Below are 56,625 nucleotides of genomic sequence, written 5' to 3' on the forward strand. Positions count from 1 at the left end.
AAACGAGCTCAAAAACGTGAAGAATATCTTCTCGGTGGAGCGGCTTGACTACTCGAAAGGGTTGCCGGAGCGGTTCCTCGCCTATGAGACGCTGCTCGAAAAGTATCCTCAGCATCACGGCAAGATCCGTTATACCCAGATCGCACCGACCTCCCGCGGCGATGTGCAGGCCTATCAGGACATCCGCCACCAGCTGGAAACCGCATCCGGGCGCATCAATGGCCAGTTTGGCCAGCTTGGCTGGACCCCGCTCTACTACCTGAACCAGCATTTTGACCGTAAGCTGCTGATGAAGGTCTTCCGCTACTCTGACGTCGGCCTGGTGACGCCCCTGCGCGATGGTATGAACCTGGTGGCGAAGGAATACGTGGCGGCGCAGGATCCGGATAACCCTGGCGTACTGGTCCTGTCACAGTTTGCCGGCGCGGCGCAGGAGCTGACCAGCGCCCTGATCGTCAACCCCTACGATCGCGACGAGGTTGCCGCCGCGCTGGATCGCGCCCTTAGCATGCCGCTGGCGGAACGTATTGCCCGTCATTCTGCGATGCTGGACGTGATCAGAGAAAATGATATTCATAACTGGCAGGCGCGCTTTGTCGACGATCTGCAGCATATTTCACCGCGCAGTGAGGAGAGCCGCCTGCGGGGGAAGATAGCCACGTTCCCTAAACTGGCCTAGTTCAGGAAAAGGGCTAACCGGCGTTAGCCCTTTTCAAGGGAAACCAACAGGACATCGACGCCGCAGCTGCCGACGATATTTTTCGCCGAGCAGGTGGCGCGCGAAAAAAGGGAATGGTTATGATTGCCGCAGATCACCAGATCGACCTGGTGCGACCGGCAGAAGTCCTTAATATGATGGCCCAGTTCGCCGCAGGCGATGGTCATTTTCTCTATCGGGTAGTCCGCGTGACGCGCCAGCTCGTTGAGAAAATCACGCGTCTCTTCCTGCATCACCTCGCGCAGATTTTCCATCATCGGCGCAGCGAACTGGTTATACAGCTCCGGATCCGTGGCGAGGGTGATAAAGCTCACTTTCGCGTTCACGGGCCGGGCAATCGACACCGCTTTTTTAATTAATACCTGACTCTCCGGCGTTGGCGCGACGGCAACCAGCAGATGTGAATAAGGCATCTGGCCTCCTTGAGATACGCGGAATAACCCTTTCTTTCCTTCTTTCTTTACTCCTGTTTACCCGGCTGCGCAAGGGCCGATCCCGGGATTTGCGAGCCTCTTCGCCAGTCGGTGTTTTTCCGGCCAGATCACAATGGTGAACCTGTCTTTTGATTTAAAAGAAATGCTGTTTTATAAATGAGTGAAGTGAAGACGTCATCTCTTTGTCATTTTGCCATCGGCGGCGGTTGCGTGGCAAAAGCACAAAGGTAACGTCGTTTCGCTGCTTTTAGTGTAGCCAGGTACCCACTCCCTTCCGGTGGCAAATCCGGAAAGATTGTCGGCGTTCTCTTAAAAAAAGACACAGGATCACGGCGATGAAAACACGAAAGATTGGACTGGCTAACTACCTGGCCTACGGCGCGGGCGATTTTCTCGGCGCCGGCACCACGGCGCTAACCGCCGCATGGCTGCTCTACTTTTACACCACCTTCTGCGGACTCTCTCCGATAGAAGCCACGCTGATATTCGCTTCCGCCCGCGTACTGGATGCGGTGGTGAGCCCGCTGATGGGCTTTCTCACCGATAACTTCGGCACCACCTGGCTCGGCAAGCGCTTCGGCCGCAGAAAATTCTTTATTCTGCTCGGCATCCCGTGCGTATTCAGCTACTCGGCGATGTGGGTTGGCGAGATGGGCTTCTGGTACTACCTGCTCACCTATCTGCTGTTTGATATGGTCTACACCATGATTCTGGTGCCCTACGAGACGCTGGTGCCGGAGATGACCGATGACTTTAAACAGAAAACCAAATTCTCCGGCGCGCGCATCTCAATGGCGCAAATGTCGGCGATTTTAGCCTCCTTTCTGCCGGGGATCCTCCTTACCTGGCTCGGCAAAGACAATGCCAGCTCGTTCTTTTATGCTAGTCTGGTGTTCTCGGTCCTGTGCGCGGTGATGCTGACCTTCGTCTGGTGTTTCACCTGGGAGCGGCCGCGTGAGGCCTGGTCAGAGGCGGCGCTGCGGGCGGAAGCGGAAAAACAGAACTTAACCCTCGCCCAGAGCCTTAATCGCCTGGTGATTGAGCTGAGCTCCACGCTGCGGATAAAAATTTTCCGCCAGCACCTCGGCATGTATCTGGGGGGCTATATCGCCCAGGACGTCTTCAATGCCGTATTCACCTATTACGTGGTCTTTGTTCTGATGCAGGAGGCCTCTGTCGCCTCGAATCTGCTGGGGACGATGGCGATTTTCCAGTTTATCGCCGTGATCGCCATGATCCCGCTGTGCATTCGCTTTGGCCCCGCGCCGTCGTACCGCATGGTGGTGGTCCTCTTTGGCCTGAGCTCGCTCTCCTATGCGCTGCTCTATTACGCCGGACTGAGCGACGTCTATTCGTTATTGCTGCTCATCTCTGCTGTCGCCGGACTGGGACGCGGCGGGATTAACTACGTACCGTGGAATACCTACACCTATATTGCCGACGTCGACGAAGCGATCACCGGCCAGCGCCGGGAGGGGATTTTTGCCGGCATCATGACGCTGACCCGCAAAGCCTCGCAGGCGGGGGCGGTGATGCTGGTGGGCATCATCATGCAGCTGTCGGGGTTTGTCTCCGGGCAAAAAATACAGCCTGAAGGGGTCAGCCATACCATTTTGCTGATCCTCAGCGTCGGCACGCTGGTGGTCTTAGCCTGCGGCTTCCTCGTTTCGCTGCGCTTCAAACTCAATCTGCATACCCACAGCGTCCTGCGCAGCGAAACCCTAAGAATGCGCGAAAGCGGTCACGCCCAGCCGGAACTGACCAGTGCGGAACACCGCGCGGTCGTCGAGATGCTGGCGGGGATGCCCTACGACTGCCTGTGGGGAAATAACAATATTGGCTACCTGAATCGTCATAAACCTGCTGCCCCGGCGCTCACCCAGGGCGGCGCTTTGAATTCGACATATACCCGAGGTTAACAACATGAAAGTTTGGCCGGTCAAACATAGCCCATTACTCTGTCAGCCTGAGCGTTTTATCGCCCGTAGCGAACTGCAGGCGCTCATCCGCAACGTGACGCAAAACCTGGTGAATATTAAGGATGAGAGCGGGCAATTTTTACTGCGCCTGGATGACGGGCGCGTTATTGATACCAAAGGCTGGGCCGGCTGGGAGTGGACCCACGGCGTCGGGCTGTATGGCATCTATCAGTATTATCAGCAAACCGGCGATCTCGAGATGCGCGATATTATTGACCGCTGGTTTGCCGACCGCATCGCCGAGGGGGCAACGACCAAAAACGTCAACACCATGGCGCCGTTCCTGACCCTGGCCTATCGCTTTGAAGAGACCGGATGTAAGGCATATCTGCCGTGGCTGGAGAGCTGGGCGGAGTGGGCAATGTATGAGATGCCTCGTACCGAGCAGGGCGGCATGCAGCACATCACCCTGGCGGAAGAAAACCACCAGCAAATGTGGGATGACACCCTGATGATGACCGTGTTGCCGTTAGCCAAAATTGGCAAGCTGCTTCACCGTCCGCAGTATGTGGAGGAGGCGACCTATCAGTTCCTGCTCCACGTGCAGAACCTGATGGACCGGGAAACCGGGCTGTGGTTTCACGGCTGGAGCTATGACGGTCGGCATAATTTTGCCCGGGCGCGCTGGGCGCGGGGCAACAGCTGGCTCACTATGGTGATCCCGGATTTTCTTGAGTTAGTGGATCTCCCGGAGGGGAATGCGGTACGGCGCTATCTGACCGAGGTGCTGAACGCGCAAATTGCCGCCTTAGCGAAATGTCAGGACGACAGCGGCCTGTGGCATACCCTGCTGGACGACCCGCACTCTTATCCAGAGGCCTCGGCGACCGCCGGCTTTGCCTACGGCATACTCAAAGCGGTGCGCAAGCGATATGTCGGGCAGCACTACGCCGGGGTGGCTGAAAAAGCGATTCGCGGAATTGTGCAGAATATTTCGCCGCAGGGGGAGCTGCTGCAGACTTCCTTTGGCACCGGAATGGGGTCAGACCTTGATTTCTATCGCCAGATCCCGCTCACCTCGATGCCCTACGGCCAGGCGATGGCGATCCTCTGTCTGACCGAGTATCTGCGCAAGTATTTCTGAGCAGGAGACCCCGCAGGCGCGGCGCCTGAAAAAACTAACCCGGCTTTCGCCGGGTTGGTTTTACATACGCTCGACGGTTTCGATACCGAGGGTATCGAGGCCCAGCTTGAGGGTTTTCGCCGTCAGCAGCGCCAGCTTCAGGCGGCTGTTGCGGGTCGCTTCGCTTTCCGCGCTGAGGATCGGGCAGTGCTCGTAGAAACCGGAGAACAGGCCCGCCAGATCGTAGAGGTAGGCGCACATCACGTGCGGCGTCCCTTCGCGAGCGACCACGGAGAGGGTCTCTTCAAACTGCAGCAGGCGCGCGGCCAGCTGGGCTTCGCGATCTTCCGCAATCACCACCGGCGCGTCGGTGAGGGCGTTTTCGTCAATGCCGGCTTTGCGGAACACGGAGAGCACGCGGGTATAGGCATACTGCATATACGGCGCGGTGTTGCCTTCGAACGCCAGCATATTATCCCAGTCGAAAACGTAGTCGGTGGTGCGGTTTTTCGACAGGTCGGCGTATTTCACCGCGCCGATACCCACCACTTTCGCCAGATTTTCCAGCTCATCAGCGGACATCTCCGGGTTCTTCTCGGCCACCAGGCGACGCGCGCGCTCCAGCGCTTCGTCCAGCAGATCCGCCAGCTTCACGGTGCCGCCGGCGCGGGTTTTAAACGGCTTGCCGTCTTTACCCAGCATCATGCCGAACATATGGTGTTCCAGCGGCACGGAGTCCGGCACATAGCCTGCTTTACGCACGATGGTCCACGCCTGCATCAGGTGCTGGTGCTGACGGGAGTCGATGTAGTAGAGCACGCGGTCGGCGTGCAGTGTTTCATAGCGATACTTCGCACAGGCGATATCGGTGGTGGTATAGAGGTAGCCGCCATCCTTTTTCTGGATGATGACGCCCATCGGTTCGCCTTCCTTGTTTTTATACTCATCAAGGAACACCACGGTGGCGCCTTCGCTCTCCACGGCCAGCCCTTTGGCTTTCAGATCGGCGACGATCCCCGGCAGCATCGGGTTGTACAGGCTTTCGCCCATCACGTCATCGCGGGTCAGCGTCACATTCAGGCGATCGTAGGTGATCTGGTTCTGCGACATGGTGATGTCCACCAGCTTACGCCACATCTGCAGGAAGTACTCATCGCCGCCCTGCAGCTTAACCACGTAGCTGCGCGCGCGCTCGGCGAAGGCTTCGTCTTCGTCGTAGTGTTTTTTCGCTTCGCGATAAAAACCTTCGAGGTCGGCCAGGGCCATCTCGCCGGCGTTTTCCTGCTGCTGTTTTTCCAGATACGCGATCAGCATGCCGAACTGGGTGCCCCAGTCGCCGACGTGGTTGGCGCGGATCACCTTATGGCCCAGGAACTCCAGGGTACGGACCGAGGCATCGCCAATGATGGTCGAACGCAGATGGCCGACGTGCATCTCTTTCGCCACGTTTGGCGCCGAGTAGTCGACGACGATGGTCTGTACCTGCGGCGTGGCGACGCCCAGGCGTTCTGACTGCAGCGCGCGGTTGACGTTGTCCGCCAGGAACGCGGGGTCGAGGAAAATATTGATAAAGCCCGGCCCGGCGATTTCAACCTTGCTGGCAATGCCGTTGAGGTCAAGATGAGACAGTACCTGCTCTGCAAGTTGTCGCGGCGCCATGCCCAGTTTTTTGGCGACAGCCATCACGCCGTTGGCCTGATAGTCACCGAACTGAACTTTTGCTGACTGGCGGACCTGAGGTTCGCAATCGGCAGGCGCGCCTGCCGCGATCAGGGCCTGGCTGACTTTTTCTGAGAGAAGAGCCTGAATATTCACCGGAATACCTTACGTGTAATGCGCCAGCCCCCGAGGGAGGCGGCGCCGGAATGTGGACAAATTAGGGCGGGAGTATACTGCATTTGTCCCCGTCCGTCAGCATCGCGCGCGGCGCGGCGGCATGGGCAATCCATCGTCGGTCGGTCACGCAGCGGCAGGGTGGCGGTTGGTCCGCGGCCTAAAACACGGTAGATTAGCCTTTTTATTATTGATGAACATAAGTGACGAGCAAACCCATGGCGAACTGGCAGCAGATTGAACAACTGGCCGATATTACGGCGGATCTCCCGCGATTTTCCGATGCGCTACAGCGCTTCGCTGCGCGACTGGGACTGGAGATCGGCGGACTCGACGCCGACCATATCTCCCTGCGCTGTCATCAGAACGCCACCGCGGAGCGCTGGCGCAGTGGGTTGGCGCAGTGCGGAACCCTGCTGTCGGAGAATATGATCAACGGTCGGCCTATCTGCTTGTTTAAACTGGCGGAGCCGGTCTGCGTGGCGCACTGGCGCTTTCATATCGTTGAGCTGCCGTGGCCGGGTGAAAAGCGTTATCCCCATGAAGGCTGGGAGCATATCGAAATTGTCCTGCCCGGCGATCCGGCTACCTTAAATGCCCGCGCTCTGGCGCTGCTGGCCGATGACGGACTCAGCCAGCCGGGGATCGTCGTCAAAACCAGCTCGCCGAAAGGGGAACATGAGCGTCTGCCGAATCCCACCCTGGCGGTCACCGACGGCAGCGTGACGGTCAAATTTCACCCATGGTCTATTGAACAAATCGTCGCCAGCGAGCAAGCCGATACATAACAGTGTGAAGCCGCGCGGCGTCTGCCGCGTGAAATCATGACATGCTGAGAAGGTTGTCTGGATCAGGGAGTGAGCAATGGCGGTACTGGAAGTTTGTTGTTACAGCATGGCGTGCGCCCGGGAGGCAGAGCGCTGCGGCGCCGATCGTATTGAACTTTGCGCCGCGCCGCAGGAAGGGGGACTAACACCCTCTTACGGGGTGCTGGTCTCGGTCCGCGAGGCGATTACCCTCCCGGTGCATCCGATTATCCGCCCGCGCGGCGGCGATTTCTGCTACACCGAAGAGGAGTTCGCCGCGATGCTTGGCGATATCCGCATGGTGCGGGAGCTCGGCTTTCCCGGGCTGGTGACCGGCGTGCTGAATGCCGATGGTCAAGTCGATATCCCGCGTATGAAAAAAATAATGGCCGCGGCCGGGCCGCTGGCGGTGACCTTTCATCGCGCGTTCGATCTGTGCGCCGACCCGCGTCAGGCCTGGGAGACGCTGGGTGAGCTGGGGGTTAAACGTATCCTGACTTCCGGTCAGCAATCCTCGGCGGAGAAAGGTATTTCATTAATTACGGAACTTATTGCCGCAGGGGATACTCCAATCATTATGGCCGGTGCGGGAGTGCGCGCCGCGAACCTGCCGCTGTTTCTGCAGGCGGGGGTGAAAGAGGTTCATAGCTCTGCAGGCCAGTGGTTGCCATCGGAAATGCGCTTTCGTCATCCAGGCGTTTCGATGTCAGCCGATCCCGATGCGGACGAATACAGGCGCTACGCCGTCAATGGCGCAGCGGTGGCGGAGATGAAAAAGATAATTTCCGCTGACAGAAGTTAAACGGTTTTTGCTGCACATCATGTCGCCCAATATGATGATTGCCCGTACCAGGCCCCTGCCCATTAAACAGGGGCCTTTTTTTATCTCGCTTTCTTCGCCAGCGACTGCTGCGTTTCCGGTTTGGTGGCGATAATCACCGCGCGCAGCGGCGCCGGATAGCCTTCCACGGTTTTGCGCTGATCCTGTGGGTCGAGGAAATCGGCCAGCGATTCGCTGGTCATCCATTCGGTGCGCCGCTGCTCTTCCGTCGAGGTGACGCAGGCGTCGACGATGCGCACATCGATAAACCCGCACTTCTCCAGCCACATTTTCAGGGCCGCCGCGGAGGGAATAAAATAGACGTTGCGCATCTGCGCATAGCGATCGCCCGGAACCAGCACCGTATTTTCATCGCCTTCGACCACCAGCGTCTCCAGTACCAGCTCGCCACCCGGCGCCAGCTGATCTTTCAGCTGCCACAGGTGGTCCAGCGGCGAGCGGCGATGGTAGAGCACGCCCATCGAGAACACGGTGTCAAAGGCCTCCAGCGCCGGGAGCTGCTCGATGCCCAGCGGCAGGAGATGCGCCCGCTGGTCGTTGCCAAGCAGCTTACGCACCGCTTCAAACTGGCACAGGAACAGCTGGGTGGGATCGATGCCGACCGCCAGATGCGCGCCCGCGCCGATCATCCGCCACATGTGATAGCCGCTGCCGCAGCCCACGTCGAGGATGGTCCGTCCGCTAAGATCGGACAGATGCGGCAGGACGCGCTCCCATTTCCAGTCGGAGCGCCATTCGGTATCGATGTTGATGCCGTACAGCGAATAAGGGCCTTTGCGCCATGGCATCAGGTTTTTAAGCAGGTTTTCTACCCGCAGCCGATGGCCTTCGCTGAGCGGCGTTTCGCTTTCGGCGGTGACGCTGTGCAGGAGGTCCAGACGCCAGGGCGTTAATTCCGGAAGAAACTCAACGGCGCGCTCCCATTCGCGAAACTTGCCGTGCAGGGCCTCGCGCTGCCAGGCGGCTACCTGGGCAGGCAGCGTCTCCAGCCAGTGAGACAGCGGGCTTTTGGCGATCAGCTGATAAAAGTTACTGAAGTCGATCATGCCTGCTCCCCGGATTTTACTGCCACCAGCGAGCCAAAGTTAAAGCACTGGAACCACAGTTCAGCATGTTCGAACCCCGCCTGACGCAGGCGTTTTTTATGGGTTTCCACAGAGTCGGTCAGCATCACGTTTTCCAGCATGCTGCGTTTCTGGCTAATCTCCAGCTCGCTGTAGCCGTTCGCGCGCTTAAAGTCATGATGCATATTGAACAGCAGCTCACCGACGTGGGCGTCTTCGAAGCTGAATTTCTCCGAAAGCACCAGCGCGCCGCCGGGATTCAGCCCCTGATAGACTTTATTCAGGATCGCCTGACGATCGCCCGGCTCAAGGAACTGAATGGTAAAGTTCAGGATCACCAGCGAGGCGTTTTCAATGGCCACATCGCGGATATCCCCTTCAATCACCTCGACCGGCGTCGGCGCTTTATAGGCGTCAATATGGCGACGGCAGCGCTCCACCATCGCCGGGGAGTTGTCGATGGCGATAATGCGACATCCCGGATGGCTAATATTGCGGCGCACGGAGAGGGTGGCGGCGCCCAGCGAACAGCCAAGATCGTAAACCTGGGTGTGGGGCTGAACGAAGCGCTCGGCCAGCATGCCGATCATCGAGATGATATTGGAGTAGCCAGGCACAGAACGCTGGATCATATCGGGGAAGACTTCAGCAACCCGTTCATCAAAGGTCCAGTCGCCGAGGCTGGCAATCGGCGCGGAAAAAAGCGTATCGCGGTGAGACATAACGTTAAACCCGAAAAAACGAAAACGGCGTATTGTGCGCTAACGGAGGGAGAAAACCAACTCCCAGGGCATATACCAGAGATTGGCCAGCACCATCAGCAACAACGCGCACCAGGTGGCGCTCATGCCGGAACGGCGCCAGTGGTAGACGCGGTGATGAAAACCCCAGGAGTGCATCAGTCGTCCGACGATCAATAAAATGCCGCAAACGTGCACCATCCAGGTCTGGGCGCCGTTCATCTCCATAAATAACAGTAAAATGAGGCCAATCGGCACATATTCGACGGCATTGCCGTGAACGCGGATGGCGACCTGCAGCTCGCTGAAGCCGCCGTCGCCGTAGCCTACATGGTATTGGGTGCGCAAACGCACCACGTCAAATGAGAACTTCACTAACAATAACGCACCTAAAACGGCATACAGCGCGCTGACCATACGAAAACTCCCTTTAACTCTGGCAGATGGCTCCGGATATGATAGCAGGATATCAGAAAAGAGAAGATTGCTGCGGAATCGACGGCGCATTTCCTGCCGCCGGCAGGGCGGCGCGCAGATCGCCCCACAGGGTATCGACCAGCGTCGGCGCGTAGGCAATATCGGGGGTATGCAGGAACAGCCACGGCGTCCCTGACTGATGCCATTTCGGCAGCGTCTGCAGCCAGACGCGAAACAGTTCCCGGTTATGGACCATATCGTCGCCGCCGATAAAGCGCACCATTGGCTGCCGGGCGGTCATCACCGCATGCACCGGCACCTTCGGTTTCTTTTGTTGCGCGTCGATCATCGCCGGACTGGTGGCCGCGGCGCTATGGACCGGGCGGCTGTCGAGGATCACGCGGTTGACGTTGCGCTGGTGCAGCCCGCGGTTGAGCTGCTGTTCCGCTTCCCCTTTGGCGAAGAACTCGGGGTGACGAACTTCGACGCCGTAGGTGAAATCCTTCGGCAGTGCGTCGAGAAAATGCCATAGCGCCGGGAGATCGCGAGGGCCGAAGGTCGCCGGCAGCTGCAGCCAGTACTGGCCGATGCGCGAGGCCAGCGGCGCCAGGCGGGTGAAGAATTCACGGCTTAAATCGTCGCAGTGGCGCAGGGCGGCCTGGTGCGAGATAGTCGCCGGGAATTTAAAGCAGAAGCGGAAGTCATCGTGGGTCTGCTCGTACCAGCGGGCGACAATCTCCGGCTTCGGTAGCGCATACAGGGTGGTGTTGCCCTCGACGCAATTGAAGTGGCGGGCATACTCTTCAAGGCTGGTGATGCCAAGGCGCACCCATTTCGGGTGCGACCACTGGGGAAGCCCAATATAAATCATAACGCGGCGAGGATCTCCTCGGTGCTGCGCACGCGGCCGATGCGCGGGAAAATATGCGTCATGCTGCCCTGATGCTGCTCGGCGGAGCCGGCGCTGCAGGCATCTTCGGCAATGACCAGGTTAAAACCCAGCTCCCAGGCGTTGCGGGCGGTGGATTCGACGCCGATGTTGGTGGCGATGCCGCAGAGAATAATGGTGTCGATACCGCGGCGACGCAGCTGAAGCTCAAGGTCGGTGCCATAGAACGCGCCCCACTGGCGTTTGGTCACTTCGATATCGCTCTCCTGCTTACCCAGCGTGGCCGGATAGGTCCACCAGTTCTCAGGCAGCGTATGCGCCCCGGCCTGCGCGTCGACAGGCTGTTTCAGCGCTTCGGCGAAATCGGCCGACCAGCCGACGCGGACCATGATGACCGGCGAACCCTGTTGTCGGCACTTGTCTGCCAGGCGCGCGGCGCGCGCCACCACCTCGTCAGCCCGATGTGGGCCGCCGGCAAAAGGCAAAATGCCTTCCTGCAGATCGATCACCACCAGCGCCGTGTTTTTCGCATTGAGTTCTAACATGGTATCCCCGTATCTTCATCTGTTGTCAGGCGGCTACAATACCTTTGCGGCTTCAGCAAAAGGGTAACAAATTTTGTTAATTTATGTGAGTGTGGACGTTAAGCGCGCAGCAAAGCAGCGTACATCGTGCGTCGGACTTATCGAACGACAGAATTTCCAGTATAATAGCCGCCTTTTTTCATTCAGTTGTGACATCAGCTAAAGCTGCGACCTCGTCGCCTGCAGGGCAGACGACAATCCGCCGACGGCTAAGTTAAGGGATATCTCATGCGTACAGAATATTGCGGACAGCTTCGACAGTCCCACGTTGGGCAGCAGGTGACTCTGTGTGGTTGGGTCAACCGCCGTCGCGATCTCGGTAGCCTCATTTTTATCGATATGCGCGACCGCGAAGGCATCGTTCAGGTGTTTTTCGATCCGGATCGTGCGGATGCGTTGAAGTTAGCCTCTGAACTGCGTAATGAGTTCTGCATTCAGGTCACTGGCACCGTTCGCGCGCGTGAAGAGAAAAACATCAACGCGGACATGGCCACCGGCGCTATCGAAGTGCTGGCTTCCGATCTGACGATCATTAACCGCTCAGAATCGCTGCCGCTGGACTCCAATCACGTCAACACCGAAGAAGCGCGTCTGAAATACCGCTACCTCGACCTGCGTCGTCCGGAAATGGCGCAGCGTCTGAAAACCCGCGCGAAAATCACCAGCTTTGTGCGCCGCTTTATGGATGACCATGGCTTCCTCGACATCGAAACCCCGATGCTGACCAAAGCCACCCCGGAAGGCGCCCGCGATTACCTCGTGCCTTCCCGCGTGCATAAAGGCAAATTCTACGCGCTGCCGCAGTCGCCGCAGCTGTTCAAACAGCTGCTGATGATGTCCGGCTTCGACCGCTACTATCAGATCGTCAAATGCTTCCGCGATGAAGACCTGCGTGCCGACCGTCAGCCTGAATTTACCCAGATCGACGTGGAAACCTCCTTTATGACCGCGCCGCAGGTGCGTGAGATCATGGAAGCGATGGTGCGTCAGCTGTGGCTGGAGATTAAAGGCGTCGATCTGGGCGACTTCCCGATCATGACCTTCGCCGAAGCCGAACGTCGCTACGGCTCCGATAAACCGGACCTGCGTAACCCGATGGAGCTGGTGGACGTCGCCGACCTGCTGAAATCAGTGGAGTTCGCGGTCTTTGCCGGCCCGGCCAATGATCCGAAAGGGCGCGTGGCGGCGCTGCGCGTGCCGGGCGGGGCTTCTCTGACCCGCAAGCTGATCGACGAATACGGCAACTTTGTCAAGATCTACGGCGCGAAAGGGCTGGCCTATATTAAAGTGACCGAACGTGCCAAAGGCATGGACGGGATCAACAGCCCGGTGGCCAAATTCCTGACCGCTGAAATCGTGGAAGCGATCCTCGACCGCACCGGCGCGCAGGACGGAGACATGATCTTCTTCGGCGCCGACAACAAGAAAGTGGTGGCCGACGCGCTGGGCGCGCTGCGTCTGAAGCTGGGCAAAGATCTGAGCCTGACTGACGAGAGCAAATGGGCGCCGCTGTGGGTGATCGACTTCCCGATGTTCGAAGACGACGGCGAAGGCGGCCTGACGGCGATGCACCATCCGTTCACCTCGCCGAAGGATATGACGGCGGACGAGCTGAAAGCTGCGCCGGAAGAGGCCGTGGCCAACGCCTACGATATGGTCATTAACGGTTATGAAGTCGGCGGCGGTTCGGTGCGTATCCACCGCGGCGACATGCAGCAGACGGTATTTGGTATTCTGGGCATTAACGAACAGGAACAGCGTGAGAAATTCGGCTTCCTGCTCGATGCGCTGAAATACGGTACCCCGCCGCATGCGGGCCTGGCGTTCGGTCTTGACCGTCTGACCATGCTGCTGACCGGCACCGATAACATCCGCGACGTTATCGCTTTCCCGAAAACCACCGCGGCCGCCTGCCTGATGACCGAAGCGCCAAGCTTCGCCAATCCGGCGGCGCTCAGTGAACTGGGTATTCAGGTTGTGGAGAAAGAGGCAAAAGCGTCTCTGGAGAACAAGTAATATGTCATTTAAGCTGCCCGTTTCGGTGCTGGTGGTGATTTACGCCGAAGATACCAAACGGGTGCTGATGTTGCAGCGGCGCGACGATCCCGCGTTCTGGCAGTCGGTCACCGGCAGCCTGGAAGCAGGAGAGACCGCGCTGCAGGCCGCCGCGCGTGAAGTAAAGGAAGAGGTCGCCATTGATGTTGCCTGCGAGCAACTGACCTTAATCGACTGTCAGCGCACGGTGGAGTTCGAGATATTTTCTCATTTGCGTCATCGCTATGCGCCGGGAGTGGAGCGTAATACGGAATTTTGGTTCTGTCTTGCGCTGCCTCATGAGCGGGAAATTACCTTTACCGAACATCTGGCCTACCGCTGGGTCAGCGCGACGGAAGCCGCTGCGCTAACCAAGTCGTGGAGCAACCGGCAGGCGATTGAAGAATTTGTAATTAACGCCGCCTGAAAGGGCGCGCTTTTTGGAGAGTTTTTTATGGCAGGTCATAGTAAATGGGCCAACACCAAACACCGCAAAGCGGCACAGGATGCCAAGCGCGGTAAAATCTTTACGAAAATCATTCGCGAACTGGTTACCGCAGCGCGTCTGGGCGGCGGCGATCCGGCGTCCAACCCGCGTCTGCGTGCGGCGGTGGATAAAGCGCTGTCTAACAACATGACCCGCGACACCCTGAACCGCGCCATCGCGCGCGGCGTCGGCGGCGATGAAGACGCGAACATGGAAACCATCATTTATGAAGGCTATGGCCCTGGCGGCACCGCGGTGATGGTAGAATGTCTGTCCGACAACCGTAACCGTACCGTTGCGGAAGTGCGTCACGCCTTCACTAAAACCGGTGGTAACCTCGGCACCGACGGTTCCGTCTCCTACCTGTTCAGCAAAAAAGGCGTCATCTCCTTCGAGAAAGGCGATGAAGACACCATCATGGAAGCGGCGCTGGAAGCTGGCGCTGAAGACGTGGTGACCTATGACGACGGCGCGATCGACGTCTACACCGCCTGGGAAGAGATGGGCGCCGTGCGCGACGCGCTGGAAGCCGCTGGCCTGAAAGCCGACGCTGCCGAAGTCTCGATGATCCCGTCCACCAAAGCGGATATGGATGCCGAGACGGCGCCGAAGCTGCTGCGTCTGATCGATATGCTCGAAGACTGCGACGACGTGCAGGAAGTGTACCATAACGGCGAGATCTCCGACGAGGTCGCAGCCACCCTGTGATGCAGTCGCATCCACGGTTAACCGGAGGCGCGTGATGGCTATTATTCTCGGCATTGACCCGGGGTCGCGCGTTACCGGTTATGGCGTGATTCGTCAGGTTGGCCGGCAGCTGAGCTACCTTGGCAGCGGCTGTATCCGCACCAAAGTGGACGATTTGCCGTCGCGGCTGAAGCTGATCTACGCCGGAGTGACGGAGATCATCACCCAGTTCCAGCCTGACTTTTTCGCCATTGAGCAGGTCTTTATGGCCAAGAATGCCGACTCGGCGTTAAAGCTCGGGCAGGCGCGCGGGGTGGCGATCGTGGCGGCGACCAATCAGTCGTTACCGGTGTTTGAATATGCCGCCCGCCAGGTTAAGCAGACGGTTGTCGGCATCGGCAGCGCTGAAAAGAGTCAGGTCCAGCACATGGTGCGCACCCTGCTCAAGCTGCCTGCCAATCCGCAAGCGGATGCGGCGGATGCGCTGGCGATCGCCATCACCCATTGCCATGTCAGCCAGAATGCCGCGCAGATCAGCGAGACCCGGCTCAATCTGGCGCGAGGGCGCTTACGATAATCGCAAATCAGGCTGGATATCTATCCAGCCTTTTTTTATGATACCGCCAGATACTTAGACCATAACGCAGGAGCCCCACGTGATAGGCAGACTCAGAGGCATCATTCTCGAAAAACAACCCCCGCTGGTGTTGCTGGAAACGGCGGGCGTCGGCTATGAAGTGCACATGCCAATGACCTGCTTCTATGAGCTGCCGGAGGCCGGGCAGGAGGCGATTGTCTTCACCCACTTTGTGGTGCGTGAAGATGCCCAGCTGCTGTATGGGTTTAACAACAAACAGGAGCGTACCCTGTTTAAAGAACTGATCAAAACCAACGGCGTAGGGCCAAAGCTGGCGCTGGCGATCCTCTCCGGCATGTCGGCGCAGCAGTTCGTCAACGCCGTTGAGCGGGAAGAGGTCGCCTCGCTGGTGAAGCTGCCGGGGATTGGCAAAAAAACCGCTGAACGCCTGATCGTTGAGATGAAAGACCGCTTCAAAGGGCTGCACGGCGATCTGTTCACCCCGGCCGCCGATCTGGTACTGACCTCACCGGCAGGCCCGACGGCGGACGATGCCGAGCAGGAAGCGGTTGCCGCGCTGGTCGCGCTGGGCTATAAACCGCAGGAGGCCAGCCGGATGGTCAGCAAGATCGCGCGTCCGGACGCCAACAGTGAAACGCTAATCCGCGAAGCGCTGCGCGCCGCGTTGTGAGGTAAGGGATGATTGAAGCAGACCGGCTGGTATCGGCAGACAGCAGCGGCTTCGAAGAGGCCGCTGACCGCGCCATCCGCCCAAAATTGCTGGCAGAGTATGTCGGCCAGCCGCAGGTGCGTTCGCAGATGGAGATCTTTATCCAGGCGGCGAAGCTGCGCGGCGACGCCCTCGATCACCTGCTGATTTTTGGCCCGCCAGGGTTGGGGAAAACCACCCTGGCCAATATCGTCGCCAATGAAATGGGGGTGAATCTGCGTACCACCTCCGGCCCGGTGCTGGAGAAAGCGGGCGATCTCGCCGCGATGCTCACCAACCTTGAACCGCACGATGTGCTGTTTATCGATGAGATCCATCGCCTCTCGCCGGTGGTGGAAGAGGTGCTCTATCCGGCAATGGAAGATTACCAGCTGGATATCATGATTGGCGAAGGTCCGGCGGCGCGCTCGATTAAAATCGACCTGCCGCCGTTTACCCTGATCGGCGCCACCACCCGGGCCGGTTCATTGACTTCGCCGCTGCGCGACCGCTTTGGCATCGTGCAGCGTCTGGAGTTCTATCAGATCTCCGATCTGCAGCATATTGTCAGCCGCAGCGCCCGCCATATGGGGCTGGAGATGAGCGACGAGGGCGCGCTGGAAGTGGCCCGCCGTTCACGCGGCACGCCGCGTATTGCCAACCGTCTGCTGCGTAGGGTGCGTGACTTCGCGGAAGTGCGCCACGACGGCACCATCTCCGCCGACATTGCCGCCCAGGCGCTGGATATGCTCAACGTCGATGCGGAAGGGTTCGACTATATGGACCGCAAGCTGCTGCTGGCGGTGATAGATAAGTTCTTCGGCGGACCGGTGGGGCTGGATAACCTCGCCGCCGCGATTGGCGAAGAGCGGGAAACCATTGAAGATGTGCTGGAGCCCTACTTAATTCAGCAGGGTTTTCTGCAGCGTACGCCGCGGGGAAGAATGGCGACGGTGCGCGCCTGGAATCATTTCGGGATTACGCCGCCGGAGATGCCGTAGTTCGCTACGGATGTGTCGTTCATCGGGAGACCCGGTCAGCAGCGCGACCGGGTTTTTCATTTTTAGCTGGCGGCTTTTTTCGTCATGCTGAGAATAAACAGCGCCGCGGCGCTCAGCACCACCGATGGACCGGCCGGCGTGTCGTAGAAAGCCGAGAAGGTTAACCCGCCGGTGACGGCCAGCATGCCCACGCCCACCGCCACGGCGGCCATTTGCTCCGGCGTGCGGGCAAAACGGCGGGCGGTGGCGGCCGGGATAATCAGCAGTGAAGTGATGATCAGCGCCCCGACGAACTTCATCGCCACGCCGATAGTCAGGGCGGTGACCAGCATCAACAGCAGCTTGACCCGCTGCAGCTTCACGCCATCGACAAACGCCAGGTCCGGACTGATGGTCATCGCCAGCAGATTCCGCCACTGCCAGAGCAGAATGCCAATCACAATCACCACGCCAATGGCAATGGCGATCAGGTCCTGCGGGGTAACCGCCAGCAGATCGCCGAACAGGTACGCCATCAGATCGACGCGGACGTTAGACATCAGACTAACCACCACCAGCCCCAGGGAGAGCGCGCTGTGCGCCATGATGCCCAGCAGGGTATCGATCGCCAGATGCGGCCGTTTTTCCAGCCATACCAGCCCGCCGGCCAGCAGCAGGGTGACGGCGATCACCGCATAAAACGGATTGACGTTCAGCAGTAAACCGAAAGCGACGCCGAGCAGCGAGGCATGCGCCAGCGTGTCGCCGAAATAGGACATACGGCGCCAGACCACAAAGGAGCCCAGCGGGCCAGCGGCGCAGGCCAGCATCATCCCGGCCAGCCAGCCAGGTAACAAAAGTTCAATCATTAGCGGCTGTTTCCCCGACGCAGTACAATTCGCCCCTGAAGATCGTGGCGGTGATTATGGTGATGGCGGTAGATCCCCAGCTGTTCCGCGCCGCGCGGGCCGAACATGGAGATAAACTCCGGATGCATTGAGACGACCTCTGGTGCGCCGGAGCAGCAGATATGCTGGTTCAGGCACAATACCTCGTCGGTTTTGGCCATGACCAGATGCAGGTCGTGGGAGACCATCAGCACCGCGCAGTCCAGCTCATGGCGCAGCTGGTCGATAAGATCGTAGAGCGCAACCTGACCATTGACGTCGACGCCCTGGGTCGGTTCATCCAGCACCAGCAGCTGCGGGCGATTGAGCAGGGCGCGGGCCAGCAGCACGCGCTGGGTTTCTCCGCCGGAAAGTTTTTGCATCGGGGCGTCGATCAGATGCCCGGCCTGCACGCGCTTCAGCGCCGGCAGGATGTCGTCTTTGCGGGTGCCCGGACGCAAACGCAGGAAGCGGCTGACGGTCAGCGGCAGCGTGGCGTCGAGATGCAGTTTCTGCGGCACATAGCCGATCCGCAGGCGTTCTTCGCGCTTGATAACACCCTCTGTCGGTGCTACCAGCCCCAGAACCACCCGCACAAGCGTCGATTTGCCGGCGCCGTTGGGGCCCAGCAGGGTCAATATTTTGCCTGGCGTGAGAGCCAGCGAGATGTCAGACAGCACGCGGCGTTGGCCAAAGGCCACCGAGACATTTTCCAGCGTTACAAGGTTTGTCATAATCATTTAGGGGTTGCACAAGCTAGTGAATGTTATAATATCACATCACACTCACTCGTTTCGATGACTAGACGCATTATGTTACATAAAAATACGCTTCTTTGCGCTGGACTTGGCGCTGTTTTTTTGTTCGCACAGGTACCGCAGGCCAGTGCCGCCGTGGTGACTTCCATGAAACCGCTGGGCTTTATCGCGGCGGCTATCGCCGATGGGGTTACCGACACCCAGGTGCTGCTGCCCGATGGCGCCTCCGAGCATGATTATTCTCTCCGTCCTTCCGATGTAAAACGCTTACAGAACGCAGACTTAGTGGTGTGGATCGGTCCGGAAATGGAAGCCTTTATGGATAAGTCGACGCAAAGCATTGCGGCGAATAAAAAGGTGACTATCGCAGAGCTGGATGGGGTCAAACCGCTGCTGATGACCGGCGCTGACGACGATGACGATCATCATGGTCATGACCATGGCGCAGCGGAAAAAAGTGACGGCGATCACCATCACGGTATCTACAATATGCATCTGTGGTTATCCCCAGAGATAGCGCGGCTTTCGGCGGTTGCAATCCACGATAAATTATTGGAACTTATGCCGCAGAGTCGAGCCAAACTCGACAGCAACCTGCAGCAGTTCGAGGCCGCGCTGGCGGCGACCGACAAGCAGGTTAGCAATGAGCTGGCACCGCTGAAAGGAAAGGGCTATTTCGTTTTTCATGACGCCTACGGTTACTTTGAAAAACACTACGGTTTGACCTCGCTGGGGCATTTTACCGTCAACCCTGAAATACAGCCCGGTGCGCAGCGTTTACACGAAATCAGAACACAACTGGTTGAGCAGAAAGCCACTTGCGTTTTTGCTGAGCCACAGTTCAGGCCAGCGGTTATCGAAGCTGTTGCCCGGGGCACGTCTGTGCGCATGGGGACCCTGGATCCACTGGGTAGCGGAATTAAGCTGGGTAAAGCGAGTTACCCGCAATTCCTCACCCAGCTGGCGAATCAGTATTCGAGCTGCCTGAAAGGAGATTAACGAGGAAGTGAATACGTGCAACAGATAGCCCGCGCTGTCACTCAGGCATTTAACAATCTGCCACGACCTCATCGCGTCATGCTGGGGTCGCTTAGCGTTCTTACCTTAGCGGTCGCCGTCTGGCGACCCTACATTTACCACCCGGAATCCGCCCCCATCGTCAGAACCATTGAACTGGAAAAAAGCGAGATCCGCTCCCTGCTGCCGGAAGCCTCCGAGCCGATCGACCAGGCCCCGCAGGAAGAAGAAGCCATTCCTCAGGATGAACTCGACGAAAAAGCCGATAGCGATGCCGGCGGGCACGAATACGTGGTGTCGACCGGCGATACCCTCAGCAGCATCCTGAACCAGTACGGTATCGATATGGGTGATATCGCCCAGCTCTCCTCCGCCGATAAAGAGTTGCGTAATCTGAAGATTGGCCAGCAGCTCTCCTGGACCCTGACCGCCGACGGCGATCTGCAGAGTCTGACCTGGGAGATGTCCCGCCGCGAAACCCGCACCTACACCCGCGTGGCTAACGGCTTTAAAATGAGCAGCGAGCTGCAGAAAGGCGACTGGGTCAACAGCGTGCTGAAAGGCACCGTCGGTGCCAGCTTTGTCTCCAGCGCGCGCGATGCCGGGCTGACCAGCACGGAAATCAGCGCGGTGATCAAGGCCATGCAGTGGCAGATGGATTTCCGTAAGCTGAAGAAAGGCGATGAGTTCTCGGTATTGATGTCGCGCGAAATGCTTGACGGCAAACGCGAGCAAAGCCAGCTGCTTGGCGTGCGTCTGCGTTCTGACGGGAAGGACTACTTTGCCATCCGTGCCGAAGACGGAAAATTCTACGACCGCAACGGGACGGGGCTGGCGAAAGGCTTTATGCGCTTCCCGACGGCGCGTCAGTTCCGCGTCTCCTCTAACTTTAACCCGCGTCGTCTGAACCCGGTCACCGGGCGCGTCGCGCCGCACCGTGGCGTCGATTTCGCGATGCCGCAGGGAACGCCGGTGCTGGCGGTGGGTGATGGCGAAGTGGTGGTGGCCAAGCGTAGCGGCGCCGCCGGGTATTACGTGGCCATCCGCCACGGCCGTACCTATACCACTCGCTACATGCACCTGCGTAAGCTGCTGGTGAAGCCGGGGCAGAAAGTGAAGCGCGGGGATCGTATTGCGCTGTCGGGGAATACCGGACGCTCAACCGGTCCGCACCTGCACTACGAAGTGTGGATCAACCAGCAGGCGGTCAACCCGCTGACGGCGAAACTGCCGCGTACCGAAGGGCTGAGCGGCTCCGACCGTACCGATTATCTGGCGCAGGTCAAAGAGGTCGTTCCGCAGCTGCGGTTTGACTAACCACCGGTCAGTGGAAAGCCGGTGCCCCAGGGCGCCGGCTTTTTATTTTGTAGGATACCCAACGTCTCGCTACACTATCCCATTATCTTGATTAAGCAGTCGATCTGCGGATTGGGCATGGAAACGAAAAAAAATAATATTGAGTTTATCCCTAAGTTTGAAAAATCTTTTTTACTGCCGCGCTACTGGGGCGCCTGGCTGGGGGTCTTTGCCTTCGCCGGTATTGCGCTGACGCCGCCTTCCTTTCGCGATCCGCTTCTCGGCAAACTCGGTCGTCTGGTCGGGCGTCTGGCGAAAAGCTCGCGCCGCCGGGCGCAGATTAATTTGCTGTATTGCTTCCCGGAAAAAAGCGAGCATGAGCGGGAAGCGATCATCGACGCCATGTACGCCTCGGCGCCGCAGGCGATGGTGATGATGGCCGAGCTGGGCCTGCGCGATCCGCAGAAAATTCTCGCCCGCGTCGACTGGCAGGGTAAAGCGATCATCGACGAGTTGCAGCGCAATAATGAAAAGGTGATTTTCCTCGTCCCGCACGCATGGGGCGTGGATATCCCGGCGATGCTGATGGCCTCCGGCGGGCAGAAGATGGCGGCGATGTTCCACAACCAGGGTAACCCGGTCTTCGATTACGTGTGGAATACCGTACGTCGTCGTTTTGGCGGAAGGATGCACGCGCGCAACGACGGAATCAAACCGTTTATTCAGTCGGTGCGCCAGGGTTACTGGGGCTACTATCTCCCCGATCAGGATCACGGCGCCGAGCACAGCGAGTTTGTGGATTTCTTCGCGACCTATAAGGCCACGCTGCCGGCGATTGGCCGTTTAATGAAGGTATGCCGCGCCCGCGTCGTTCCGCTGTTCCCGGTCTACGATGGCAAAACGCATCGCCTGACGGTGCTGGTGCGCCCGCCGATGGACGATCTGCTGGACGCTGACGATACAACGATCGCCCGGCGGATGAACGAAGAGGTGGAGGTGTTTGTTACGCCGCACACCGAGCAGTACACCTGGATCCTGAAGTTGCTGAAGACGCGCAAGCCGGGTGAAATCGAGCCCTACAAACGCAAAGAGCTGTACCCTAAGAAGTAGTCTGCAGGCGCGCCAGTGGGCATTCCCGGCTCACTGGCTATATTGCGTCAGCAACATCATGTTCTCAGCCGCAAGCCGGTAACGATACTCCGGTCGGCCGGTGATACCGTAGTGATTGCTGGTGAAGAGCACGTTGATCTGCTCCAGCCAAATCAGGTATTTGCGGCATGAAACTCTGGAGATCTGCAGTGCCGCCGCCAGCTCATTGGTTGAAAAATCTCGCGCCTGATGAGCGATTATCCACCGGCACACCAGGCGAAGCGTTTGTGGCGTCAGCCCTTTCGGCAAGCGGCGGGGGCCGTCCTGTTGTTGAACCCCGCGGCGTAGCAGGGTGTCGATATCCGCCTGGGCGTAGCAGGATTTCGCTTGCTTCGCATCGCGTTTATTGCGCCAGGTTCGCAGGGCTTCCTCAAAGCGCGGAAACTGAAACGGTTTAATCAGGTAATCAACCACGCCATAGCGCAGCGCCGTCTGCACGGTGAGCGCATCGGCGGCGGACGTCATCATGATGACATCAATATTCCGCCCATCAGCGCGAAGCGCCGGCAGCAGGTCCAGGCCGCTCTCCTGTTGCATATAGACATCCAGCAGCAGCAGATCGATCGGCGCCAGATGGCTCAGCATCGCGTTGGCATCGGCGATCGTCGCCGCGACTCCGCAGCAGTGAAAATCAGCTACCTGGCTGATAAACAACCGGTTCAGTTCGGCCACCATAGGATCATCATCGACAATCAGCACATTGAACATGGGGGGTTCCCCAGAGTGGCGGGAAGCCAGCCGGCTTCCCGCGAGATGAGCGATCACAATGACGAACGTTTATACGCGGTGTAGCGCGCTCGCCAAAAGGTTTTATCGATATTCGCCGCCAGCTGCGCCTCGTCAATCTGCGGCGCTACGCCGTCGAGTTGAGCCGCGCGGGCGACCTCTGCGGCAATAGCCCGTGAGATCATCTCGATCTCTTCCACCGGCGGCAGTAAACCGCCGGTTTCGCGGGTCGCCAGAGGCGAGTGGGCGGCCAGCGTTTTACTGCAGGTGATAAGCATTGCTTCGGTGACGCGCTCGGCTTTACTGGCAAGGATCCCCAGCCCCAGACCGGGGAAAATATAGGCGTTGTTGCACTGGGCAATGTCGTAGGTTTTGCCGTCATAGAAGACAGGGTCGAACGGGCTGCCGGTGGCGATGAGCGCGCTACCCCGGGTCCACTCCAGCAGATCCTTCGGCTGGGCCTCGGCTCGGGAGGTGGGGTTAGAGAGCGGCATAATAATCGGACGCGGGCAGTGCCGATGCATCTCTTTCACTATCTCTTCGCTAAACAGCCCCGGCTGGCCTGACACGCCGATCAGCACGGTAGGGTGGACGTTGCGTACGACATCCATCAGCGACAGCTGGGCCGCCTCGGTATCCCAGTGGGCAATACTGGCTCGGGGGGTGACCAGCTCGCGCTGAAAATTGAGCAGATTAGGCATCTCATCAGTCAGCAGACCAAAGCGGTCAACCATAAAGATGCGGCGACGTGCTTCCGTTTCTGAGAGCCCATCATCCACCATCAGCGCAATGATTTTTTCCGCAATGCCGCATCCGGCCGAACCGCCGCCAAGGAAAACCACCCGCTGGTCGCGGAGCGACGTCCCGGCGGCGGCAGCGGCGGCGATCAGGGTTCCCGAGGTCACGGCGGCGGTTCCCTGAATATCATCGTTAAAACAGCACAGCTGGTGTCGATAGCGGTTGAGCAGTCGCGTGGCATTCTTTTGGGCAAAATCTTCAAACTGGAGCAAGACAGTCGGCCAGCGCTGCTGAATGGCATGGACAAACATGTCCATAAACTCCAGGTACTGCTCATCGCTGATGCGCGGATGTCGCCAGCCCATATACAGCGGATCCTCCAGATGCTGCGGATTGTTGGTCCCGACATCTAACATAATGGGCAGCGTTGATGCCGGGTGAATGCCCCCGCAGGCGGTATATAACGAGAGTTTTCCAATGGGGATCCCCATACCGCCTATCCCCTGGTCGCCCAGCCCCAGAATACGCTCGCCATCGGTTACCACGATGACTTTGATATCGTTGCGGGAAAACCCCTGCAGCATCTCGTCAATATGGTGACGGTTGGGCCAGGAGATGAACAGGCCGCGTCCCCGGCGATATATTTCTGAAAAGTGTTCGCACGCTTCACCCACCGTCGGGGTATAAATAATGGGCAGCGTCTCTTTCATATGGCTGCGCAGCAGGTTATAGAATAACGTCTCGTTTGTGTCCTGAATATTTCTGAGATAAATATGGCGCGAAATGCTTTTTTTGAACTGACAAAACTGGCCCCATGCGCGCTCGGTTTGTTCCTCAATGGTTTCCACATTGTGCGGTAACAGTCCCTGAAGATTAAACGCTGTGCGTTCGCTTTCCGTAAACGCGAGGCCTTTATTTAATAACGGGTTTTCCAGCAGGACAGCACCGTTATAGGGGGTGTATAAGGTTTCTGTGGCTAACATTACGTGACTCCTGAATATCAAATTAAAACATTGCCTGATGTCTTGGTGTTTTATTTCTGTGATTACGAAATGAGATAAATCATGACGCCTTCGGTGACCACGCCGATGGCGGTGCCCAGCAAAATAGAAGATGAGGCGGGTTCAATATAGGTATCGCTGCGCAGGGCAAACATCCCCGCCGCGATAGCGGAAGGCGTGGCGCCAATGATAATAACCTGTTGCATCAGGGTATGACTGAGCCCAAAGGCCAGCCCGGCCAGCGCCATCATGGCCGGCTGGATCAGGTTTTTAATACTAATGTTGGTGCAGGTTTGAATATTGACCGTCGGACGTTCACCGTAAAACAGCAGCCCAAGGGCGAACAGTGACAGACCGCCGGCGATTTTACCCACCATTTCGACGGGGACGCTGAGCAGAGGCGGCAGCTGGATCCCGGCCAGGCTGAGCAGCACCCCGGAAATGGGGATCCAGACAATGGGATTTCGCACGGCGTTAAGCAGGTTTTGCAGGATCAACTGCCCGGCGTGGAGCTGGGGAGCCTCAGCGTCTCCGGGCTGGTCTCCCATGCGGATCAGGATGATGGTCAGAGGGATCATCAACACGCTGGTCACCAGGTTTCCGATAAGCACCCCGAGAAAGCCCTCCGGACCTATCAGCACCGCCAGCACGGGGGCGCCAAAGTAGGCCATATCGGGGAAGGCGCAAACCAGCGACTGAATCGCGCTGGTTTTAATATCATGACGAAAAACGTAGCGCGAGATCAGTAGCGTAAGAAAATACGACCCCATCAGACCAATAACCAGCACCGCCATAAAGGTGAAGTTTTTTATTTTATCCGGGCTGGTATGTAATGCGCCGATAAAAAGATGAAAAGGAAGGGCAAAGCGGATAACCACCGTGGCAAGAACGGAGGCGTCCTCACGGCGGGTATAGCCGAGTTTACCGCTAAGCCATCCGAGCAGCATGATAAATACCAACGGGAAAAGAGATTGCAAGAGCAGTGAAGGCATAAAATGTCCTGACATATATAATCGGATTGTTGTGCTGCCAATCTAACGATCCCCTAATATTTAAAAGGTGATAGCCATCACAGTCATCTGGCTTTAAATAATTTCGCCTTGGCTACTTTACTTACAAATAGAGAAAAGATTATTAAATCATAGCGTTGTATTAACAGAGTTCATTATTTTAGCTGGCGATAACTTTAGCTTCGCGATAATAAATTAAATTACTTAAAATAAACTTTATGGCTCAGTCACAAAGCCGGCAGCGTTAATACGGTTGTCGTTTTTAGTTTTAAAGTCCTGTGCTACCGTTTCAGTGTATTTAGTTGATACGGCGTTTAGTGCTTTTTAGTTCATAGTGCTGCGCGATTTTAATATTGCATCCTGACCCTACGTGACCTCCTTATTATTCAGGTAAAAATATGAAAAATAATTCACTCAACCACCCGATAGATAAAACGTTGCCGAACGGGCAAGCGACTCGACTTTTCGCCAATATCGAAGTCGGCGCCGTGCCGTTAACGCTGTTTATAGGTATCGCCGCGATAGTGGCGCTCTCCGCTGGCGCGGGGTTGTTGCCAAAAAACATGATTGGCGGACTGGCGGTCATCATGACCCTGGGGTTCGCACTGGCGAAAATTGGCCGCATGGTGCCGGTGTTAAAAGATATTGGCGGTCCGGCGATTTTGTGTCTGATGACGCCCTCAGTGCTGGTCTACTTTGGCGTATTTGAAGCGCATACGCTCGATACCGTGCATTTACTGATGAAGGAGGCCAATCTCCTCTATTTCGTCATCGCCTGCCTGGTGGTCGGCAGTATCCTTGGCATGAACCGCACGATTCTGATCCAGGGGATGGTGCGCATGTTTGTCCCGTTGGTGGTCGGAACCGGCGCGGCAATCGTAACCGGCCTGCTGGTGGGCAGCTTATTCGGCTACAGTATGTATCACACCTTCTTCTTTATCATTGTGCCGATTATCGGTGGCGGCATCGGCGAAGGGATCCTGCCGTTGTCGCTGGCTTATTCGGCGATCCTCGGACAGGCGCCAGATGTCTACGTGGCTCAACTGGCGCCGGCGGCGGTGGTGGGTAACATCTTCGCCATTATCTGCGCCGGCTTTCTGGCCCGCATGGGCGCTCGTCGCCCGGCGCTGTCCGGCAACGGGATGCTGATCCGCAGCCATGAAGATAATAGCGTCTTTGCGCAGAATCAGAGTACGCAGCCCACCGATTTTCAGCTCATGGGCGCCGGGTTGCTGATGATTTGCGCCTTTTTCATCATCGGCGGTCTGCTGGAGAAGGTGGTGCATATTCCGGGGCCGGTTCTGATGATTCTGGCGGCGGTATTCTGCAAATATACAAAAGTTATCCCGGCGGCGATGGAGCTGGGAGCGCACAGTTGCTACAAGTTCGTCTCCGCCGCGCTGGTGTGGCCGCTGATGATCGGCCTGGGCATGCTGTATGTACCGCTGGAGAGCGTGGTCTCGGTCTTCTCCGTTGGCTACGTCGTGGTGTGCGGCTCCATTGTCATTGCTATGGCGCTGAGCGGGTTCTTTATCGCTTCACGTCTTAATATGTATCCTGTGGAAGCCGCCATCGTTACCAGCTGCCACAGCGGGCTGGGCGGAACGGGGGATGTCGCCATTCTCTCGGCCTCAAACCGCATGGGATTGATGCCGTTTGCACAGATTGCGACGCGTATCGGTGGGGCGTCGACGGTGATCGCTGCGACGCTATTGCTGAGCTGGATGGTGTAGCCTGCCGGGCGTTGGGCAAAAAAATACCTGCCAGCCGTAGCGCTGGCAGGTAGAGACCGAGGCTTACTCGACGGTGAGGATACGCGTGGTGTTGGTGCTGCCGATGGTGCTCATCACGTCACCCTGGGTAACGACCACCAGATCGCCGGAGACCAGGTAGCCTTTGTCCCGCAGCAGATTGACGGCATCGTGCGCAGCGGCCACGCCGTCATTCTGGCTGTCGAAGAACACCGGCGTCACCCCGCGGTAGAGGGCGGTCAGGTTTAGGGTGCGCTCGTGGCGGGACAGGGCGAAAATCGGCAGACCGGAGCTGATGCGCGAGGTCATCAGCGCGGTACGGCCCGATTCGGTCATGGTGATGATGGCCGTGATGCCTTTCAGGTGGTTGGCGGCATACATCGCCGACATGGCAATCGCTTCTTCCACGTTGTCGAACTGGACGTCCAGACGGTGTTTGGAGACGTTGAGGCTCGGGATTTTTTCGGCGCCCAGACAGACGCGCGCCATCGCGGCCACGGTTTCCGACGGGTACTGACCGGCAGCGGTTTCCGCGGAGAGCATCACCGCATCGGTACCATCCAGCACGGCGTTGGCCACGTCCATGACTTCCGCACGGGTCGGCATCGGGTTGGTGATCATCGACTCCATCATCTGGGTGGCGGTGATGACGGAACGGTTCAGCTGACGCGCACGACGAATCAGCGCTTTCTGGATGCCCACCAGCTCCGGATCGCCGATTTCGACCCCGAGGTCACCGCGGGCAACCATCACCACATCGGAGGCGAGGATCACGTCGTCCATGGCGTCCTGGTCGCAGACGGCTTCCGCACGCTCGACTTTGGCGACGATTTTCGCATCGCAACCGGCATCGCGCGCCAGGCGACGGGCGTAGTTCAGGTCTTCGCCGCAGCGCGGGAAGGAGACGGCGAGATAATCGACGCCAATTTTAGCGGCGGTGACGATATCGGCCTTGTCTTTGTCAGTCAGCGCTTCGGCAGACAGGCCGCCGCCCAGCTTGTTAATCCCTTTGTTGTTGGACAACGGGCCGCCGACGGTCACTTCGGTGAACACTTTCATCCCCTGAACTTCGAGGACTTTCAGCTGCACGCGACCATCGTCGAGCAGCAGGATATCGCCAGGCACGACGTCCGCCGGCAGGCCTTTATAGTCGATTCCGACTTTCTCTTTGTCGCCTTCGCCCTTGCCGAGGTTGGCGTCGAGCAGGAATTTGTCGCCGACGTTGAGGAAAATTTTGCCTTCTTTAAAGGTCGATACGCGAATTTTTGGTCCCTGGAGGTCGCCGAGGATGGCTACGTGACGGCCCAGTTTTGCCGCAATCTCACGCACTTTATCGGCACGGAGCTGATGATCTTCCGGGGTGCCGTGAGAGAAGTTCATACGCACTACGTTTGCGCCCGCGGCGATAACTTTTTCCAGGTTGTTATCGCGGTCAGTTGCCGGGCCTAAGGTAGTAACGATTTTGGTTCTGCGAAGCCTTCTGGACATGTAATACTCCGTTGACTGATACAACTTTGGTGTTGCGTGAACATGGATTCGGTAGCGCCAGCCTGCAACGTCGCACAGCCGGATCGTTATCGAAGGTGTAATGGGGTACTGCTTGTTATCAACTTTTATTGATTATCACTGGGTACGAACGGTTCTTTATCAAAACGCGATTCCTTCAGCGCTTCCTTGACCCTCTTCAAGTTATCTCTGAATTTTGCTCCCCGGCGCAGGGTAAAGCCAGTCGCCAGCACGTCAATGACGGTCAACTGGGCCAGACGCGAGACCATTGGCATATAGATGTCGGTATCTTCCGGCACATCCAGGGTAATGGCCAGCGTGGCTTCCCGGGCCAGCGGCGAGCCGGGGGAGGTGAGGGCGATCACCATGGCATCGTTTTCACGGGCCAGCTGCGCCAGCTCCACCAGGCTCTTGGTCCTGCCGGTATGCGAGATAATCACCACCACATCATCGTCATCGCAATTCATACAGCTCATGCGTTGCAGGACAATGTCGTCGGAATAGATGACCGGCACGTTAAAGCGGAAAAATTTGTTCATCGCGTCATGAGCGACCGCCGCCGAAGAGCCCAGGCCGAAAAAGGCGATTTTTTTGGCCTGAGTCAGGAGATCCACCGCGCGATTCACTGCCGACATGTCGAGAGAATGATGGACCTGATCTAAACTCGCCATGGCCGATTCAAATATTTTTCCCGTGTATGACTCAACGCTGTCGTCTTCATCAACATTGCGGTTAACATAGAGTGTGCCGTGCGCAAGGCTCTGGGCGAGATGCAGTTTGAAGTCAGGAAAGCCGCGGGTTTCGAGACTGCGGCAAAAGCGATTGACGGTCGGTTCGCTCACCCCGGCCTCAAGAGCGAGGGCGGCGATGCTCGAATGAATGGCCTGCGCGGGGGTGGCAAGGATCACTTCCGCCACTTTGCGTTCAGATTTGCTAAGGTGTTCCAGTCGGGACTGGATTTTTTCCAGCATGTTCATTAGTAACAGGGCGCTCATCAATGGAAACGATTTCATTAATGGGTGAAATCATCGGGCGTTTTAGCAAGAATATACCCCTCCGCAAGCGCAAGCGGTGAGGAATGACGGGAAAAAATGTTGTTTTTTTTCATTACATGATCAGAGTCGTATTTTACTGACCTGAAACAGGTACAAACAACGAACAATATCAGCCAGATGCCCAAATCATCGCCGAATGTTTTCACCCTGTGCGGTTTTCCCGCCGCAAACGGAGGGGAAGGCTTTCGGGAAATACGTAAACACAGTACAGTGCAGTGTAAGAAAATTACAAATATAGCCTGGCAAAAGCACCAGACTATCAACTGAGGAGAATGACATGGCGGTAACGCAAACGGCCCAGGCATGCGACCTGGTCATTTTCGGCGCGAAGGGCGACCTGGCGCGGCGTAAATTGTTGCCTTCCCTGTATCAGCTTGAAAAGGCGGGCCAGATCCACGCCGACACCCGGATCATTGGCGTCGGCCGTGCCGACTGGGATAAAGCGGCTTACACCAAAGTGGTGCGCGAAGCGCTGGAAACCTTCATGAAGGAAAAAATTGATGAAGGTTTGTGGGATTCCCTGAGCGGACGCCTGGAGTTCTGTAATCTTGACGTCAATGACACCAGCGGATTCAGCCGCCTGGGCGACATGCTGGACCAAAAGAATCGCGTCACCATCAACTATTTCGCCATGCCGCCGAGCACCTTTGGCGCCATCTGTAAAGGTCTGGGCGAAGCGAAGCTCAATGCCAAGCCTGCGCGGGTGGTCATGGAAAAACCGCTGGGCACTTCGCTGGAAACCTCGCGGGAAATCAACGATCAGGTCGGCGAGTTTTTTGAAGAGTGCCAGGTCTACCGTATCGACCACTACCTCGGAAAAGAGACGGTCCTCAACCTGCTGGCGCTGCGCTTTGCCAACTCCCTGTTCGTCAATAACTGGGACTGCCGTACCATCGATCATGTGGAAATCACCGTCGCGGAAGAGGTAGGCATTGAAGGGCGCTGGGGGTACTTCGACCAGGCCGGACAGATGCGCGACATGATCCAGAACCACCTGCTGCAGATCCTGTGCATGATTGCCATGTCGCCGCCGTCCGATCTCAGCGCCGACAGCATCCGTGATGAAAAGGTTAAGGTGCTGAAATCCCTGCGCCGTATTGACCGCTCCAACGTGCGCGAGAAAACCGTTCGCGGCCAGTACACCGCCGGCTTTGCCCAGGGCAAAAAAGTGCCAGGCTACCTCGAAGAAGAGGGGGCGAACAAAACCAGCAACACCGAAACCTTCGTGGCGATCCGCGTTGATATCGATAACTGGCGCTGGGCTGGCGTACCGTTCTATCTGCGCACCGGCAAACGTCTGCCGACCAAATGTTCCGAAGTGGTGGTTTATTTCAAAACGCCGGAGCTGAACCTGTTTAAAGAGACCTGGCAGGAGCTGCCGCAGAACAAGCTGACCATTCGTCTGCAGCCGGACGAAGGGGTGGATATCCAGGTCCTGAACAAAGTGCCGGGCCTCGACCACAAGCATAACCTGCAGATCACCAAGCTGGATCTGAGCTACTCCGAAACCTTCAACCAGACGCATCTGGCCGATGCCTATGAACGTCTGCTGCTGGAGACCATGCGCGGTATCCAGGCGCTGTTCGTCCGCCGTGATGAAGTGGAAGAGGCGTGGAAGTGGGTGGACTCCATCACCGAAGCCTGGGCAGCCGACCGCGATGCGCCGAAACCGTATCAGGCCGGGACCTGGGGACCCGTGGCCTCGGTGGCCATGATCACCCGCGATGGTCGCTCGTGGAACGAGTTCGAGTAAGCTCGCGGTCTTATCCGTCAGGGGTATTTTACCGGTAACATGATCTGACGCAGAAAGTCGCACGCTTTTTAATCTTTTAAGCCCCGTGAGGATTCACCCACGGGGCTTTTTTTATTACACTGCCTGCAGACATTTTGCCCCTGAGCGCTGGTGTTGGTGGCTTCGGGCACCAAAACACGTCATCTCGCAGCGGCCGGACAGATAAAATTTTGAGGAGCCTTTATGAATTCGACAATGTTACGGGTAACAAATCGCATTATCGAACGGTCGCGTGATACCCGCGCGGCTTACCTCGCAAGGATTAACCAGGCCAAAACCGACACCGTGCATCGTGCGCAACTGGCCTGCGGCAATCTGGCTCACGGTTTCGCGGCCTGTCAGGCCGACGACAAAGCCTCCCTGAAAAGCATGTTGCGCAACAACATCGCCATCATCACCTCCTACAACGATATGTTGTCCGCGCATCAGCCCTACGAACACTACCCGGATATCATTCGCAAAGCGCTGCACAGCGCCAATGCGGTCGGCCAGGTGGCCGGCGGCGTGCCGGCGATGTGCGACGGCGTGACCCAGGGACAGGACGGCATGGAGCTCTCTCTCCTGAGTCGCGAAGTGATCGCCATGTCCGCGGCCATCGGCCTGTCGCATAACATGTTCGATGGCGCGCTGTATCTCGGCGTGTGCGATAAAATTGTGCCCGGACTGACCATGGCGGCGCTCTCATTCGGCCACCTGCCGTCGGTCTTTATTCCCTCCGGTCCGATGGCCAGCGGCCTGCCTAATAAAGAGAAGGTTCGCATTCGCCAGCTATACGCTGAGGGCAAAGTTGACCGCATGGCGCTGCTGGAGTCCGAAGCCGCTTCTTACCACGCTCCGGGGACCTGTACGTTCTACGGTACGGCGAACACCAACCAGATGGTGGTGGAGTTTATGGGCATGCAGCTGCCGGGATCGTCCTTCGTCCATCCGGATGCCCCGCTGCGGGAAGCGCTGACCGCTGCCGCCGCGCGCCAGGTCACCCGCATGACCGGCAATGGCAACGAGTGGATGCCGTTGGGCAAAATGTTTGACGAAAAAGTGGTGGTCAACGGCATTGTGGCGCTGCTGGCGACCGGCGGTTCCACCAACCACACCATGCACCTGGTGGCGATGGCCCGCGCGGCGGGCATCATCATTAACTGGGATGATTTCTCCGACCTGTCAGACGTGGTACCGCTGCTGGCGCGCCTCTACCCCAACGGCCCGGCGGATATCAACCATTTCCAGGCGGCGGGCGGCGTTCCGGTTCTGGTGCGCGAGCTGCTGAAAGGCGGCCTGCTGCATGAGGACGTTCACACCGTCGCCGGCTTCGGCCTGTCGCGCTACACCCTCGAGCCGTGGCTCAACAACGGCGAGCTGGACTGGCGGGAAGGCGCGACGGCGCCGCTTGACGATCAGGTCATCGCGACGTTCGAGAAACCGTTCTCCCGTCACGGCGGCACCAAGGTGCTGAGCGGTAACCTCGGCCGTGCGGTCATGAAAACCTCGGCAGTCCCGGTAGAGAACCAGGTGATCGAAGCGCCGGCGGTGGTGTTCGAGAGCCAGCACGACGTGTTGCCGGCCTTTGAAGCGGGTCTGCTGGACAAAGACTGCGTGGTGGTGGTCCGCCATCAGGGGCCAAAAGCGAACGGGATGCCAGAATTACATAAACTTATGCCGCCACTTGGTGTATTATTGGACCGCCGTTTCAAAATAGCGCTGGTGACCGATGGCCGACTCTCTGGCGCCTCCGGTAAAGTCCCGTCAGCCATCCATGTCACGCCTGAAGCCTATGATGGTGGGTTGCTGGCGAAAGTGCGCGATGGCGATCTTATTCGCGTGAACGGGCAGACGGGGGAACTGACGCTGCTGGTGGACGATGCCGAACTGGCGGCGCGTCAGCCGCATATCCCTGACCTCAGCGCGTCGCGCGTAGGAACCGGTCGGGAGATGTTTGGGGCGCTGCGTGAGAAGCTATCTGGCGCGGAGCAGGGCGCAACCTGCATCACTTTTTAAGACGATTTAATTTCTAGATCTGGCGAGAGAAAATCCTGATGAAAAACTGGAAAACAACAGCAGAAGCAATCCTCACCTCCGGTCCGGTTGTCCCGGTTATCGTAGTGAAAAAGCTGGAACACGCGGTACCGATGGCGAAAGCGCTGGTCGCGGGCGGCGTGCGCGTCCTGGAAGTGACTCTGCGCACCGAGTGCGCCCTGGAGGCGATCCGCGCGATTGCTAAAGAAGTGCCGGACGCGATTGTCGGCGCGGGCACCGTCACCAACGTCGAGCAGCTGAAAGCGGTAACAGAAGCCGGCGCGCAGTTCGCTATCAGCCCGGGGCTGACCGAATCTCTGCTGAAAGCGGCGACCGAAGACGGCACTATTCCGCTGATCCCGGGGATCAGCACCGTCTCCGAGCTGATGCTGGGCATGCAGTACGGTCTGAAAGAGTTTAAATTTTTCCCGGCGGAAGCCAACGGCGGCGTGAAAGCGCTTCAGGCGATTGCTGGTCCGTTCGGTCACATTCGTTTCTGCCCGACCGGCGGTATCTCCCCGGCCAACTACCGTGATTACCTGGCGCTGAACAGCGTGCTGTGCATCGGTGGTTCCTGGCTGGTGCCGGCCGACGCCCTGGAAGCTGGCGACTACGATCGCATCACCACCCTGGCGCGTGAAGCGGTGGAAGGCGCGAAGTAAACCGCGCCTCAAGGTCAACAACCCGGTCAGCGGCAACGCGACCGGGTTTTTTTGTTTTTACCCTTCGACGATAACCGCCGCGGCGGCGGTTTTAGCCCGCGCCACGGCCTCTTCCACTGAATCGGCGACGGCGAGGGTCACCCCCAGACGACGGGTGCCGTCAATTTCCGGTTTGCCGAACAGACGCAGCTGCAGGCCAGCTCCGACGGCCGACTGCAGCTGGCCGAAGCTGACGTTCTGGCTGGTCAGCTGCGGAAGGATCGCCGCGGAAGCGGCTGGGCCATACTGGCGGATGGCGCCGACGGGCAGCCCAAGAAAGGCGCGAACGTGCAGAGCGAATTCCGAGAGATCCTGCGAAATAAGCGTCACCATTCCGGTGTCGTGCGGGCGCGGGGAGACTTCGCTGAAGATCACCTCGTCGCCGCAAACGAACAGCTCCACGCCGAACAGGCCATGCCCCCCCAGCGCCAGCACTACCTTACGGGCGATATCCTGAGCGCGTTCAAGGGCCAGGTCGCTCATCTGCTGCGGCTGCCAGGATTCACGATAATCGCCATCTTCCTGACGATGGCCGACCGGGGCGCAGAAATGCACGCCATCGACGGCGCTGACGGTGAGCAGGGTTATTTCAAAGTCGAAATTCACCACCCCTTCGACGATCACCCGCCCGGCGCCGGCGCGGCCGCCCTGCTGGGCGTAGCGCCAGGCTTCGCTGAGCTGGTCAGCCGAGCGGATAAAGCTCTGGCCTTTACCGGAGGAGCTCATCACCGGTTTGATGATGCACGGCAAGCCGATCTCCGCGACCGCCGCGCGGAAGGCGTCTTCACTGTCGGCGAAACGGTAGCTGGAGGTGGGGAGCTGCAGCTCTTCCGCCGCCAGACGGCGAATGCCTTCGCGGTTCATGGTGAGCTTCGCTGCCCGCGCCGTGGGGACCACTTTCTGCCCGGCCTGCTCCAGTTCGACCAGGGTATCGGTGGCGATAGCTTCGATCTCCGGCACGATGTAATCAGGTTTTTCCTGTTCGATCAGCGCGCGCAGGCTCTCGCCGTGCAGCATATTGATGACGTGGGCGCGGTGGGCGACCTGCATCGCCGGGGCATCGGGGTAGCGGTCGACGGCGATAGTTTCAATGCCCAGGCGCTGACATTCAATGGCGACTTCTTTACCCAGCTCGCCGGAGCCTAACAGCATAACTTTGGTGGCTGCCGGGCGCAGCGCGGTGCCTAATACAGTCATAACTCTCTTCCGCAGTAAAAAAAGATGCGGTCGATTATAAACGAAAACGTTTGCGTCTGTCTTTACGCGCGTGAGTTGAGTCCGGAAGGGAAATTTGTTATACTGTATAAAAATACAGTATCGAGAGGCTGCAGCATGGCGGTTGAAATTAAATATGTGGTGATCCGCGAAGGTGAGGAAAAAATGTCTTTTGCCAGCAAAAAAGAGGCCGACGCTTACGACAAAATGCTCGATCTGGCAGAGGTGCTGAATGACTGGCTGGTAGCATCGCCGCTGGAAATGGATGATGCCCAGCGCGATACCATGGCGATGTGGCTGGCGGAGCGTAAAGAGGCGCTGCAGCATATCCTGCGCGCCGGCAAACTGCCGGAGCAGGATGCGACTGCGCACGATGCGCCCGCGCCGTCAACGGACGCAGAGGCTACCCCGGCGGAAGATGCCGCCGCGCCGGCTGCCAAAACGCGGAAAGCCAAAGCGGCCTGATGGCTGGCGGTCAGCCACTGGCGGGCTGGCGGGCTGGCGGGCTGGCGGGCTGGCGGGTTGGTCGGCTGAACCCGGTACCGCCGCCGCGCGCACCTTTGCGCATCTTTAGCCATATCTAACATTTCCTGACATCGCGTCGTTTAGGCTGATAACAGTGTTTGTCACCTGAGAGGAAAACCATGGCTAACTGGCTAAATCAACTGCAGTCGCTGCTCGGACAGCAGGGCGCGTCGCCGTCCGGCGAATCGTCAAAAGGGAGCGCCCTGCTGCCCGGCGCCATCGGCGGGCTGGCAGGGCTGTTGGTGGCCAGCAAATCGTCACGCAAGCTGCTGGCGAAATATGGCACCAGCGCGCTGCTGGCTGGCGGTGGGGCAGTGGCGGGTACCGTGTTGTGGAACAAGTATCAGCAGAAAATGCGCGCTCAGAACACGCCCGCCCCGACACAAGAGACGGCTGCGGCGCCGGCGGATGTCGATCCGCGCAGCGTGCGGCTGATCACCGCCCTGGTGTTTGCCGCCAAAAGCGATGGGCATATCGACGATCACGAGCGGGCGAGGATTGAAGCCCAGCTTCGGGAAGCCAATATTGACGTTCAGGCCCGGGTGCTGATTGACCAGGCGCTGGCTCAGCCGCTGGATCCGCAGCGTCTCGCCGAGGGCATCGTTGACCCGCAGGAGGCGCTGGAGATCTACTACGTCAGCTGCGCGGTGATCGATATCGACCACTTTATGGAGCGCAGCTATCTCAACGCCCTGGGTGAGGCCCTGGCGTTGCCAAAAGATGTCCGGGCCGACATCGAACAGGATATCCAGTCACAAAAACAGGCGCTAAGCGTTTAAATTATCACGTTTCGCTTGCATCGCCCGCGTCTTTTGCCACCCTTATAGACACGTCATCATTCAGGCGCCACCCTGCGGCCTGAATGCTCTTGTGTCACGAAAAAGCAGCAGAAGAATAACATGCCACCTAAAGCCAAACGGATCCCTCACGCCATGACCTTGCATGGCGATACACGCATCGATAACTATTACTGGCTGCGCGACGATGAACGCGCGCGGCCTGATGTGCTGGAATATCTGCACGCGGAAAACGCCTACGGCAAGCAAGTGATGGATTCGCAGCTCAGCCTGCAGGAGCGTCTGCTGAAAGAGATTATCGACCGCATTCCGCAGCGGGAAGTCTCGGCCCCCTACAGCAAAAACGGCTTTCGCTATCGTCAGGTGTACGAGCCGGGCTGCGAATACGCTATCTACCAGCGCCAGTCGGTGCTGAAAGAGGAGTGGGACGAGTGGGAGATCCTGCTTGATGCCAACCAGCGGGCGGCGAAAAGCGAGTTTTACACCCTGGGCGGGCTGGGCATTGCGCCCAACAACCAGCTGATGGCGGTGGCGGAAGATTATCTTTCCCGCCGCCAGTACGGGCTGCGCTTTTGCGATCTCAGCAACGGCGAGTGGTATCCGGAGACCCTGGAAAATGTCACCTCCGGCTTTGCCTGGAGCAACGATTCACGCTTTGTGTGGTATGTGCGTAAACATCCCACCACACTGCTTCCTTATCAGGTCTGGCGCCACACCGTCGGGACGCCGGCGCAGAGCGACGCGCTGGTCTATGAGGAAAAAGATGAGACCTTCTACGTCAGCGTGCATAAAACCACATCCCAGCAGTTCGTGGTGATCTATCTCTCCAGCGCCACCACCAGCGAAGTGCTGCTGCTCAACGCCGAACTGCCAGACGCCGAACCGGTCTGCTTCCTGCCGCGGCGTAAAGATCATGAATATAGCCTCGATCACTATCAGCACGCTTTTTATCTGCGATCCAACCGGGAGGGGAAGAATTTTGGCCTCTACCGTACCGTGCTGCGCGATGAAGAGCAGTGGACCACGCTGATCCCGCCGCGTCACGACGTAATGCTCGAAGGATTTACCCTGTTTACCGACTGGCTGGTCGTCGAGGAGCGTCAGCGCGGCCTGACCAGTTTGCGGCAGATTAACCGCAGGACCCGGGAGGTGGTAGGGATCGCCTTCGACGATCCGGCCTATGTCACCTGGCTTGCCTATAACCCGGAGCCTGAAACGTCGCGCCTGCGCTACGGCTACTCCTCGATGACCACGCCCGACACCCTGTTTGAGCTGGATATGGATACCGGCGAACGACGGGTGATCAAGCAGCAGGAGGTGAAGGGGCTGGACACCCGCTGCTATCAGAGCGAGCACCTGTGGGTAACCGCCCGCGATGGCGTCGAAGTCCCGGTCTCGCTGGTCTATCATCGCGACCATTTTCGTAAAGGGAGCAATCCGCTGCTGGTCTATGGCTATGGCTCGTATGGCGACAGTATCGATGCCGATTTCAGCGCCAGCCGGCTGAGCCTGCTCAACCGGGGCTTTGTCTACGCTATCGCCCACGTTCGCGGCGGCGGCGAGCTGGGCCAGCAGTGGTATGAGGATGGAAAATTCCTGTGTAAGAAAAATACCTTCAACGACTATCTGGACGTCTGCGACGCGCTGCTGGCCCAGGGGTACGGCGACCCGCGGCTCTGCTATGGCATGGGCGGCAGCGCCGGCGGGATGCTGATGGGGGTGGCCGTTAACGAGCGTCCAGAGCTGTTCCACGGCGTAATAGCTCAGGTGCCGTTCGTCGACGTGGTGACCACCATGCTGGATGAGACCATTCCGCTGACGACCGGCGAATTTGAAGAGTGGGGGAACCCGCAGGATGAAACCTATTACCACTACATGAAAAGCTACAGCCCCTACGACGGCGTGAAGGCGCAGGCGTATCCGCATATGCTGGTGACCACCGGGCTGCACGATTCCCAGGTGCAATACTGGGAGCCGGCGAAGTGGGTGGCGAAACTGCGTGAACTGAAAACCGACGATAACTTGCTGCTGCTCTGCACCGATATGGACTCCGGCCATGGCGGAAAATCCGGGCGCTTTAAAAGCTATGAGGGGGTGGCGCTGGAGTACGCCTTTTTCATCGCCCTGGCGCAGGGGACACTGCCGGGGAAAGCGGCAGTGTAGGGGCTATTCCCCGAGGTAATGCTTGAGCGTGAGGCGCAGCTCGGGGCTCATGCGGTCGAGATTGTTGAATAACCAGCGCAGATAGCCTGGATCGTTTTCAGCAATCTCGGCGACGGCTTTACCGCGGTATTTGCCGAAGGTGAAGGTGGTGAGCAGCGCCGGCCGACCGGTGATATCGGCCATTTCGTCAGGCGTCCAGCCGGAAACGTTGATGATATCCAGCAGCAGCGCAGCGGTGATATAGCAGTCATACAGCGCCCGGTGGTGATGCAGCCCCGGCGGCGTGGCCACGTTCAGCTTACGTGATTTATAGAGCCCCATATTGCTGTATTTGATCCCCGGCCACAGCCGGCGGGCCAGCTTCATGGTACATATCCACTCGCCATGCATCTCCGGTAACACCCGACGATCGAAGCTGGCGTTATGCGCGACATACCACGGGCTGCCATGATAGTGCGGAATAATCTCCTCAATCCATGGCTTATCGGCGACCATCTCTTCGGTAATCCGGTGAATAGCCATCGCCTGCGGGCTGATGGGGCGGTCAGGACGCACCAGATGACTCATGGGATTGGTGATCTGCCCGTCGACAATGTCGACCGAGGCGACTTCAACGATGCCCCCCTGCAGTCCACAGGTTTCGGTATCAATGACGCGCAGCATGGCTCGCTCCAGAGCAAAACAATAAGCGTAAAGCAATTGGCCAGGCTTGCCAACCGACGGCGAGGGGGGAAGTAGGCATTATTTCTGTTTCGGCTCCCAGGGCAGGCGGGACAGCGAGACGGAGGCCAGCCGATGGGCGATCAGTCGTTCGCGGAACCAGTCGCGCAGATGGGCGGGCTGTTCACGCTCGACCAAATCAGCGACCACCGGCATATTATACCGCTCTTTGAAGGCGACGCCGGCGGCGGCGAGATCGACGTTGACTTTATCCATCTCATCTTGCGAAATTTTGGCCAGATTTCTTTCCATCATACACTCCACTCTGCTTGTAAACCCGGTCAGGGCCTGACGCCCGGCTCGACTCTGCCATTATACAGGGTTATTCTCTGTGCTACAGACATAACAAAAGGGAATGACGAATATGCGACTTCTTGCTGGACGCGCGATGCGCCTCTCCGTTTCGTTTGCCGGGCTATTAACCGCGACGGGCGCGCTCGCCCACGCTCACCTGCAGCAGCAGATCCCCGCCGCCGGTGCGCAGCTGGCGGCTTCTCCGCAGACGCTGACGCTCAGTTTCTCCGAAGGCATTGAACCCGCGTTCAGCGGGGTGTCCGTCACCGGTCCGCAGCAGCATGCGGTGGCCACCGGCAAACTGACCCGCAGCGCCGACAACCCCACCCAGGTCACCGTGCCTGTGGCGGAAACCCTGCGGCCGGGAGAATACACTGTGGCATGGCATGTAGTTTCAGTGGATGGCCATAAAACCAAAGGGCAATACACCTTTAGCGTGAAGTAAGCGATGCTGACCGGGCTCTATATTACCCTGCGTTTTGGGCATTTTATCGCCCTGATGCTGGCTTTTGGCTGCGTGCTGTATGGCGCCTGGTGGGCGCCGGTGCCGCTGCGACGCGTACTGATGCTGCGCTTCTATCCGCTGTTGCGCCCGCTGCTGCTGATCGGCGCGCTCTCTACCCTGGCGCTGTATCTGCTGCAGGGGGGAATGATGGGCGAGGGCTGGGCGGATGTCTGGCAACCCGCCGTCTGGCAGGCGGTGGCGGGTACCCGCTTCGGCGGGGTGTGGATCTGGCAGATCCTGCTGGCGTGGATCGCCCTCGCCGTGGTGTGGATCCGTCCCCGCCACGGCGCTCGCCAGCTGGTGGCCCTGCTGGCGGCCCAGCTGCTGCTTTCCGCTGGGGTAGGGCATGCCGCCATGCATGATGGTTTACTCGGCGCCCTGCAGCGGACTAATCATGCTGTCCACCTCTTCTGCGTCGCCAGCTGGTTCGGAGGCCTGTTGCCCTTTATCTATTGCCTGCGCCTGGCGCAGGGGCGCTGGCGGCAGGCCGCGGTCTATACCATGGCGCGCTTTTCACGCTACGGGCATCTGGCCGTCGCCGGCACCCTTGCCAGCGGGGCGATCAATGCGCTGTTGATCCAGGGAGGATTGATTGGCGCATCGCCCTGGGGACGTCTGCTGTTGATCAAATGTGCGCTGGTGGCCGGGATGGTGGTAATTGCGTTAGTGAACAGGTATGTTCTGGTACCGCGCATGTCGGCAAGCGGTTCGCGGGCGGAAAGCCTGATCCTGCGAACCACGCAGGCCGAGATAGGGCTGGGCGCGCTGGCGCTGCTGGCCGTCAGCCTGTTTGCCACCTGGGAACCTTATTGAATTAACTGGCAAAATCATGAAAAAAATTGTTCTGACCATGTTGTTACTGGCAAGCTCCGGCGCTGCTCTGGCGGCGCCGCAAATTATCACCGTGAGCCGCTTTGAGGTAGGAAAGGAGAGCTGGGCGTTCAACCGTGAAGAGGTGATGTTGACCTGTCGTCCGGGCAATGCCCTCTACGCTATCAACCCGAGCACCCTGGTCCAGTATCCGCTCAATGAGGTGGCTGAGCAGCAGGTCAAAGCCGGCAAAACCACCGCCCAGCCGATCTCGGTGATCCAGATCGACGATCCGCAGCACCCGGGGCAAAAAATGAGCCTCGCGCCGTTTATCGAGCGCGCGCAGAAGCTCTGCTAGATTTTCGCGCTATCTCGCTGTAATGACATAAAAAAAACCGCCCTTGCCGGACAACTGCAGTGGCGGTTTTTTCGCTAACAGCGCCCTCTTTTCCAGGAATTATTCGGCCACATTGGCCGCAGACTGGAAAAGCTGACGCGTTAAACTATTCTTATAGTGCAAGGCGACTTAGCCTGCATTAATGCCAACTTTTAGCGCACGGCTCTCTCCCAAGAGCCATTTCCCTGGACCGAATACAGGAATCGTATTCGGTCTCTTTTTATCTTAATCTGTCTGCTTTCGCGATGACCAGCGACATCCTGTCAGTCAATCACCAGGCTGGCCTCTGGATGTCCCGTTATAGCACACCGTTTTTAGCATACACAATTCATTTACACACAAATTGCATCCAGCGGAAGAACGATATGAGGAAGGCGGAACCGTAAGCGAGGGGAGAGGAAAAGAAAAAACCTGCACCTAAACAGGCCCGGCGTGCAGGTTAACTGGCGGGCCAACATCGGAAGTCTGCTAGTATACCTATTTGTATGATAAATAGAATAAACAAAACCTTATTGATTTGGCAATTCATGCGATTAGTCGTCCGCGCCCCACGAAATGGCGGCAAATAATATTCAGGGGCGTAGTTTCGGGCAAAAAATATTATTCCGGAACGCTAAAGGTGGGAAATATCTGACTCTCCAGATAGCAGAGTAAAAGCCAAATTTCATCGCTGAAAATAAACCATATACTGCCCAGCAGCACGACCGCCAGAATAATCAGCAGAAAAATTTCGGTTTTACTCATCATGCTAACGACTATCCTATGGCCTGCGGGGACCATGATAGTAGCGAAATAAGAACATAATAAGCAAACGCCGCGTGACGGGGCGGGTTCGCTGCTCGCGAAATTTACTTGCCCGGCAGCGGCTGCGTCAATATTGCCACCTGCTCCGCCAGCTGATCCAGCAGCTGGAATCGACGCCGGTATTCGGCCCGTTTTTTACTGGCGATGCTCTCCAGCGGTTTTCTTTCCAGACGCAGCGGTAGCTGCCAGCGCCAGAGGCTTTCCGGCTTGCCGTCGATGGATTGCCAGAACTCGTCATAGCTGGCGTGGAAATGGCGCCCCTTGCTCAGGCGATAGCGCAGGGCGCGGAACACATGGCCGTTATCGCTGACGCCGTAAATCGCCGCGATATGGCTGCGAGCGGCCAGCAGCCAGATAAACTCCAGCAGCAGGCGCTTCGGGAACAGGCCGTAGCAGGCGCGAGTCGCCTGCTTGATCACCTCATGAGAAACGTGGCGTCGCGGTCCCTGTAAACCGCCGATGACCAGCTGCCAGGCGTCGCCCTCCCGGTTCACGCTGAAGGTCGCGCTGGCCAGCAGGGTATGGTCGCTGTCGCGCAGCCATAGGGTGGTTTCACCCTCACGCTCGGCTTTCCCGGCCGAAGAGGCCGAGAGGGTAAACTGGCGTTCATCCTTTCCATTGAGCGTCAGCAACGGGACCTCGCACACCGCGGTCATGGCATGCGCCAGCCGCGACCCGCGCAGGGTATCGACATAGCGATAATGGCTTATGACCGCCATCGCCCGCTGCCAGGCGTTGAGATCGCGCGTCAAATATTGACGGTGCACTTTCCCCGGCAGCGTCGCCTGCGCCGTCAGCAGCTGGTTAAAATCGTCACGAGCGCTCAGCGCCTCCAGCATCGCTTTGGTAGGGCTATAAAATAACGCCGTGCGCAGCAGAAACTTAAAGCGGTAATTTTTCTGCCGCCAGATAGGTGCGGGTGTTAATCTGCCCATCACCAGATCGGCAATGAGATGCGAGCGCGGCGTAAGCACGCTGGATGAATGCAGGCTATTGTCTGTCACGATAAACACCTCGTTGTTATTTCCTGCTATTTTAAAGCGAGGCACTGATAAGCTTAATGCTCTGGCCGACTATATTTGCCGTTTGTTTAAAATCGATTGAGGTGTAAATAAAAAACAGCGGCTGTAAGCTGGAATTACCTATAATTACGGCAGAGAGGTAATTATATGTATCAGCGTATTAATGGCAGCGACTGGCGTAATATCTGGCTGATGGGCGATCTGCATGGCTGCTTTGCGCTGCTGATGGAGCGCCTGCGCCGGCTGCGCTTTGATCCCTGGGCCGATCTGCTGATCTCGGTTGGCGATCTGATCGATCGCGGGCCGCAAAGCGCTGACTGTCTCGGCCTGTTGCGCAGCCGCTGGTTCAGGGCCGTGCGCGGGAATCATGAGCAGATGGCGCTGGAGGCGCTGGAGAGCGGAGATATGACGCTCTGGCAGATGAACGGCGGCGACTGGTACGCCCGGAGCAACGTGCGGCAGCGGGCTGACGTCGATCGGCTGCTGGCGCGCTGTCAGCGGCTGCCGTTGATTATTGAAGTGGAGTGCGCAAAGGCGCGGCATGTGATCGCCCATGCCGATTACCCGGCGCCGGTCTATCGCTGGCAGCAGCCGGTGGATCCCCAGCGGGTCCTGTGGAGCCGCCATCGTCTGAGTGAACATCTGGCGGGGCGTCATGGCGCTATCGCCGGGGCTGACCATTTCTGGTTTGGCCATACGCCGCTTCGCGCGCGTTGTGACTACGACAATCAACACTATATTGACACCGGCGCCGTGTTCGGCGGCACGCTGACCCTGGTGGCGCTGCAGTCGGCAGGCTAAAAGTCACTGTATTCGCTGGCGGGTTGCCAGAAGCCGTCAATAAAATCTTCTATCGGGTAGCAGCCGCCGTGGCGGATCCGCTGATCTTCCATCGCCACCAGGCACTGGGTTTCCTCGCGGTAGACGTCAACCACAATGTCCTCGCAGCCGCCATCCAGATAGCAAATAAACAACACTAAGGCAAACATCCTGGCCTCATGTCCGGGGGCACATACTCTTTAGTGTAGGGGATGACGGCGGGACGGGGAAATAAATAACCCGTCTCAGGCGACGGGTTCATTGGTGTCAGGCAAGGCGCATGACCCAGGCATCGGACTGGCGGTCGTAATGTTTACGGTAGAGGACGGAATGTTCACCATTGAGAATCGCGGGAACGCTGGTATCGGCATCCCAGGCGTCAAGCTGCATACATAAATCTGGATCGGATTTGCAGGGAATGCTTAACGTTCGCTCACCCTGATGTTCACCATGCAGTTCGGCATCGTCTATCTCAAACGCGCCGATGCGGACATTGGTTTTACTCATCGCTTCACCCCATTTTTCAGCTGAGTTGTGGTACGACCAGTTGCGGCCGTCATTTTTCAGCGTAGTCAATGGGGGGAAAACCGCCAGTCAAAAAGTGCGTATTTTTTGCGCGGTGTCACACCTTGCCGGCAAAAAGTTTCCCATCGCGTACCAGCTCGCGCGGATAACTGTTCTTCAGACGGGAGCCGACGCGCTTGGCCAGGCCCAGCGGCACGCCCTGGAAGGTCACAATGGCTTCGTCCTGCGCTGGCGGGGTTTGCGGATAGACGTCGCGTCCGCGATACCACGCTTCCGCCTCCTCCAGCGTCAGCTCGAAGGCGCGCTGCGGCGCGGCAAAGGCAATAACCGCCTCATGCTGCCAGCGATAACCCTTATTGTGCAGCTCCGCCAGGCGCACGCCAATGCGCGAAAACCGCACCCGACCAAACAGAGGCTCCATAGACTGCGGAAACAGCCACAGCTCTTTATCTCGTTGCCACAGCGTGTGGCTCGCGTCCCATTCCAGGCCGACAGCGCGGGCGGCGGCGGTCGCCGCGGCGGCTTCCCGGCCCTTCAGCGGCACAAACGGGAACTTGCCGACCTTATAGCCCGGCGCCGGGAGCGGATCGATCGCCGCAGTCTTGCGCAGGCGAGCGACAAAGAAGCCTTCACAATCGTAGATCTGCGGGAAGACATGCAGAAATCCCTCCGCGGTTAAGGCATCGGCCGCGCCGGGAAACAGCGCTCCCAGCGGCTGGATCTCTACCGCCTGCGGGTAACGGGACAGCAGCCAGTGTATGACTGACTGATTTTCTTCGCGGTTCAGGGTGCAGGTCGAATAGACCAGCGTCCCGCCAGGGCGCAGGGTATGGAAAGCGCTGTCGATAAGCTCGCGCTGGGTGGCGGCGATGTCGAGGTTGCTCTCCGGCGACCAGTTCTTCAGCGCGTCGGCATCTTTGCGTACCACCCCTTCGCCGGAGCAGGGGGCATCAAGCAGAATGGCGTCGAAGGCTTCGGGCAATGCCGCGCCGAACACCCGCCCGTCGAAATGGGTCAGGCCGACGTTGCTGATGCCGCAGCGGCTGATGTTGGCATGCAGCACTTTCACCCGGCTGGCGGAGAACTCATTCGCCAGGATGCCGCCCGCATTGCCCATCCGGGCGGCGATCTGGGTGGTTTTCGACCCCGGGGCGGCGGCAACGTCCATGACCCGTTCAGGCTGCGGGTTGTCGGCGAACAGGGCGGCGACCGGCAGCATTGAGCTTGCTTCCTGAATATAGAACAGCCCGCTGAGGTGTTCGGCGGTGCTGCCCAGCGGCAGCGCATCGTCGTCCCGCTCGATCCAGAATCCCTCCTCACACCAGGGGACCGGCGTCAGCTGCCAGCCATAGGGCGCGACCAGAGAGAGGAAATCATCGACGCTAATTTTCAGCGTATTGACGCGAATACTACGGCGTAGCGGGCGCTGACAGGCGGCGATAAAGTCGTCGAAAGAGAGGTGCGCCGGCATCGCCGCGCGCATTTGAGCGAGAAACGCTTCAGGTAAATAGACAGTATTTTCGGCCACGGGCAGCGCACCACAGAAAAAAAGGGTGCGCAGTTTAGCACAAACGCCCCGGTGCAGGACACCGGGGCGTGCGGTTTGTCGTCTGCCCGCCGCCGGCGTTTGCCGGGGCGGGAGAAGGGGAGGTAAGGATTACTGCGGCAGGGCGGTGCCCCACTCCCGCCACTCTTTCGGCTCGCTCTCCAGCAGCAGGAAGTGCTTGCCGTCCTGGGCCTTGGGCGCCAGCGGCGTACCCGGCGGCGTGGCAAAGGCGATCCCGCCGCGGATAAACTGATTGAAGGTCCCGGTTTTCACCACGCCGCCAACCAGGCCGAAGTCGAGGCTGTAACCTGAGGCCAGCCAGAACACCGAGTTATTGCGCACCAGGTACTGGTAGCGCTTGCTGATGCGCATCTTAACCATGACCCGGTCAGACATCGATCCCAGCGACAGACCGGTCACCGTCCCGACTTCCAGACCGCGGAACAGCACCGGCGTACCGATGCCAAGCGATCCGGCCTCCGGCGCTTCCACCACGATATTCAGACCGTCGATATAGCGCGAGTCGCTGATCGTCGTATCCTGGATCTCAAAGTCGCGACGCGCCGGGCCGCGTCCGGGCTCAACGTTAATATAGGACTGGAACAGGGTGTCGAGATGCTCCACGCCTGCCGCGGAGATCTGCGGGGTGATCACCGAGAAGCGAGTCCCGGCGCGGGCAAACGTGCCGACGTATTCCGGGTAAAGCACGGCTTTCGCCTGCACCTCGTTTTTGGCGGTGATCAGCTCCAGGGACTGGATCTGACCGATATCAATGCCGAGATAGCGAATCGGCATCCCGGCCGCCATCTTCCCGGCGTCGAACGCGTGCAGGGTGATCTGGCCGCCCACGGCGCGCGCCGCCGTTTCAGAAGCGTAAAGGATGCGTTTATTATTCAGCCGCGCGTTGGCGCTGCTGCCGTTGAGGTTATCGAAACTGATCGCTCCTTTAATGGCGCGGGCCAGCGGCGAGGCCTGAACGGTGAGCCCGTTGCCGTCAAGTTTGACCTTCGCACCCCCTTCCGCCCAGAAGACGCTGTTGTTGGTCAGCAGGTAGCGGTACTCCGGCTTGATATGCAGATCAATATCGAAAGCGTCTTTGCGCGGTTTGACGGCGATGATCTCGCCGACGGCGAATTTACGATACAGCACCACCGAGCCAGCCTGAACGTCAGGCAGCGTCTCAGCGGAGAGGCTCAGGGTGGTGGTCGGCACTTCGCTCAGGCTGTTTTCCTGCGCCTTTTCGAGGTTGGCATACAGCGGATAGCTGCTCTGCATTTCGCCTTTTTCACCCGGGATCACCCGGATCCCGCCGTTCACCCATTCGCTGGCGCTGGCGCCCAGCACCTGCACGCCATCGAGCCCCACTTTGACGTCCAGACGACTGTTCACCACAAACTTGCTGTCGCCGCGAATCAGATCGCGGTATTCCGGGGCAATCGCCACCTGGAAGGTCACCCCTTTGGCCGTCAGCTTGCGCTCCAGCACCTGGCCGACTTTCACCCCGTGCAGCACCAGCGGCTGGCCGCCGTCGATCCCGTAGCTCTCCGGCGCCGAAAGGGTGACGGTGGCGACATTGGGCTCCTCCAGCAGCGCTTTATCCGCTGGCATGACGGAGAAGTGATTACGCGGTTCGCCTTCGCCGGGCACCAGCTCAAAGGTATTGCCGGTGAGCAGGGCGCTGACGCTGGGGTTATCAAGGGAGATCTTCGGCTTCTTCATCTGAATCAGCGTTTTCTCCCGCAGCAGGGTCACCACGCTCGGGTCGACGGTCATCTCGCCCGTGACTTTGCCGCCAGGGTTAAGATTCAGTTTGCTTAACTGGCCCACTTCCAGCCCCTGATACATCAGCGGCGTCGAGCCCGCTTTCAGGCCGTCGCCGTCCGGCAGGTCGAGGGTCACCACCACCCCGCGCTGACTGTGCGCCAGGTCTTCGTACAGATGATAGTCATCGTTTTGCGACGCGACCTGCGAATCGGCAGGGGAGTCAAAGGCGATGGCGCCGTTCACCAGCGCGGAAAGGTTCTCCAGCTGCACTTTGGCCCCGCTCAGGCCGACGTCGGCTTTGATCCCGGAGACGTTCCAGAAACGGCTGCCTTTTTTCACCAGGTTGGTAAACCGGCGCTCGATCAGCACATCAATGGTGACCCCCTGGTTATTGTCATTCAGCGTGAAGTCATACACCCGCCCGACCGGGATCTTACGGAAGTAGACCAGCGAGCCGCTGCTCAGAGAGCCAAGGTCGGGCGCCTGCAGGTGGATCATCAGCTCGCCGTTGTTGATGCGGTATTTGGGCTGAGTGTCGAGGGCGACGAAGTGATCTTCGGGTTCGCCCTTGCCCGGCATCATGCCGATGTAGTTCCCGCCCACCAGGGCATCCAGTCCTGACACGCCGGCCAGAGAGGCTTTCGGCGTCACCAGCCAGAACTGCGTATCTTTGCGCAGCGCCTCTTTCATATCGCGTTTGATGCTGGCGGAAACTTCAATTTTACTCAGGTCTTTACTGAGACTAATGTCCTGGACGGTACCGACCTCCACCCCCTGATAGCGGATAGGCGTCCGCCCCGGCACGATGCCGTTAGCAGACTGGAAATCGATAGTAATCGTCGATCCACGGTCGTCAAAACTGGTCCAGATGAGCCAGGCGGCAATCAGCAGCGCGATGACCGGCAGCAGCCAGAATGGCGAGATACGACGTTTGGTTTTTATTCTGGCTTCAGTCTGCGAAGCGGGCGTTTCCTGACTCATGTGCGTCCCAAAGTAAGCGGCTGTCCAGCCATTCAACTGCAAGAATAGTTAAAATTACCGCGCCACCGAAGTAAACCGCGGCCGGCCCCATCGTAAAGGCGAGGAGCTGATCGCGATTGATTAGCGACATGGTGAGTGAGATAACAAACAGATCCAGCATCGACCAGCGGCCAATCCAGGTTATCAGCCGCAGCAGCAGGATGCGGGTGCGCAGCCCCTGCTCGCATTTGAATTGTATGCTGAGCAGCAGGGTAAATAACACTATAACTTTGGTGAATGGCACCAAAATACTGGCGATAAACACCACGCCGGCGATGGCGATATTGCTGCTGGCGAGGGAGATGATCCCGGAGAGGATGGTGTCTTCCTGGCGCGCGCCGTTAACGTAAATGATGGAGATCGGCAGCAGGTTGGCCGGTAAGAGCAAAATCAGCGAGGCAATCAGCGCCGCCCAGCTGCGCTGCAGGCTCTGCGGTCGGCGATGGTGCAGCGGCGTGTGGCAGCGCCGGCAGCGGCCGCGGGCGTCGCGGTAGCCGGTGTAGTGGCAGCCGGTGCACACCTGCAGATTGTTATCGGCGCGGGTCGCCGGCCGTTCGGGATAGAATCGCTCCCACAGCTCTTCGACGTTCATATGGATAAGCGTCAGGATGCTCAGCAGCGTCAGGGAGATAAATGCCACGAGGCCGATGCCGGGCTGCAGAAAGGCGTAATCCTGCACCTTGATGGAGGCGACGCCGATGCCCACCAGATAGATATCCAGCATGACCCACTCCTTGAGCTTACCGAGCATTAGCAGCACCGGACGCAGGTTCATCCCCAGCACGTTGCCCAGCCACAGATAGCTAATCGAAACCACCAGCAGCACCGGGGCGACCACCGCGCAAAACAGCACCATCGCGGCGGTAAGCGGATCGCCCTGCGCAGTCATCTGCCAAATTCCATGCAGAACGTTGGCGTCAATGCGAACCCCCAGCAGGTGAAGGCGCAGCAGGGGTTCGGACCAGGCAAAGGGCATTAACAGCAGCATCGCCAGGGCCATGCTGCCCAGACGGGTCAACGACCAGTCGCGGCCATCGCGCACCTTCGCGTTACAGCGCGGACACCAGGCGCTTTGGTTGCGTTTAAGCACCGGTAAGCGAAAGAGCATGTCACACTGCGTACAGCGCTGATAATGCGCATAGGGAAGCGGTGTGCTCACGGCATGCACGACCATCTTATTCGCAGGCTTAAGGGTGGATGTTTTTATCGGCATTTAATACGTACAGGAATGAATGTATCCCACTATCTTAACCTATGAATGAATTCATCTTGAGCCCAAGCGCATTTAATGCTTATTTTAGTAGGCTGTACGTATCAGGCAGTAAGACAACCAAGTGAAGATATAATGAGCAAAACAGAATTTTACGCGGATTTGAACCGCGATTTCCAGGCATTAATGGCAGGTGAAACCAGTTTCCTGGCGATGATCGCCAATACCAGCGCGCTGCTGTTTGAACGACTGGGCGAGGTCAACTGGGCCGGTTTCTATCTTCTGGAAGGCGATACCCTGGTGCTGGGGCCGTTCCAGGGCAAACTGGCCTGCGTGCGGATCCCGGTCGGGCGCGGCGTATGCGGCGCGGCGGTGACGCAAGCCCAGGTGCAGCGCGTCGAGGACGTCCACGCGTTTGACGGCCACATCGCCTGCGATGCCGCCAGTAATTCGGAAATTGTCTTCCCCCTGCGCGTGAACGACCAGATTATCGGCGTGCTGGATATCGACAGTCCGGCTTACGGCCGCTTCACATCTGAAGATGAGCAGGGGTTGCGCACGCTGGTCGAGCATCTGGAAAAACTCATCGCGGCCACTGATTATCAAAAAATCTTTACCCGTGTCGTGGGATAATCAACGGATAACGTAGCATTTAGCGAGGACGTCATTATAATGTCGCCTGTTCATGCCTGCGGCTTGTTGGCTACGTCCGTTGTAATCAGGAAATTTCATGGAAAATCAACCTAAGTTGAATAGCAGTAAAGAAGTTATCGCCTTTCTGGCCGAACGTTTCCCTCAGTGCTTCAGCGCTGAAGGCGAAGCGCGCCCCCTGAAAATCGGAATTTTTCAGGATCTCGTTGAGCGAGTGGGTGGTGAGATGAATCTCAGCAAAACCCAGCTTCGCGCTGCATTACGTCTCTATACCTCGAGCTGGCGCTATCTCTACGGCGTAAAAGCCGGCGCTATCCGCGTTGACCTGGACGGGAACCCGTGCGGCGAACTGGAAGAGCAGCACATTGCCCATGCGCGTCAGCAGCTGGAAGAAGCGAAAGCTCGCGTTCAGGCGCAGCGCGCTGCCCAGCAGGCGAAAAAACGCGAAGCCGCTGCCGCTGCAGGCCAGCCGGATGAAGGCGTTCGCCGCGAGCGTAAACCGCGTCCTCAGCAGCCGCGTCGTAAAGAGGGTGCTGAACAGCGTAAACCGCGTCCTGTTGCAGCCAAAGCTCCGCGTGAAGAGCGTCTTACTCCGGTATCGGATGTTTCCGTTCTGACCGTCGGCCAGGCGCTGAAGGTAAAAGCAGGCAATAACGCAATGGACGCCACCGTTGTGGAAATCACCAAAGATGGCGTTCGTGTACAGCTGACTTCTGGTATGTCAATGATTGTACGCGCAGAACACCTGGTGTTCTGAAACGGAGGCCGGGCCAGGCATGAACACATTTTTTAAAATCACCGCGCTTGCGGGCCTGCTGGCAATAGCAGGCCATGCGTTCGCTGTTGATGAAATAACCCGTGCAGATCAAATCCCCGTGCTGAAAGAAGAGCCGCAGCACGCGACGGTGAGCGAGCGCGTGACATCGCGCTTTACCCGCTCTCACTACCGTCAGTTCGATCTCGACAACGCCTTCTCGGCAAAGATTTTTGACCGTTATCTGAACCTGCTGGATTACAGCCATAATGTGCTGCTGGCCAGCGATGTGGCGAAGTTCGCGGCGAAAAAAGACCAAATCGGCGACGAACTGCGCACCGGGAAACTGGACGTCTTCTATGACCTCTACAACCTGGCGCAGCAGCGCCGCTTCGAGCGCTATCAGTATGCGCTGAAGGTGCTGGAACGTCCGATGGACTTTACCGGCAACGATAATTTCAACCTTGACCGCTCCAAAGCGCCGTGGCCGAAAGACGAGGCCGAGCTGAACAAGCTGTGGGACGCCAAGGTGAAATTTGACCAGTTAAGCCTGAAGCTGGCGGGGAAAGACGATAAAGAGATCCGCGACACCTTAACCCGTCGCTATAAGTTCGCTATCCGTCGTCTGGCGCAAACCAACAGCGAAGATGTCTTCTCGCTGGCGATGACCGCCTTCGCCCGCGAAATCGACCCGCACACCAACTATCTGTCGCCGCGCAATACCGAGCAGTTCAACACCGAGATGAGTCTCTCACTCGAAGGGATCGGCGCTGTGCTGCAGATGGATGATGACTACACGGTCATTAATTCGCTGGTGGCGGGTGGTCCGGCTGCGAAGAGCAAAGCGATCAGCGTCGGCGACCGCATTGTCGGCGTCGGCCAGACCGGGAAGTCGATGGTCGATGTCATTGGCTGGCGTCTGGATGACGTCGTGGCGCTGATTAAAGGGCCGAAGGGCAGCAAGGTTCGCCTTGAGATCCTGCCGGCCGGCAAAGGGGCCAAGACGCGTATCGTCACCCTGACCCGCGAACGCATCCGTCTGGAAGACCGCGCGGTGAAGATGTCGGTGAAAACCGTCGGTAAAGAAAAAGTCGGCGTGCTGGATATCCCGGGCTTTTACGTCGGCCTGACCGATGACGTGAAAGTGCAGCTGCAGAAGCTGGAAAAACAGAACGTCAGCAGCGTGGTTATCGATCTGCGCAGCAACGGCGGCGGGGCGCTGACCGAAGCGGTATCGCTCTCGGGGCTGTTTATTCCGTCCGGCCCGGTGGTGCAGGTGCGGGATAACAATGGCAAGGTGCGCGAAGACAGCGATAACGATGGCGTAGTCTATTACAAAGGGCCGCTGGTGGTGCTGGTTGACCGCTTTAGCGCCTCAGCGTCTGAGATCTTTGCCGCCGCAATGCAGGATTATGGCCGCGCGCTGATCGTTGGCGAGCCGACCTTCGGTAAAGGTACCGTACAGCAGTATCGCTCGTTGAATCGTATCTACGATCAGATGCTGCGTCCGGATTGGCCGGCGTTAGGTTCCGTTCAGTACACCATCCAGAAGTTCTACCGCATTAACGGCGGCAGTACTCAGCGCAAAGGCGTAACGCCGGATATCATGATGCCAACCGGAAATGAAGATCGCGAAACCGGCGAGCAGTATGAAGACAACGCGCTGCCGTGGGATAGCATCAACGCGGCCACCTACGTGAAGTCCGGGGACCTCGCCCCGTTTGGACCGGAACTGCTCAAGCGCCACGACGAGCGTATTGCCCAGGATCCTGAGTTCCAGTACATCATGAAGGATATTGCCCGTTATAACGCGATGAAGGACAAGCGTAACATCGTCTCTCTGAACTACGCGCAGCGTGAAAAAGAGAACGAAGAGGATGATGCGATTCGTCTGGCGCGGATTAACGATCGCCTGAAACGCGAAGGCAAACCGCCGCTGAAAAAACTGGACGATCTGCCGAAGGATTACCAGGAGCCGGATCCGTATCTTGATGAAACGGTCCATATCGCGGTAGACCTGGCGCATCTCGAAAAAGCGCGCCCGGCGGTGGAACCGCCGGCCAGCCAATAAGTCGCCAACGGGCACCCTGAGAGGTGCCCGTTTTTTTTTTGCGCCTGGTCATCGCCATTCAGCTCATCTAACAAAATGTCAACCTGCTCTACCGCTGTCAGCAAGATGCTACAAAATGTAAAGTTGTGTTTTTATCGTGACTTAGCGGGGGCTGATGGTTGAAAATTGCAGCCTGACCCATACGATGTGGGTAATCGCATAGTGCGTTTTGTTAAATTGAGGTAAAAAGAAAATTATGATGCGAATCGCGCTTTTCCTGCTGACGAACCTGGCAGTGATGGTCGTGTTCGGGCTGGTGTTAAGCCTCACGGGGATCCAATCCAGCAGCATGACCGGTCTGTTGATTATGGCCCTGCTGTTCGGCTTCGGTGGTTCTATCGTTTCGCTGATGATGTCGAAATGGATGGCGCTGAAGTCTGTGGGTGGGGAAGTGATCGAGCAGCCGCGCAACGAAACGGAACGCTGGCTGATGAACACCGTTGCACAGCAGGCGCAGCAGGCGGGCATTGCCATGCCGCAGGTGGCTATCTATCACGCCCCTGACATCAACGCCTTCGCTACCGGCGCGCGTCGCGACGCCTCGCTGGTCGCCGTCAGTACCGGGCTGTTGCAAAACATGAGCCGTGATGAAGCGGAAGCGGTCATCGCCCATGAAATCAGCCACATCGCCAATGGCGATATGGTCACCATGACGCTGATCCAGGGGGTGGTAAACACCTTCGTTATCTTTATCTCCCGCGTTATCGCGCAGATTGCGGCCGGCTTCCTCGGCGGCAACCGGGAAGATGAAGGCGAGAGCAGCAATGGCAACCCGCTGATCTACTTCGCCGTCGCTACGGTGCTGGAGCTGGTGTTCGGTATTCTGGCCAGCATTATCACCATGTGGTTCTCTCGTCATCGCGAGTTCCATGCTGATGCCGGCTCGGCGCGCCTGGTGGGCCGCGAGAAGATGATTGCCGCCCTGCAGCGTCTGAAAACCAGCTATGAGCCGCAGGAAGCCAGCAGCATGATGGCGTTCTGCATTAATGGTAAAGCGAAATCCATGAGCGAGCTGTTTATGACCCACCCGCCGCTGGACAAGCGTATTGAAGCCCTGCGTAGCGGTGAATATCTGAAATAGTCCGTCATCTGACGCTGAAAATAAAAATCCGCAGCCCGAAGGCTGCGGATTTTTTTTGTCCTTCATCGTCAGGCTGCGCGCGGCTGGGTGACGCGCAGACCGCTAATCAGCGCCGCGACGGTCGCCAGGATGCCGGCCAGCAGCAGGGCGGTGTGGGTGCCGCTGTTGCCGAGCAGGTTGAACAGCAGGGCCACCAGCGCGGCGCCGGTGCTCTGGCCGAGCAGGCGAGCGGTGCCCAGCATGCCGCTGGCGCCGCCGCTGCGATGGCTCGGCGCCGAGGCGACAATGGTGTGGTTGTTGGGCGACTGGAACAGCCCGAAGCCGGCGCCGCACAGCGCCATACGCCAGATAATATCCAGATCGGTGGGCGACGCCGGAAGCAGCGCCAGACCGAACAGGCCGCAGGCCATAACCAGCAGCCCAATGGCCCCCAGCAGCCCCGCATGGCATTTCTCGATTAAATAGCCGGCCAGCGGCGCCATCACCATCGTCGTCAGCGGCCACGGCGTCAGCAGCAGGCCGGTTTCCACTTCGCTGCGCCCCATCATCGTCTGCAGGAAGAAAGGCAGAGAGACCATCGCCAGCATCTGTGCGCAGAAGGAGCAGATGGAGGTGCAGATTGAGAGGGAGAAGAGCGGGATGCGCAGCAGATCGACCGGCAGCAGCGGGACGGGCATCGTGAGCTGACGGCGAACGAAGAAAAAGCCTACCACCAGCATAGCGGCGACCTCCGCCAGCACCAGCTGCGTGGACTGGCCCTGGGCGAAACCGCTCAGGGCGGTGATCAACAGCCCGAAGGTCAGCGCGTTCATGATGGCGCTCGGCAAATCGAAGCGGACGATTTTGCTGCGCGCGCTGTTGGGCGGCAGAAAGCGCATGGCCAGGACAAAGGCGACGATGCCGAGAGGCACGTTAATTAAAAACAGCCATTGCCATGAGGCGAGGGAGAGGATGGTGGCGGCGATCGTCGGGCCTGCCGCCGAAGAGACGGCGACGACAAAGGAGTTGATACCCATGCCGCGACCGAGAAAGCGCTGCGGATAAATCAAGCGGATCAACGCCGTGTTTACGCTCATCAGCGCGGCGCCGCCCAGTCCCTGGGCGACGCGGGCGAAGGTCAGCATTTCGAGGCTGCGCGACAGGGCGCAGGCCAGCGAGGTAAAGATAAACACCACCAGGCCTATCTTATAGATACGGCGATAGCCGACCATGTCGCCGAGGAAAGAGAGCGGCAGCAGGGCGATAACAATGGCGATTTGGTAGGCGTTAACGATCCAGATTGAAGCCGCCGGCGAGGCGTTAAGATCGCTGGCGATGGTTGGCAGCGCGACGTTGGCGATAGCCCCGTCGAGCACGGCCATGGTCAGCCCAAGCACAATGGTCAGAATGGCGCCATAGCGTTGCGGCAGCGGCACGCCATCGGATGAATTTTTATCCATGGTGAATATAAGTCTTGAATGAAACGGTTTTTTGAATGATGAGTTTAGCATTGATTATTCCGCAGTATGTCGCAGATTTGTAACGAAGTGGCAGAAGAATGATTGCGGCGCAGAGGCGGCGAATTTATAATAAAAACCGGTTCTAAATTTTATAAAACAGTTACGACGAGGTGATAAATGGCAGGTGCAGATTTGGATAAACAGCCAGATTC

55 protein-coding genes and 1 pseudogene (2 of these 56 only partly in view) are annotated in these 56,625 nt (G+C 58.3%); 31 read left to right on the forward strand and 25 right to left on the reverse strand.

What is annotated here, in order from left to right:
- Positions 1-679, forward strand: partial view of an alpha,alpha-trehalose-phosphate synthase gene (otsA, locus tag MKR05_RS06295; protein ID WP_032453397.1) — the 3' portion only. The gene continues 746 nt to the left of window position 1, outside the view; 679 of the gene's 1,425 nt are visible here — the last part of the coding sequence; the start codon falls outside the window, past its left edge; its stop codon occupies positions 677-679.
- Between the two features lie 23 nt (positions 680-702).
- On the opposite strand, the gene uspC is transcribed toward otsA, so the two are convergent.
- A complete protein-coding gene (gene uspC, locus MKR05_RS06300; RefSeq protein ID WP_004203433.1) occupies positions 703-1,131 on the reverse strand; it encodes a universal stress protein UspC in 429 nt (142 codons plus the stop codon).
- A gap of 356 nt (positions 1,132-1,487) precedes the next feature.
- On the opposite strand from uspC, the gene MKR05_RS06305 reads away from it, so the two are divergent.
- Positions 1,488-3,071 (forward strand): MFS transporter, encoded by a 1,584-nt coding sequence (locus MKR05_RS06305; protein WP_048297823.1) that lies wholly within the window; start codon positions 1,488-1,490, stop codon positions 3,069-3,071.
- Positions 3,072-3,075: 4 nt separating this feature from the next.
- A complete protein-coding gene (locus tag MKR05_RS06310; RefSeq protein ID WP_048297822.1) occupies positions 3,076-4,215 on the forward strand; it encodes a glycoside hydrolase family 105 protein in 1,140 nt (379 codons plus the stop codon).
- Between the two features lie 60 nt (positions 4,216-4,275).
- On the opposite strand, the gene argS is transcribed toward MKR05_RS06310, so the two are convergent.
- Entirely contained in the window at positions 4,276-6,009 is a 1,734-nt protein-coding gene (gene argS / locus MKR05_RS06315) for an arginine--tRNA ligase (protein WP_004203428.1), read from the reverse strand.
- Between the two features lie 236 nt (positions 6,010-6,245).
- Here argS and MKR05_RS06320 point away from each other — a divergent pair, with 236 nt between their 5' ends.
- Both MKR05_RS06320 and cutC read left to right on the forward strand, forming a co-directional pair.
- Positions 6,246-6,815 carry a VOC family protein gene (locus tag MKR05_RS06320; protein WP_023290260.1) on the forward strand — a complete coding sequence of 190 codons (570 nt, stop codon included), beginning with the start codon at positions 6,246-6,248 and terminating at the stop codon, positions 6,813-6,815.
- Between the two features lie 76 nt (positions 6,816-6,891).
- On the forward strand, positions 6,892-7,635 hold the full coding sequence (cutC, locus tag MKR05_RS06325; protein WP_023290259.1) for a copper homeostasis protein CutC: 744 nt from the start codon (positions 6,892-6,894) through the stop codon (positions 7,633-7,635).
- Between the two features lie 80 nt (positions 7,636-7,715).
- Here the strand turns inward: cutC and cmoB are convergent, their stop codons facing one another.
- The 5 genes from cmoB to MKR05_RS06350 are packed head-to-tail and all read right to left on the reverse strand — an operon-like array spanning position 7,716 to position 11,329.
- Positions 7,716-8,720 carry a tRNA 5-methoxyuridine(34)/uridine 5-oxyacetic acid(34) synthase CmoB gene (gene cmoB / locus MKR05_RS06330; protein ID WP_023290258.1) on the reverse strand — a complete coding sequence of 335 codons (1,005 nt, stop codon included), beginning with the start codon at positions 8,718-8,720 and terminating at the stop codon, positions 7,716-7,718.
- Entirely contained in the window at positions 8,717-9,460 is a 744-nt protein-coding gene (gene cmoA / locus MKR05_RS06335) for a carboxy-S-adenosyl-L-methionine synthase CmoA (protein WP_004203422.1), read from the reverse strand. The genes cmoB and cmoA overlap by 4 nt, the downstream gene beginning before the upstream one ends.
- Positions 9,461-9,499: 39 nt before the next feature.
- Positions 9,500-9,895, reverse strand: coding sequence for an MAPEG family protein (locus tag MKR05_RS06340; protein ID WP_008804243.1), 396 nt, complete (start codon positions 9,893-9,895; stop codon positions 9,500-9,502).
- A 52-nt stretch (positions 9,896-9,947) separates the two neighbouring features.
- Positions 9,948-10,766 (reverse strand): DUF72 domain-containing protein, encoded by an 819-nt coding sequence (locus MKR05_RS06345; protein WP_087827153.1) that lies wholly within the window; start codon positions 10,764-10,766, stop codon positions 9,948-9,950.
- Positions 10,763-11,329, reverse strand: a complete 567-nt coding sequence (locus tag MKR05_RS06350; protein ID WP_049013741.1) for a hydrolase — start codon at positions 11,327-11,329, stop codon at positions 10,763-10,765. The genes MKR05_RS06345 and MKR05_RS06350 overlap by 4 nt, the downstream gene beginning before the upstream one ends.
- A gap of 267 nt (positions 11,330-11,596) precedes the next feature.
- On the opposite strand from MKR05_RS06350, the gene aspS reads away from it, so the two are divergent.
- The 6 genes from aspS (at position 11,597) to ruvB (ending at position 16,863) form a co-directional block, all read left to right on the forward strand.
- Positions 11,597-13,384 carry an aspartate--tRNA ligase gene (aspS, locus tag MKR05_RS06355; protein ID WP_023290254.1) on the forward strand — a complete coding sequence of 596 codons (1,788 nt, stop codon included), beginning with the start codon at positions 11,597-11,599 and terminating at the stop codon, positions 13,382-13,384.
- 1 nt (position 13,385) lies between these two features.
- On the forward strand, positions 13,386-13,829 hold the full coding sequence (gene nudB, locus MKR05_RS06360) for a dihydroneopterin triphosphate diphosphatase (protein ID WP_002911477.1): 444 nt from the start codon (positions 13,386-13,388) through the stop codon (positions 13,827-13,829).
- Between the two features lie 27 nt (positions 13,830-13,856).
- Positions 13,857-14,597, forward strand: a complete 741-nt coding sequence (locus tag MKR05_RS06365) for a YebC/PmpR family DNA-binding transcriptional regulator (RefSeq protein WP_002911459.1) — start codon at positions 13,857-13,859, stop codon at positions 14,595-14,597.
- Positions 14,598-14,631: 34 nt separating this feature from the next.
- Positions 14,632-15,153, forward strand: a complete 522-nt coding sequence (gene ruvC, locus MKR05_RS06370) for a crossover junction endodeoxyribonuclease RuvC (protein ID WP_004203412.1) — start codon at positions 14,632-14,634, stop codon at positions 15,151-15,153.
- 79 nt (positions 15,154-15,232) lie between these two features.
- Complete coding sequence (gene ruvA, locus MKR05_RS06375; RefSeq protein ID WP_002911454.1) at positions 15,233-15,844, forward strand: Holliday junction branch migration protein RuvA; 612 nt, start codon at positions 15,233-15,235, stop codon at positions 15,842-15,844.
- Positions 15,845-15,852: 8 nt separating this feature from the next.
- Positions 15,853-16,863, forward strand: a complete 1,011-nt coding sequence (ruvB, locus tag MKR05_RS06380) for a Holliday junction branch migration DNA helicase RuvB (protein ID WP_131096032.1) — start codon at positions 15,853-15,855, stop codon at positions 16,861-16,863.
- A 62-nt stretch (positions 16,864-16,925) separates the two neighbouring features.
- Here the strand turns inward: ruvB and znuB are convergent, their stop codons facing one another.
- On the reverse strand, positions 16,926-17,711 hold the full coding sequence (znuB, locus tag MKR05_RS06385) for a zinc ABC transporter permease subunit ZnuB (protein ID WP_131096031.1): 786 nt from the start codon (positions 17,709-17,711) through the stop codon (positions 16,926-16,928).
- Complete coding sequence (gene znuC, locus MKR05_RS06390) at positions 17,711-18,430, reverse strand: zinc ABC transporter ATP-binding protein ZnuC (protein WP_228958578.1); 720 nt, start codon at positions 18,428-18,430, stop codon at positions 17,711-17,713. The genes znuB and znuC overlap by 1 nt, the downstream gene beginning before the upstream one ends.
- A 111-nt stretch (positions 18,431-18,541) precedes the next feature.
- Between znuC and znuA the strand changes: the two genes are divergently transcribed.
- From znuA to lpxM, 3 genes are all read left to right on the forward strand, one after another.
- Positions 18,542-19,486 carry a zinc ABC transporter substrate-binding protein ZnuA gene (gene znuA / locus MKR05_RS06395; protein WP_032428922.1) on the forward strand — a complete coding sequence of 315 codons (945 nt, stop codon included), beginning with the start codon at positions 18,542-18,544 and terminating at the stop codon, positions 19,484-19,486.
- 15 nt (positions 19,487-19,501) lie between these two features.
- Positions 19,502-20,821, forward strand: a complete 1,320-nt coding sequence (gene mepM / locus MKR05_RS06400) for a murein DD-endopeptidase MepM (protein WP_023290249.1) — start codon at positions 19,502-19,504, stop codon at positions 20,819-20,821.
- Positions 20,822-20,938: 117 nt separating this feature from the next.
- The gene (gene lpxM, locus MKR05_RS06405; protein WP_017900217.1) at positions 20,939-21,910 is read left to right on the forward strand and encodes a lauroyl-Kdo(2)-lipid IV(A) myristoyltransferase; all 972 of its coding nucleotides are present in this window, start codon (positions 20,939-20,941) and stop codon (positions 21,908-21,910) included.
- 30 nt (positions 21,911-21,940) lie between these two features.
- On the opposite strand, the gene dcuR is transcribed toward lpxM, so the two are convergent.
- The 3 genes from dcuR to MKR05_RS06420 all read right to left on the reverse strand — a co-directional run bounded on the left by dcuR (position 21,941) and on the right by MKR05_RS06420 (position 25,406).
- The gene (dcuR, locus tag MKR05_RS06410) at positions 21,941-22,657 is read right to left on the reverse strand and encodes a two-component system response regulator DcuR (protein ID WP_023290248.1); all 717 of its coding nucleotides are present in this window, start codon (positions 22,655-22,657) and stop codon (positions 21,941-21,943) included.
- A 53-nt stretch (positions 22,658-22,710) separates the two neighbouring features.
- The gene (locus MKR05_RS06415) at positions 22,711-24,396 is read right to left on the reverse strand and encodes an NAD-dependent malic enzyme (protein ID WP_049013982.1); all 1,686 of its coding nucleotides are present in this window, start codon (positions 24,394-24,396) and stop codon (positions 22,711-22,713) included.
- A gap of 62 nt (positions 24,397-24,458) precedes the next feature.
- The gene (locus MKR05_RS06420) at positions 24,459-25,406 is read right to left on the reverse strand and encodes an AEC family transporter (protein WP_049013981.1); all 948 of its coding nucleotides are present in this window, start codon (positions 25,404-25,406) and stop codon (positions 24,459-24,461) included.
- A 416-nt stretch (positions 25,407-25,822) separates the two neighbouring features.
- Here MKR05_RS06420 and MKR05_RS06425 point away from each other — a divergent pair, with 416 nt between their 5' ends.
- Positions 25,823-27,157, forward strand: coding sequence for a 2-hydroxycarboxylate transporter family protein (locus tag MKR05_RS06425; RefSeq protein WP_049013980.1), 1,335 nt, complete (start codon positions 25,823-25,825; stop codon positions 27,155-27,157).
- Positions 27,158-27,220: 63 nt separating this feature from the next.
- On the opposite strand, the gene pyk is transcribed toward MKR05_RS06425, so the two are convergent.
- Positions 27,221-28,663, reverse strand: a complete 1,443-nt coding sequence (gene pyk / locus MKR05_RS06430) for a pyruvate kinase (protein ID WP_002911440.1) — start codon at positions 28,661-28,663, stop codon at positions 27,221-27,223.
- 125 nt (positions 28,664-28,788) lie between these two features.
- Complete coding sequence (locus MKR05_RS06435) at positions 28,789-29,694, reverse strand: MurR/RpiR family transcriptional regulator (protein ID WP_072096624.1); 906 nt, start codon at positions 29,692-29,694, stop codon at positions 28,789-28,791.
- A 159-nt stretch (positions 29,695-29,853) separates the two neighbouring features.
- On the opposite strand from MKR05_RS06435, the gene MKR05_RS06440 reads away from it, so the two are divergent.
- From MKR05_RS06440 to MKR05_RS06455, 4 genes are all read left to right on the forward strand, one after another.
- Positions 29,854-30,003 (forward strand): hypothetical protein, encoded by a 150-nt coding sequence (locus MKR05_RS06440; protein ID WP_032453387.1) that lies wholly within the window; start codon positions 29,854-29,856, stop codon positions 30,001-30,003.
- 10 nt (positions 30,004-30,013) lie between these two features.
- On the forward strand, positions 30,014-31,489 hold the full coding sequence (zwf, locus tag MKR05_RS06445) for a glucose-6-phosphate dehydrogenase (protein ID WP_044523979.1): 1,476 nt from the start codon (positions 30,014-30,016) through the stop codon (positions 31,487-31,489).
- Between the two features lie 222 nt (positions 31,490-31,711).
- Positions 31,712-33,523, forward strand: a complete 1,812-nt coding sequence (edd, locus tag MKR05_RS06450; RefSeq protein ID WP_023290242.1) for a phosphogluconate dehydratase — start codon at positions 31,712-31,714, stop codon at positions 33,521-33,523.
- Positions 33,524-33,561: 38 nt separating this feature from the next.
- On the forward strand, positions 33,562-34,203 hold the full coding sequence (locus MKR05_RS06455; RefSeq protein WP_002911423.1) for a bifunctional 4-hydroxy-2-oxoglutarate aldolase/2-dehydro-3-deoxy-phosphogluconate aldolase: 642 nt from the start codon (positions 33,562-33,564) through the stop codon (positions 34,201-34,203).
- Between the two features lie 57 nt (positions 34,204-34,260).
- On the opposite strand, the gene purT is transcribed toward MKR05_RS06455, so the two are convergent.
- Positions 34,261-35,439 (reverse strand): formate-dependent phosphoribosylglycinamide formyltransferase, encoded by a 1,179-nt coding sequence (gene purT / locus MKR05_RS06460; RefSeq protein WP_131096030.1) that lies wholly within the window; start codon positions 35,437-35,439, stop codon positions 34,261-34,263.
- 135 nt (positions 35,440-35,574) lie between these two features.
- Here purT and MKR05_RS06465 point away from each other — a divergent pair, with 135 nt between their 5' ends.
- The 3 genes from MKR05_RS06465 (at position 35,575) to ptrB (ending at position 38,942) form a co-directional block, all read left to right on the forward strand.
- Positions 35,575-35,922, forward strand: a complete 348-nt coding sequence (locus tag MKR05_RS06465; RefSeq protein ID WP_023290240.1) for a YebG family protein — start codon at positions 35,575-35,577, stop codon at positions 35,920-35,922.
- 179 nt (positions 35,923-36,101) lie between these two features.
- Positions 36,102-36,761 carry a tellurite resistance TerB family protein gene (locus MKR05_RS06470; protein ID WP_102004408.1) on the forward strand — a complete coding sequence of 220 codons (660 nt, stop codon included), beginning with the start codon at positions 36,102-36,104 and terminating at the stop codon, positions 36,759-36,761.
- Between the two features lie 120 nt (positions 36,762-36,881).
- Positions 36,882-38,942: an oligopeptidase B gene (gene ptrB, locus MKR05_RS06475; RefSeq protein ID WP_048297811.1), complete on the forward strand. Its 2,061-nt coding sequence runs from the start codon at positions 36,882-36,884 to the stop codon at positions 38,940-38,942.
- 3 nt (positions 38,943-38,945) lie between these two features.
- Here the strand turns inward: ptrB and exoX are convergent, their stop codons facing one another.
- A complete protein-coding gene (exoX, locus tag MKR05_RS06480) occupies positions 38,946-39,605 on the reverse strand; it encodes an exodeoxyribonuclease X (RefSeq protein ID WP_023290237.1) in 660 nt (219 codons plus the stop codon).
- A gap of 78 nt (positions 39,606-39,683) precedes the next feature.
- Positions 39,684-39,914: a DNA polymerase III subunit theta gene (locus MKR05_RS06485; protein ID WP_002911406.1), complete on the reverse strand. Its 231-nt coding sequence runs from the start codon at positions 39,912-39,914 to the stop codon at positions 39,684-39,686.
- Between the two features lie 112 nt (positions 39,915-40,026).
- Between MKR05_RS06485 and yobA the strand changes: the two genes are divergently transcribed.
- From yobA to MKR05_RS06500, 3 genes are read left to right on the forward strand one after another with little or no spacing between them, the layout of a single operon-like run.
- Complete coding sequence (yobA, locus tag MKR05_RS06490; protein ID WP_131096029.1) at positions 40,027-40,401, forward strand: CopC domain-containing protein YobA; 375 nt, start codon at positions 40,027-40,029, stop codon at positions 40,399-40,401.
- 3 nt (positions 40,402-40,404) lie between these two features.
- The gene (gene copD / locus MKR05_RS06495; RefSeq protein ID WP_048297809.1) at positions 40,405-41,274 is read left to right on the forward strand and encodes a copper homeostasis membrane protein CopD; all 870 of its coding nucleotides are present in this window, start codon (positions 40,405-40,407) and stop codon (positions 41,272-41,274) included.
- A 16-nt stretch (positions 41,275-41,290) separates the two neighbouring features.
- Complete coding sequence (locus MKR05_RS06500) at positions 41,291-41,629, forward strand: YebY family protein (protein WP_002911404.1); 339 nt, start codon at positions 41,291-41,293, stop codon at positions 41,627-41,629.
- 639 nt (positions 41,630-42,268) lie between these two features.
- Here the strand turns inward: MKR05_RS06500 and MKR05_RS06505 are convergent.
- Positions 42,269-42,412 (reverse strand): Ecr family regulatory small membrane protein, encoded by a 144-nt coding sequence (locus tag MKR05_RS06505; RefSeq protein ID WP_032425946.1) that lies wholly within the window; start codon positions 42,410-42,412, stop codon positions 42,269-42,271.
- A 104-nt stretch (positions 42,413-42,516) separates the two neighbouring features.
- Positions 42,517-43,485, reverse strand: coding sequence for a VirK/YbjX family protein (locus tag MKR05_RS06510; protein ID WP_165476257.1), 969 nt, complete (start codon positions 43,483-43,485; stop codon positions 42,517-42,519).
- A gap of 156 nt (positions 43,486-43,641) precedes the next feature.
- On the opposite strand from MKR05_RS06510, the gene pphA reads away from it, so the two are divergent.
- Positions 43,642-44,295, forward strand: coding sequence for a protein-serine/threonine phosphatase (pphA, locus tag MKR05_RS06515; protein WP_023290232.1), 654 nt, complete (start codon positions 43,642-43,644; stop codon positions 44,293-44,295).
- Here the strand turns inward: pphA and MKR05_RS06520 are convergent.
- The 5 genes from MKR05_RS06520 to yebS form a co-directional block, all read right to left on the reverse strand.
- A complete protein-coding gene (locus MKR05_RS06520; RefSeq protein ID WP_002911395.1) occupies positions 44,292-44,483 on the reverse strand; it encodes a YebW family protein in 192 nt (63 codons plus the stop codon). The genes pphA and MKR05_RS06520 overlap by 4 nt on opposite strands.
- 97 nt (positions 44,484-44,580) lie before the next feature.
- Positions 44,581-44,820: a YebV family protein gene (locus MKR05_RS06525; protein WP_002911393.1), complete on the reverse strand. Its 240-nt coding sequence runs from the start codon at positions 44,818-44,820 to the stop codon at positions 44,581-44,583.
- Positions 44,821-44,935: 115 nt separating this feature from the next.
- Complete coding sequence (rsmF, locus tag MKR05_RS06530; RefSeq protein WP_131096027.1) at positions 44,936-46,366, reverse strand: 16S rRNA (cytosine(1407)-C(5))-methyltransferase RsmF; 1,431 nt, start codon at positions 46,364-46,366, stop codon at positions 44,936-44,938.
- A gap of 129 nt (positions 46,367-46,495) precedes the next feature.
- Positions 46,496-49,129, reverse strand: coding sequence for a PqiB family protein (locus MKR05_RS06535; protein ID WP_017900210.1), 2,634 nt, complete (start codon positions 49,127-49,129; stop codon positions 46,496-46,498).
- Positions 49,098-50,381 carry a membrane integrity lipid transport subunit YebS gene (gene yebS / locus MKR05_RS06540; RefSeq protein WP_032428915.1) on the reverse strand — a complete coding sequence of 428 codons (1,284 nt, stop codon included), beginning with the start codon at positions 50,379-50,381 and terminating at the stop codon, positions 49,098-49,100. Before yebS ends, MKR05_RS06535 begins: the two co-directional genes overlap by 32 nt.
- 132 nt (positions 50,382-50,513) lie before the next feature.
- Between yebS and MKR05_RS06545 the strand changes: the two are divergent.
- The 4 genes and pseudogenes from MKR05_RS06545 to htpX all read left to right on the forward strand — a co-directional run bounded on the left by MKR05_RS06545 (position 50,514) and on the right by htpX (position 54,974).
- Positions 50,514-51,027: pseudogene (locus MKR05_RS06545) on the forward strand (GAF domain-containing protein).
- 81 nt (positions 51,028-51,108) lie between these two features.
- Complete coding sequence (gene proQ, locus MKR05_RS06550) at positions 51,109-51,786, forward strand: RNA chaperone ProQ (protein WP_023290227.1); 678 nt, start codon at positions 51,109-51,111, stop codon at positions 51,784-51,786.
- A 19-nt stretch (positions 51,787-51,805) separates the two neighbouring features.
- Complete coding sequence (prc, locus tag MKR05_RS06555; RefSeq protein ID WP_032453364.1) at positions 51,806-53,854, forward strand: carboxy terminal-processing peptidase; 2,049 nt, start codon at positions 51,806-51,808, stop codon at positions 53,852-53,854.
- 235 nt (positions 53,855-54,089) lie between these two features.
- Positions 54,090-54,974, forward strand: a complete 885-nt coding sequence (htpX, locus tag MKR05_RS06560) for a protease HtpX (RefSeq protein WP_023290225.1) — start codon at positions 54,090-54,092, stop codon at positions 54,972-54,974.
- A gap of 68 nt (positions 54,975-55,042) precedes the next feature.
- Here the strand turns inward: htpX and MKR05_RS06565 are convergent, their stop codons facing one another.
- Positions 55,043-56,413, reverse strand: coding sequence for an MFS transporter (locus tag MKR05_RS06565; protein ID WP_284118165.1), 1,371 nt, complete (start codon positions 56,411-56,413; stop codon positions 55,043-55,045).
- Positions 56,414-56,590: 177 nt separating this feature from the next.
- On the opposite strand from MKR05_RS06565, the gene kdgR reads away from it, so the two are divergent.
- Positions 56,591-56,625 carry the start of a DNA-binding transcriptional regulator KdgR gene (kdgR, locus tag MKR05_RS06570; RefSeq protein ID WP_004203369.1) on the forward strand. The gene runs 757 nt beyond the window's last position, so the window shows 35 of its 792 coding nt (coding positions 1-35); its start codon is at positions 56,591-56,593; its stop codon lies beyond the right edge, outside the window.

The organism is Klebsiella sp. K5-204 (genome assembly GCF_030128585.1).
GTDB lineage: Bacteria > Pseudomonadota > Gammaproteobacteria > Enterobacterales > Enterobacteriaceae > Klebsiella > Klebsiella quasipneumoniae.

Coding starts and splice junctions, on each gene's coding strand:
- aspS (WP_023290254.1), top strand. CDS start 11,597: ATGCGTACAGAATATTGCGGACAGCTTCGACAGTCCCACGTTGGGCAG.
- MKR05_RS06320 (WP_023290260.1), top strand. CDS start 6,246: ATGGCGAACTGGCAGCAGATTGAACAACTGGCCGATATTACGGCGGAT.
- exoX (WP_023290237.1), bottom strand. CDS start 39,605: ATGCTGCGCGTCATTGATACCGAAACCTGTGGACTGCAGGGGGGCATC.
- MKR05_RS06455 (WP_002911423.1), top strand. CDS start 33,562: ATGAAAAACTGGAAAACAACAGCAGAAGCAATCCTCACCTCCGGTCCG.
- MKR05_RS06350 (WP_049013741.1), bottom strand. CDS start 11,329: ATGTTAGAACTCAATGCGAAAAACACGGCGCTGGTGGTGATCGATCTG.
- yebS (WP_032428915.1), bottom strand. CDS start 50,381: ATGCCGATAAAAACATCCACCCTTAAGCCTGCGAATAAGATGGTCGTG.
- pyk (WP_002911440.1), bottom strand. CDS start 28,663: ATGTCCAGAAGGCTTCGCAGAACCAAAATCGTTACTACCTTAGGCCCG.
- proQ (WP_023290227.1), top strand. CDS start 51,109: ATGGAAAATCAACCTAAGTTGAATAGCAGTAAAGAAGTTATCGCCTTT.
- MKR05_RS06425 (WP_049013980.1), top strand. CDS start 25,823: ATGAAAAATAATTCACTCAACCACCCGATAGATAAAACGTTGCCGAAC.
- MKR05_RS06435 (WP_072096624.1), bottom strand. CDS start 29,694: ATGAAATCGTTTCCATTGATGAGCGCCCTGTTACTAATGAACATGCTG.
- MKR05_RS06470 (WP_102004408.1), top strand. CDS start 36,102: ATGGCTAACTGGCTAAATCAACTGCAGTCGCTGCTCGGACAGCAGGGC.
- copD (WP_048297809.1), top strand. CDS start 40,405: ATGCTGACCGGGCTCTATATTACCCTGCGTTTTGGGCATTTTATCGCC.
- htpX (WP_023290225.1), top strand. CDS start 54,090: ATGATGCGAATCGCGCTTTTCCTGCTGACGAACCTGGCAGTGATGGTC.
- nudB (WP_002911477.1), top strand. CDS start 13,386: ATGTCATTTAAGCTGCCCGTTTCGGTGCTGGTGGTGATTTACGCCGAA.
- MKR05_RS06310 (WP_048297822.1), top strand. CDS start 3,076: ATGAAAGTTTGGCCGGTCAAACATAGCCCATTACTCTGTCAGCCTGAG.
- MKR05_RS06340 (WP_008804243.1), bottom strand. CDS start 9,895: ATGGTCAGCGCGCTGTATGCCGTTTTAGGTGCGTTATTGTTAGTGAAG.
- MKR05_RS06520 (WP_002911395.1), bottom strand. CDS start 44,483: ATGTTTGCCTTAGTGTTGTTTATTTGCTATCTGGATGGCGGCTGCGAG.
- prc (WP_032453364.1), top strand. CDS start 51,806: ATGAACACATTTTTTAAAATCACCGCGCTTGCGGGCCTGCTGGCAATA.
- MKR05_RS06485 (WP_002911406.1), bottom strand. CDS start 39,914: ATGGAAAGAAATCTGGCCAAAATTTCGCAAGATGAGATGGATAAAGTC.
- MKR05_RS06305 (WP_048297823.1), top strand. CDS start 1,488: ATGAAAACACGAAAGATTGGACTGGCTAACTACCTGGCCTACGGCGCG.
- ruvC (WP_004203412.1), top strand. CDS start 14,632: ATGGCTATTATTCTCGGCATTGACCCGGGGTCGCGCGTTACCGGTTAT.
- MKR05_RS06415 (WP_049013982.1), bottom strand. CDS start 24,396: ATGTTAGCCACAGAAACCTTATACACCCCCTATAACGGTGCTGTCCTG.
- MKR05_RS06345 (WP_087827153.1), bottom strand. CDS start 10,766: ATGATTTATATTGGGCTTCCCCAGTGGTCGCACCCGAAATGGGTGCGC.
- MKR05_RS06500 (WP_002911404.1), top strand. CDS start 41,291: ATGAAAAAAATTGTTCTGACCATGTTGTTACTGGCAAGCTCCGGCGCT.
- zwf (WP_044523979.1), top strand. CDS start 30,014: ATGGCGGTAACGCAAACGGCCCAGGCATGCGACCTGGTCATTTTCGGC.
- edd (WP_023290242.1), top strand. CDS start 31,712: ATGAATTCGACAATGTTACGGGTAACAAATCGCATTATCGAACGGTCG.
- yobA (WP_131096029.1), top strand. CDS start 40,027: ATGCGACTTCTTGCTGGACGCGCGATGCGCCTCTCCGTTTCGTTTGCC.
- ruvB (WP_131096032.1), top strand. CDS start 15,853: ATGATTGAAGCAGACCGGCTGGTATCGGCAGACAGCAGCGGCTTCGAA.
- MKR05_RS06525 (WP_002911393.1), bottom strand. CDS start 44,820: ATGAGTAAAACCAATGTCCGCATCGGCGCGTTTGAGATAGACGATGCC.
- cutC (WP_023290259.1), top strand. CDS start 6,892: ATGGCGGTACTGGAAGTTTGTTGTTACAGCATGGCGTGCGCCCGGGAG.
- znuB (WP_131096031.1), bottom strand. CDS start 17,711: ATGATTGAACTTTTGTTACCTGGCTGGCTGGCCGGGATGATGCTGGCC.
- MKR05_RS06440 (WP_032453387.1), top strand. CDS start 29,854: ATGCCCAAATCATCGCCGAATGTTTTCACCCTGTGCGGTTTTCCCGCC.
- MKR05_RS06535 (WP_017900210.1), bottom strand. CDS start 49,129: ATGAGTCAGGAAACGCCCGCTTCGCAGACTGAAGCCAGAATAAAAACC.
- dcuR (WP_023290248.1), bottom strand. CDS start 22,657: ATGTTCAATGTGCTGATTGTCGATGATGATCCTATGGTGGCCGAACTG.
- purT (WP_131096030.1), bottom strand. CDS start 35,439: ATGACTGTATTAGGCACCGCGCTGCGCCCGGCAGCCACCAAAGTTATG.
- MKR05_RS06565 (WP_284118165.1), bottom strand. CDS start 56,413: ATGGATAAAAATTCATCCGATGGCGTGCCGCTGCCGCAACGCTATGGC.
- MKR05_RS06465 (WP_023290240.1), top strand. CDS start 35,575: ATGGCGGTTGAAATTAAATATGTGGTGATCCGCGAAGGTGAGGAAAAA.
- pphA (WP_023290232.1), top strand. CDS start 43,642: ATGTATCAGCGTATTAATGGCAGCGACTGGCGTAATATCTGGCTGATG.
- MKR05_RS06420 (WP_049013981.1), bottom strand. CDS start 25,406: ATGCCTTCACTGCTCTTGCAATCTCTTTTCCCGTTGGTATTTATCATG.
- znuA (WP_032428922.1), top strand. CDS start 18,542: ATGTTACATAAAAATACGCTTCTTTGCGCTGGACTTGGCGCTGTTTTT.
- MKR05_RS06505 (WP_032425946.1), bottom strand. CDS start 42,412: ATGAGTAAAACCGAAATTTTTCTGCTGATTATTCTGGCGGTCGTGCTG.
- uspC (WP_004203433.1), bottom strand. CDS start 1,131: ATGCCTTATTCACATCTGCTGGTTGCCGTCGCGCCAACGCCGGAGAGT.
- ptrB (WP_048297811.1), top strand. CDS start 36,882: ATGCCACCTAAAGCCAAACGGATCCCTCACGCCATGACCTTGCATGGC.
- MKR05_RS06365 (WP_002911459.1), top strand. CDS start 13,857: ATGGCAGGTCATAGTAAATGGGCCAACACCAAACACCGCAAAGCGGCA.
- lpxM (WP_017900217.1), top strand. CDS start 20,939: ATGGAAACGAAAAAAAATAATATTGAGTTTATCCCTAAGTTTGAAAAA.
- cmoB (WP_023290258.1), bottom strand. CDS start 8,720: ATGATCGACTTCAGTAACTTTTATCAGCTGATCGCCAAAAGCCCGCTG.
- cmoA (WP_004203422.1), bottom strand. CDS start 9,460: ATGTCTCACCGCGATACGCTTTTTTCCGCGCCGATTGCCAGCCTCGGC.